At 66.1% G+C, this 56587-nt stretch carries 58 protein-coding genes and 1 tRNA gene (2 of these 59 only partly in view); 31 read left to right on the top strand and 28 right to left on the bottom strand.

Annotated features, from left to right (window positions below; all coding sequences use genetic code 11):
- The 4 genes in view from ACFQDH_RS16455 to ACFQDH_RS16440 are tightly spaced (at most 43 nt apart) and all read right to left on the bottom strand, a layout consistent with a single transcriptional unit that may run on beyond the window.
- A protein-coding gene (locus tag ACFQDH_RS16455; RefSeq protein ID WP_382403488.1) for a hypothetical protein crosses the window boundary here: on the bottom strand, positions 1-213 show its 5' portion. It extends 102 nt beyond the left edge of the window; the window shows 213 of its 315 coding nt (coding positions 1-213); its start codon is at positions 211-213; its stop codon lies beyond the left edge, outside the window.
- A complete protein-coding gene (locus ACFQDH_RS16450; protein ID WP_382403487.1) occupies positions 192-1307 on the bottom strand; it encodes a UbiD family decarboxylase domain-containing protein in 1116 nt (371 codons plus the stop codon). The genes ACFQDH_RS16455 and ACFQDH_RS16450 overlap by 22 nt, the downstream gene beginning before the upstream one ends.
- 43 nt (positions 1308-1350) lie before the next feature.
- Positions 1351-3513, bottom strand: coding sequence for an aldehyde dehydrogenase family protein (locus ACFQDH_RS16445; protein ID WP_382403486.1), 2163 nt, complete (start codon positions 3511-3513; stop codon positions 1351-1353).
- Positions 3510-4970: an MFS transporter gene (locus ACFQDH_RS16440; protein ID WP_382403485.1), complete on the bottom strand. Its 1461-nt coding sequence runs from the start codon at positions 4968-4970 to the stop codon at positions 3510-3512. The genes ACFQDH_RS16445 and ACFQDH_RS16440 overlap by 4 nt, the downstream gene beginning before the upstream one ends.
- A 412-nt stretch (positions 4971-5382) precedes the next feature.
- Here ACFQDH_RS16440 and ACFQDH_RS16435 point away from each other — a divergent pair, with 412 nt between their 5' ends.
- The 12 genes from ACFQDH_RS16435 (at position 5383) to ACFQDH_RS16380 (ending at position 16074) form a co-directional block, all read left to right on the top strand.
- Positions 5383-5535 (top strand): hypothetical protein, encoded by a 153-nt coding sequence (locus tag ACFQDH_RS16435; protein WP_382403484.1) that lies wholly within the window; start codon positions 5383-5385, stop codon positions 5533-5535.
- A gap of 524 nt (positions 5536-6059) precedes the next feature.
- On the top strand, positions 6060-6857 hold the full coding sequence (locus tag ACFQDH_RS16430) for a CHC2 zinc finger domain-containing protein (protein WP_382403483.1): 798 nt from the start codon (positions 6060-6062) through the stop codon (positions 6855-6857).
- A 2-nt stretch (positions 6858-6859) separates the two neighbouring features.
- Positions 6860-7330, top strand: coding sequence for a toprim domain-containing protein (locus tag ACFQDH_RS16425; protein WP_382403482.1), 471 nt, complete (start codon positions 6860-6862; stop codon positions 7328-7330).
- Positions 7327-7632 (top strand): hypothetical protein, encoded by a 306-nt coding sequence (locus ACFQDH_RS16420; RefSeq protein ID WP_382403481.1) that lies wholly within the window; start codon positions 7327-7329, stop codon positions 7630-7632. Before ACFQDH_RS16425 ends, ACFQDH_RS16420 begins: the two co-directional genes overlap by 4 nt.
- On the top strand, positions 7629-8888 hold the full coding sequence (locus ACFQDH_RS16415; protein ID WP_382403480.1) for a hypothetical protein: 1260 nt from the start codon (positions 7629-7631) through the stop codon (positions 8886-8888). The genes ACFQDH_RS16420 and ACFQDH_RS16415 overlap by 4 nt, the downstream gene beginning before the upstream one ends.
- 835 nt (positions 8889-9723) lie before the next feature.
- Positions 9724-10401, top strand: coding sequence for a GntR family transcriptional regulator (locus tag ACFQDH_RS16410; protein ID WP_382403479.1), 678 nt, complete (start codon positions 9724-9726; stop codon positions 10399-10401).
- A gap of 159 nt (positions 10402-10560) precedes the next feature.
- Positions 10561-11622: an ABC transporter substrate-binding protein gene (locus ACFQDH_RS16405; protein WP_382403478.1), complete on the top strand. Its 1062-nt coding sequence runs from the start codon at positions 10561-10563 to the stop codon at positions 11620-11622.
- Positions 11623-11652: 30 nt separating this feature from the next.
- A complete protein-coding gene (locus tag ACFQDH_RS16400; protein ID WP_382403477.1) occupies positions 11653-12843 on the top strand; it encodes an ABC transporter ATP-binding protein in 1191 nt (396 codons plus the stop codon).
- Positions 12840-13727, top strand: a complete 888-nt coding sequence (locus ACFQDH_RS16395; RefSeq protein WP_382403476.1) for an ABC transporter permease — start codon at positions 12840-12842, stop codon at positions 13725-13727. Before ACFQDH_RS16400 ends, ACFQDH_RS16395 begins: the two co-directional genes overlap by 4 nt.
- A complete protein-coding gene (locus tag ACFQDH_RS16390) occupies positions 13727-14524 on the top strand; it encodes an ABC transporter permease (protein WP_382403475.1) in 798 nt (265 codons plus the stop codon). The genes ACFQDH_RS16395 and ACFQDH_RS16390 overlap by 1 nt, the downstream gene beginning before the upstream one ends.
- Positions 14525-14555: 31 nt before the next feature.
- Positions 14556-15206, top strand: coding sequence for an RraA family protein (locus tag ACFQDH_RS16385; RefSeq protein ID WP_382403474.1), 651 nt, complete (start codon positions 14556-14558; stop codon positions 15204-15206).
- Between the two features lie 70 nt (positions 15207-15276).
- Positions 15277-16074 (top strand): carbon-nitrogen hydrolase family protein, encoded by a 798-nt coding sequence (locus ACFQDH_RS16380; protein ID WP_382403473.1) that lies wholly within the window; start codon positions 15277-15279, stop codon positions 16072-16074.
- Here the strand turns inward: ACFQDH_RS16380 and ACFQDH_RS16375 are convergent.
- A complete protein-coding gene (locus tag ACFQDH_RS16375; RefSeq protein WP_382404946.1) occupies positions 16055-16222 on the bottom strand; it encodes a hypothetical protein in 168 nt (55 codons plus the stop codon). The two genes, ACFQDH_RS16380 and ACFQDH_RS16375, sit on opposite strands and share 20 nt — an antisense overlap.
- Between ACFQDH_RS16375 and ACFQDH_RS16370 the strand changes: the two genes are divergently transcribed.
- Positions 16146-16784 carry a TSUP family transporter gene (locus tag ACFQDH_RS16370; RefSeq protein ID WP_382404884.1) on the top strand — a complete coding sequence of 213 codons (639 nt, stop codon included), beginning with the start codon at positions 16146-16148 and terminating at the stop codon, positions 16782-16784. The two genes, ACFQDH_RS16375 and ACFQDH_RS16370, sit on opposite strands and share 77 nt — an antisense overlap.
- 498 nt (positions 16785-17282) lie before the next feature.
- On the opposite strand, the gene ACFQDH_RS16365 is transcribed toward ACFQDH_RS16370, so the two are convergent.
- Positions 17283-17456 (bottom strand): hypothetical protein, encoded by a 174-nt coding sequence (locus ACFQDH_RS16365; RefSeq protein ID WP_382403472.1) that lies wholly within the window; start codon positions 17454-17456, stop codon positions 17283-17285.
- Between ACFQDH_RS16365 and ACFQDH_RS16360 the strand changes: the two genes are divergently transcribed.
- On the top strand, positions 17407-18330 hold the full coding sequence (locus ACFQDH_RS16360; RefSeq protein ID WP_382404883.1) for an exonuclease domain-containing protein: 924 nt from the start codon (positions 17407-17409) through the stop codon (positions 18328-18330). The two genes, ACFQDH_RS16365 and ACFQDH_RS16360, sit on opposite strands and share 50 nt — an antisense overlap.
- 1975 nt (positions 18331-20305) lie before the next feature.
- Here ACFQDH_RS16360 and ACFQDH_RS16355 read toward each other — a convergent pair.
- Positions 20306-20617, bottom strand: a complete 312-nt coding sequence (locus ACFQDH_RS16355) for a putative quinol monooxygenase (RefSeq protein WP_035904877.1) — start codon at positions 20615-20617, stop codon at positions 20306-20308.
- A 108-nt stretch (positions 20618-20725) separates the two neighbouring features.
- On the opposite strand from ACFQDH_RS16355, the gene ACFQDH_RS16350 reads away from it, so the two are divergent.
- Positions 20726-21667 carry a GlxA family transcriptional regulator gene (locus ACFQDH_RS16350; RefSeq protein ID WP_003941078.1) on the top strand — a complete coding sequence of 314 codons (942 nt, stop codon included), beginning with the start codon at positions 20726-20728 and terminating at the stop codon, positions 21665-21667.
- Between the two features lie 1264 nt (positions 21668-22931).
- On the opposite strand, the gene ACFQDH_RS16345 is transcribed toward ACFQDH_RS16350, so the two are convergent.
- The 3 genes from ACFQDH_RS16345 to ACFQDH_RS16335 all read right to left on the bottom strand — a co-directional run bounded on the left by ACFQDH_RS16345 (position 22932) and on the right by ACFQDH_RS16335 (position 24952).
- The gene (locus ACFQDH_RS16345; protein WP_382403471.1) at positions 22932-23375 is read right to left on the bottom strand and encodes a hypothetical protein; all 444 of its coding nucleotides are present in this window, start codon (positions 23373-23375) and stop codon (positions 22932-22934) included.
- 364 nt (positions 23376-23739) lie between these two features.
- A complete protein-coding gene (locus tag ACFQDH_RS16340; protein ID WP_382403470.1) occupies positions 23740-23997 on the bottom strand; it encodes a hypothetical protein in 258 nt (85 codons plus the stop codon).
- 127 nt (positions 23998-24124) lie between these two features.
- Positions 24125-24952 (bottom strand): GmrSD restriction endonuclease domain-containing protein, encoded by an 828-nt coding sequence (locus tag ACFQDH_RS16335; protein WP_382403469.1) that lies wholly within the window; start codon positions 24950-24952, stop codon positions 24125-24127.
- Between the two features lie 28 nt (positions 24953-24980).
- On the opposite strand from ACFQDH_RS16335, the gene ACFQDH_RS16330 reads away from it, so the two are divergent.
- On the top strand, positions 24981-25373 hold the full coding sequence (locus ACFQDH_RS16330; RefSeq protein ID WP_382403468.1) for a hypothetical protein: 393 nt from the start codon (positions 24981-24983) through the stop codon (positions 25371-25373).
- Between the two features lie 247 nt (positions 25374-25620).
- The gene (locus ACFQDH_RS16325; protein WP_382403467.1) at positions 25621-25881 is read left to right on the top strand and encodes a hypothetical protein; all 261 of its coding nucleotides are present in this window, start codon (positions 25621-25623) and stop codon (positions 25879-25881) included.
- A gap of 282 nt (positions 25882-26163) precedes the next feature.
- Here ACFQDH_RS16325 and ACFQDH_RS16320 read toward each other — a convergent pair whose 3' ends face one another.
- A complete protein-coding gene (locus ACFQDH_RS16320; RefSeq protein ID WP_382403466.1) occupies positions 26164-26793 on the bottom strand; it encodes a hypothetical protein in 630 nt (209 codons plus the stop codon).
- Between the two features lie 78 nt (positions 26794-26871).
- Between ACFQDH_RS16320 and ACFQDH_RS16315 the strand changes: the two genes are divergently transcribed.
- The 6 genes from ACFQDH_RS16315 to ACFQDH_RS16290 all read left to right on the top strand — a co-directional run bounded on the left by ACFQDH_RS16315 (position 26872) and on the right by ACFQDH_RS16290 (position 30341).
- On the top strand, positions 26872-27129 hold the full coding sequence (locus ACFQDH_RS16315) for a hypothetical protein (RefSeq protein WP_382403465.1): 258 nt from the start codon (positions 26872-26874) through the stop codon (positions 27127-27129).
- Positions 27130-27322: 193 nt separating this feature from the next.
- Positions 27323-27607, top strand: a complete 285-nt coding sequence (locus ACFQDH_RS16310) for a hypothetical protein (protein ID WP_382403464.1) — start codon at positions 27323-27325, stop codon at positions 27605-27607.
- A 6-nt stretch (positions 27608-27613) separates the two neighbouring features.
- Positions 27614-27820, top strand: a complete 207-nt coding sequence (locus ACFQDH_RS16305; protein WP_382403463.1) for a hypothetical protein — start codon at positions 27614-27616, stop codon at positions 27818-27820.
- Between the two features lie 124 nt (positions 27821-27944).
- The gene (locus ACFQDH_RS16300; protein WP_382403462.1) at positions 27945-28421 is read left to right on the top strand and encodes a MucR family transcriptional regulator; all 477 of its coding nucleotides are present in this window, start codon (positions 27945-27947) and stop codon (positions 28419-28421) included.
- A 407-nt stretch (positions 28422-28828) separates the two neighbouring features.
- Complete coding sequence (locus tag ACFQDH_RS16295) at positions 28829-29152, top strand: helix-turn-helix transcriptional regulator (protein WP_382403461.1); 324 nt, start codon at positions 28829-28831, stop codon at positions 29150-29152.
- 13 nt (positions 29153-29165) lie between these two features.
- The gene (locus tag ACFQDH_RS16290; protein WP_382403460.1) at positions 29166-30341 is read left to right on the top strand and encodes a tyrosine-type recombinase/integrase; all 1176 of its coding nucleotides are present in this window, start codon (positions 29166-29168) and stop codon (positions 30339-30341) included.
- 90 nt (positions 30342-30431) lie between these two features.
- Here ACFQDH_RS16290 and ACFQDH_RS16285 read toward each other — a convergent pair.
- The 10 genes from ACFQDH_RS16285 to xerD form a co-directional block, all read right to left on the bottom strand.
- Positions 30432-30505, bottom strand: a tRNA-Pro gene (locus ACFQDH_RS16285).
- A gap of 66 nt (positions 30506-30571) precedes the next feature.
- The gene (der, locus tag ACFQDH_RS16280; protein ID WP_382403459.1) at positions 30572-32044 is read right to left on the bottom strand and encodes a ribosome biogenesis GTPase Der; all 1473 of its coding nucleotides are present in this window, start codon (positions 32042-32044) and stop codon (positions 30572-30574) included.
- A gap of 33 nt (positions 32045-32077) precedes the next feature.
- On the bottom strand, positions 32078-32746 hold the full coding sequence (locus ACFQDH_RS16275; RefSeq protein WP_382403458.1) for a lysophospholipid acyltransferase family protein: 669 nt from the start codon (positions 32744-32746) through the stop codon (positions 32078-32080).
- The gene (gene cmk, locus ACFQDH_RS16270; protein ID WP_382403457.1) at positions 32712-33413 is read right to left on the bottom strand and encodes a (d)CMP kinase; all 702 of its coding nucleotides are present in this window, start codon (positions 33411-33413) and stop codon (positions 32712-32714) included. Before cmk ends, ACFQDH_RS16275 begins: the two co-directional genes overlap by 35 nt.
- 23 nt (positions 33414-33436) lie before the next feature.
- Positions 33437-34519, bottom strand: coding sequence for a prephenate dehydrogenase (locus ACFQDH_RS16265; RefSeq protein ID WP_382404882.1), 1083 nt, complete (start codon positions 34517-34519; stop codon positions 33437-33439).
- 104 nt (positions 34520-34623) lie between these two features.
- On the bottom strand, positions 34624-35541 hold the full coding sequence (locus ACFQDH_RS16260; protein WP_382403456.1) for a pseudouridine synthase: 918 nt from the start codon (positions 35539-35541) through the stop codon (positions 34624-34626).
- The gene (gene scpB / locus ACFQDH_RS16255; protein WP_382403455.1) at positions 35538-36203 is read right to left on the bottom strand and encodes an SMC-Scp complex subunit ScpB; all 666 of its coding nucleotides are present in this window, start codon (positions 36201-36203) and stop codon (positions 35538-35540) included. Before scpB ends, ACFQDH_RS16260 begins: the two co-directional genes overlap by 4 nt.
- Positions 36196-37152, bottom strand: a complete 957-nt coding sequence (locus tag ACFQDH_RS16250) for a segregation and condensation protein A (RefSeq protein ID WP_382403454.1) — start codon at positions 37150-37152, stop codon at positions 36196-36198. Before ACFQDH_RS16250 ends, scpB begins: the two co-directional genes overlap by 8 nt.
- A gap of 3 nt (positions 37153-37155) precedes the next feature.
- On the bottom strand, positions 37156-38010 hold the full coding sequence (locus ACFQDH_RS16245) for a ParA family protein (protein WP_382403453.1): 855 nt from the start codon (positions 38008-38010) through the stop codon (positions 37156-37158).
- Between the two features lie 84 nt (positions 38011-38094).
- A complete protein-coding gene (gene xerD / locus ACFQDH_RS16240) occupies positions 38095-38994 on the bottom strand; it encodes a site-specific tyrosine recombinase XerD (RefSeq protein WP_382404881.1) in 900 nt (299 codons plus the stop codon).
- A 40-nt stretch (positions 38995-39034) separates the two neighbouring features.
- Here xerD and ACFQDH_RS16235 point away from each other — a divergent pair, with 40 nt between their 5' ends.
- The 4 genes from ACFQDH_RS16235 to ACFQDH_RS16220 all read left to right on the top strand — a co-directional run bounded on the left by ACFQDH_RS16235 (position 39035) and on the right by ACFQDH_RS16220 (position 44981).
- On the top strand, positions 39035-39670 hold the full coding sequence (locus ACFQDH_RS16235) for a hypothetical protein (protein WP_382403452.1): 636 nt from the start codon (positions 39035-39037) through the stop codon (positions 39668-39670).
- Between the two features lie 136 nt (positions 39671-39806).
- Entirely contained in the window at positions 39807-41291 is a 1485-nt protein-coding gene (locus ACFQDH_RS16230) for an amino acid adenylation domain-containing protein (RefSeq protein WP_382403451.1), read from the top strand.
- 53 nt (positions 41292-41344) lie between these two features.
- Positions 41345-43642 carry a Pls/PosA family non-ribosomal peptide synthetase gene (locus ACFQDH_RS16225; RefSeq protein ID WP_382403450.1) on the top strand — a complete coding sequence of 766 codons (2298 nt, stop codon included), beginning with the start codon at positions 41345-41347 and terminating at the stop codon, positions 43640-43642.
- A 13-nt stretch (positions 43643-43655) separates the two neighbouring features.
- Positions 43656-44981, top strand: coding sequence for a M1 family metallopeptidase (locus tag ACFQDH_RS16220; RefSeq protein ID WP_382403449.1), 1326 nt, complete (start codon positions 43656-43658; stop codon positions 44979-44981).
- A gap of 7 nt (positions 44982-44988) precedes the next feature.
- Here ACFQDH_RS16220 and ACFQDH_RS16215 read toward each other — a convergent pair whose 3' ends face one another.
- The 3 genes from ACFQDH_RS16215 to ACFQDH_RS16205 are packed head-to-tail and all read right to left on the bottom strand — an operon-like array spanning position 44989 to position 47494.
- The gene (locus ACFQDH_RS16215) at positions 44989-45453 is read right to left on the bottom strand and encodes a 4'-phosphopantetheinyl transferase family protein (RefSeq protein ID WP_382403448.1); all 465 of its coding nucleotides are present in this window, start codon (positions 45451-45453) and stop codon (positions 44989-44991) included.
- Positions 45450-46784 carry a histidine--tRNA ligase gene (hisS, locus tag ACFQDH_RS16210; protein ID WP_382403447.1) on the bottom strand — a complete coding sequence of 445 codons (1335 nt, stop codon included), beginning with the start codon at positions 46782-46784 and terminating at the stop codon, positions 45450-45452. Before hisS ends, ACFQDH_RS16215 begins: the two co-directional genes overlap by 4 nt.
- A gap of 14 nt (positions 46785-46798) precedes the next feature.
- Entirely contained in the window at positions 46799-47494 is a 696-nt protein-coding gene (locus tag ACFQDH_RS16205) for an MBL fold metallo-hydrolase (RefSeq protein ID WP_382403446.1), read from the bottom strand.
- 231 nt (positions 47495-47725) lie between these two features.
- Here ACFQDH_RS16205 and ACFQDH_RS16200 point away from each other — a divergent pair, with 231 nt between their 5' ends.
- From ACFQDH_RS16200 to ACFQDH_RS16190, 3 genes are read left to right on the top strand one after another with little or no spacing between them, the layout of a single operon-like run.
- Positions 47726-48397: a peptidylprolyl isomerase gene (locus ACFQDH_RS16200; RefSeq protein WP_382403445.1), complete on the top strand. Its 672-nt coding sequence runs from the start codon at positions 47726-47728 to the stop codon at positions 48395-48397.
- Positions 48394-49965 (top strand): DUF349 domain-containing protein, encoded by a 1572-nt coding sequence (locus ACFQDH_RS16195; RefSeq protein ID WP_382403444.1) that lies wholly within the window; start codon positions 48394-48396, stop codon positions 49963-49965. Before ACFQDH_RS16200 ends, ACFQDH_RS16195 begins: the two co-directional genes overlap by 4 nt.
- Positions 49966-50020: 55 nt before the next feature.
- A complete protein-coding gene (locus ACFQDH_RS16190) occupies positions 50021-51307 on the top strand; it encodes a M18 family aminopeptidase (protein WP_382403443.1) in 1287 nt (428 codons plus the stop codon).
- 116 nt (positions 51308-51423) lie between these two features.
- Here ACFQDH_RS16190 and ACFQDH_RS16185 read toward each other — a convergent pair whose 3' ends face one another.
- From ACFQDH_RS16185 to ACFQDH_RS16170, 4 genes are all read right to left on the bottom strand, one after another.
- On the bottom strand, positions 51424-53817 hold the full coding sequence (locus ACFQDH_RS16185; protein WP_382403442.1) for a CHAT domain-containing protein: 2394 nt from the start codon (positions 53815-53817) through the stop codon (positions 51424-51426).
- 156 nt (positions 53818-53973) lie between these two features.
- Positions 53974-54456, bottom strand: a complete 483-nt coding sequence (locus ACFQDH_RS16180) for a hypothetical protein (RefSeq protein ID WP_382403441.1) — start codon at positions 54454-54456, stop codon at positions 53974-53976.
- Positions 54453-55055: an RNA polymerase sigma factor gene (locus tag ACFQDH_RS16175; protein ID WP_382403440.1), complete on the bottom strand. Its 603-nt coding sequence runs from the start codon at positions 55053-55055 to the stop codon at positions 54453-54455. The genes ACFQDH_RS16180 and ACFQDH_RS16175 overlap by 4 nt, the downstream gene beginning before the upstream one ends.
- Positions 55056-55110: 55 nt before the next feature.
- A complete protein-coding gene (locus ACFQDH_RS16170) occupies positions 55111-56148 on the bottom strand; it encodes a S8/S53 family peptidase (RefSeq protein ID WP_382403439.1) in 1038 nt (345 codons plus the stop codon).
- Between ACFQDH_RS16170 and ACFQDH_RS16165 the strand changes: the two genes are divergently transcribed.
- Positions 56149-56587: the 5' portion of a hypothetical protein gene (locus ACFQDH_RS16165; protein WP_382403438.1), read on the top strand. The gene runs 68 nt beyond the window's last position; only the first 439 of its 507 coding nucleotides appear in the window; its start codon is at positions 56149-56151; its stop codon lies off the right edge, out of view.

Below are 56587 nucleotides of genomic sequence, written 5' to 3'. Positions count from 1 at the left end.
AACCGTCGCGTCGACGACGAGCTTGGCGGTGGCGCCCCCTTCCGCAGACGGGTCGAGGCCGCCGCTGCGGGTGCGAGGGATCACGAGCAGGTCGCGGTCTGCCTGGAACCGGGTGGCGACCGCCCAGCCGACCATCTCGTCGTCGAAGACATCGATGTCCTCGTCGACGACGATGACCAGCTTGACGGGAGCTAGCGCGGCGAAGACCGCCATGGCAGCGTGGGTCGCCGTGCCGGGCGAGGCCCGCGCAGCGCAACCACTGCATGTAGGCGGCATGATCCAGCCTCGGTGAGTCGCACGGCATACGGCTTGGTACCGGCGGCCTCCAGTGCCCGCAGCAGCCGAGCTTCGCGGGGCAGTCCTCCTACCCAGAAGTGCTCGCGCCCTCCCGACAGGATCGTTTGCAGCATGGGGTCGGATCGGCGCCATCGGCCAGTGAGTCGGATAACCGGGGCTGGTCCGCCCGGGCCGTAGGTGCGCGGGTACTCACCGAACGGTCCCTCCGGCGCCCGCTCCCCCGCCGTGATCGTCCCGACCAGCACGAGCTCGGCTCGAGCTGGCACGGGAGTGTCGTGTCCAGGCAGTCGGACCACCTCCAGCGGCTGGGGGTGTAGGGCGCTGGCGACTTCAAGGTCATCGATGTGGCTGTCGGCGGGTGACTGCGAGGCGAGGACGAGTGCCGGGTCGACTCCCAGGCAGAGCGCGATCGACAGGTCCTCTTCGCGCTGCTCGGAGGCATCGAAGATGGACCGTAGTCGACCGGGGAGAAGCAGTACCCGCAGCTCGCGGGGGCCGGTCATTTGAAGCCGGTTAATCGAAAGGTTGGTCAACCCGGTGCGCGCATCCCTCACGATGAGCAGGGCGGACGTGAGGTAACGACCGGCGTCGTACTCGTGCTGCACCGGTAGTGGCAGGTCGCCCAGCAGGTCAGGGCCGGTCTCGTGCACGGCCATCACCGGTGCGTCAGCCAGCCCGACATCCTGGCAGCTCCCCGGGGACGAGATCGCAGCCTCGAGTCGTCGAACGACGTCCTGCGGGGAGCAGCCGAGGAGCACGGAGAAGTTCTCCCGCGTCGCCACGGTGTTTCCGACCAGGGGAAAGCTGGCTCCGCGTACCGACTCAAAGACCACCGCGCTGCGACCGTCCACTTCTTCGAGGACGGCGGCGACCTCTTGATCGGGGTCGATCTCGGCAGAGAGCCGGCACAGCTCACCGCGCTGCTGGAGGAGGCCAAGCCACCCCCTGAGGTCAGGCTCGGCCGGCCACACGCCCGGTGTGCTTACGTTCTCTTCCTGCTGGGCCGTCACGGCACCTCTCCTTGCGTGCGTCGTCTGGGACCTGGCTAGCCGGCTATACCGACAGGTGGATGTGCTTCAACTCGGTGAACTGGGCCAGTCCGTCGACCCCGCGCGTACGGCCCAACCCCGACATCCGAACACCTCCGGAGGGCATCTCGGCGTAGGACCGGTTGTAGCCGTTGACCCAGACGGTGCCGGCCTGCAGCCGGCGTGCTGTAGAGATGGCGCGGGACAGGTCTCGTGACCAGACCGAGGCGGCGAGACCGAAGGGGGTTGCGTTGGAAAGCGCGAGGGCATCCTCGTCGTCGCGGTAAGACTCGAGCGTCAGCAAGGGGCCGAAGATGTCGTCTTGGACGAGCGGGGAGTTCGGGTCGACGTCGGTGACGAGGGCGGGCACTAGGAAGTGGCCCGGCAACCCATCTGGGTGCACCTGTTCCCCGCCCACGATGAGCCGGGCGTCGCGACGGGCCAGATCCACATAACCGGAGACCTTGTCCATTGCGGCCTCGGACACCAGGGGCCCCAGGAGACTGTCGGGCCGGCGAGGGTCGCTTGGCGCGAGGCGGGAGAAGGCGTCGTGCAGGATCTTCTCAGCGGCGGCGAGCTGGTCCTGGTGCACGAGCACCCGGGTGCAGGCCATGCACATCTGTCCGCTCGTCACGATTGCAGCCCGGGCCGCCTGGGTGAGCGCGGCCTCGAGGTCGCCGTCGGGCAGGACGAGCATGGAGGCCTTGCCTCCAAGCTCGAGCAGCGGACGCGTCATGGTCTCCGCCGCGTCGCGCATTACGGCCTGGCCGGCCGCCGTCGACCCGGTGATGGCGACCGCGGCCGTAGCCGGGTGGCGAACAAGCGCGGAGCCGACGTCGGCTCCGCCGGGCAGGACTTGGAGAACCTCGGCGGGGATGCCAGCCCGGTGCCCGAGCGCGACTACCCGGCTGGTGATGTGCGTCGTCTGCGGCGCCGGCTTCACCAGGGCGGTGACCCCCACCGCGAACCCGGGCGCAAGGTCGCGCAGCAGGAGGAGCGCCGGCCAGTTCCAAGGGGTGATGAAGACTGTGGGACCGACGGGCTGACGCACGAGGTGCGCCTCGGAGCCATCCCACAACGAACCCGCGCTGCCGAGTGGCAACCTAGCCAGACCGGCGTTGAACCTTAGAGAGTCGATGCTTCCGAGGATCTCGGCGTCGGCCTCGGAGCGGGTCTTGCCAGTCTCGCGCACGAGGTCGCTGGCAAGGCTTTCAGACTCCGCCCGGAGCAGATCCGCCCACGCGTGGAGCACCTCGGCTCGCCGCCTGTGCTCCGTCGGCCAGGAACTGGCCATCGCCGCAGCGCTGCTCGTGGCGGCCGAGTCGACGTCATCGAGGGAAGCCGTCACCACTGGAGACAACTCCTCGAGGGTCACAGGGTCGAGCGGCTGCAGGTTCGTCAGACTCATACGAAGACCCCCTCCGTCCACGATCAGCGTCTGGCCGGTGACAAAGCCCGACGACGGGCCTGCCAGCCAGGTGACCGCTCCTACGAGGTCTTCCGGCACCATGGGGCGTGGGATCGCCCGCGCCCCCGCAGCAGCCTTGAGATAGTCACCTGAGTTGAGGTCGCGCGTCGCCCCGTCGTCGACAAGGCCCGGTGACACCGAGTTCACCGTGGTTCCGTCGACGCCGAGCTCCCGTGCCGCTGCTCGGGTCAGTCCCTCGACCGCCGCCTTGGAGGCCACGTAGTGGGCGAAGCCCGGTGCGCCGTTGCGCGCCACTACGGAGGCGATGTTGACGATACGCCCCTGCCCGGTGGCCGCGAGCTGTGGCGCTGCCACCTTGATGACCTGCCACATCCCAATGACATTGACGTGCAGAACAAGATCCCAGTCGGCTGTGGTCAGCTCGGTGAGGGAGCGCTTCCCGCCCAGGGTGCGGTATATGGCTGCGTTGTTGACCACGCTGTGCAGCGCTCCGAAGGTCTTGACGGCACTCTGCACCACAGCCTCCACAGACGCCTCGTCGGTGATGTCGCAGGGCTGGAAGATGGCGTGGCCCGGGCCGCCCTCGCAGGCCTGGGCGGTGATCCGCTCGCCGGCGTCCGTGAGGTGGGGAAGGTCCGCGGCGACGACATTCGCGCCCGCGGTCGTGAAGGCTCTCACGTACGCCGTGCCGATGTCGCCGGTCACGCCGGTGACTAGGACAACCCGGTTGGTCAGGTCGAGGTTCGCGGGGGCGTTCATCGCTGGTCCTGCTGTTCCGTCGACGCGATGGCGGCGGCCGGCCCATCCTCGCGAATGAGGGGAAGCCTCGAAGTGTCAGCGCCGGTGGCTGCCAGGTGGGACACCAACGGCTTCCGGTCGATGTGGCCGCGGGTCTCGGGGCTGACGCCGACCGCGATGAGGAAGACGATGACAGAACCGATGATGAACAGGACGAGCCGGCCTGGCACGTCAGCGAGCGTGGGGCTGAAGAGGTTCACGAAGGTGGGCAGGAGGCCACCGAGCATGAAGCCGGTGTTCCAGGAGACCGCCGTGCCGCGAGAACGCAGGACTGTGGGGTAGCGCTCATTGAGGAAGATCATCACCGGGGCGTAGGCAGCGTTGGCGAAGAAGACCAGAAGGCACGAGTAGAGCAGGATGGTCCCGGTGTCGGAAGGGTTCGTCTTGCCCAAGATCCACGTGAACACCGGGAGCAGAACGAGGTTGGCCCCACCGATCAGGATCATGGTCTTGCGTCGGCCTATACGTTCGCTGAGCTCCCCGGCCGCTGTGGCTGAAATGACGACCACGGCGCTGGCGATGAGGAGAACCTCACCACGGCTTCCAGCCGGCATTTTGATGACGGAGCCAAGAAGAGTGGGCAGGAAGCCGGACGTCAGGTAGTACTGGGCGCCGGCGCCGGCGGCCACGGCGATGTTGATTAGCAGGATTTTGCGGTACCTACCGGCCATGAGGTCGCTGAACCGGACGCGCTTGGGGTCCACCGCCTCCGGGTTTTGCTTGGCAGCCTCTTGCTGCTCCTCCCAGAGCGGCGACTCCTTGACCTTGATCAGCACGAAGAGACTGAGCACCGTGCTCAACAGCCCAGTGAAGAACATGACACGCCAGCCGTTGTCGTCGAAGGCTGGGCCGGGGAAAAAGTGGTTTACAACAATGAACGCCACGCTCGCCAGGCCGCCACCGAGGCCGGCTCCCCCGCCGCCGATGAGCCCGCTCATGAGGCCACGCCACCGGGGCGCCACGCTCTCAGTGCCCAACGTGTGGGTGGTCGCAGTGACCCCGCCGATGAAAAGGCCTTCAACCACGCGCAGGACCAAGAAGATGACGGGCGACGCGACGCCGATGGCGGCATAGGTTGGCACGAGGCCCATGGCCGCCGTCGCCAGGCCAACGCCCGCGAGCACGGTCACCATGATGGCTCTGCGCCCCTTGCGGTCGGCCAGCTCTCCGAAGAACGCCGCCCCGGCTGGTCGCATGACGATGCTCACGGCAAACGACGCGAAGACGGCAGCGAGGCTGAGCGTCGTGCTGTGCGTGGGGAAAATCTGCTTGCCGACCGGACCGGCGACGTAGAGCAGAAGGAAGAGGTCGAAGAGGTCGAAGGACCACCCAGCCACTGAGGCGAAGGCGGCCGCGAGCGGTGCACCGGAGGTGTCCTCCTGGGGGCCGCTCTTTCCCGTGTCGGGACTTCTAGACATGTCCACACCCTTCCCCGTGCAGAGGCTCCGGAATGGATCATCCAAAACATACGCTCCGCATCGGATTGAGGAAACATACTGGGCGCGATCGAAAGCCGTCAAGAGTCCTGATCCGCCGTCTCTCGCCCGGCCCGACGATGAAGTGACCTCAATGGCCGGCGTTCAGACCGCGCTTGAGCAGGCCGACAGTGACTCATTACTCGTCGTGGCAGACGCAACTCCTGATCGTCGGAACTCGATCAACAGGCGGTGGCTGATCTGCTCGGGACTGTCCTTAGTCGGAGGGCTGGGGTGCTGCTGACGGGCATGTCTGGAACCGGGAAGTCAGCCGTGCTCGACGAACGGGCCCGTCGCGGCCACCGGGCCATCGACACCGATGACCCGGGATGGATCGTCGAGGTCGAGACAGCGGATGGCCCCGGAACCGATGTGGGACTTGGACCGGGTACGCGCGCTGCTCGAGGAGCCGGTGCTGCGAATCGGCGCGGACCACGAAATCGTGACGACTGGGCCCACGCCGGTCGTTGTGAGCGAAGTCGAGAAGCTCATCGCAGCAGTCCGCTGAGGGATCGCTCTGCGGTCAGCCGACGTGCTGTGCGAGTCGGCGCGCTCGGTCAAGTCTCGTCCCGTGCCATACGTCGCGGCCCAATAGACGTTGGACCACCGGTGACGCCGCGGGTCAGACGGTCAGACAAGGGAGTTGGGCGAGCCGCATCACCGTTTGACCCGTCCGGACGCAGTGACCGGGACGGGGACGCCTTACGGCACGTTCCTTCCTGAGGATCTGGGCATTGGGCGGAACACTGTCGTCGCGGCAACCTGTCGCGGCGCAGTTCAGCGACATATGCCAATGACGGATCGCGCCGGAACCTAAACCTGGGGAGCTGCTCCACCCTGGCTCCTTGCGGGGACCGTGTACCAGGCCATGACGGTTTCCTCGCCTCGCACCTGTGACAGCGGCCGCATCGCATCGCACGGGCTTCCGACAGTTCCTGTCCAGACTCGAAGTCGAGCACTGCGCCGTTCGTGCCCCACCTGGACCGTCTGCCGCTCGTAGCCGCGGGAGGTACCTGCGGTGGAGAGGCCGCTGTGGTGGACACCCTCGCCAGGACCGATATCGAGGACGTCCGGGCGCGGCACCGGATCGAGGATGTCGTCGCGGCATCTGGGGTCGAGTTGCGGCAGGTTGGCCGACAGCTGATGGGCCACTGCCCGTTCCACGACGACCACACCGCTTCGTTGTCGGTGGGTGGGGTCGCCGGCCGCTACCACTGTTTCGGCTGCGGTGCCGGCGGCGACGTCATCGACTACGTCGGCCGGTTGCACGGCGTCGGATTCCGGGATGCCATCGCGCTCCTGGACGGCCAGCAGCCACCGGCGACCATGACGCGGCCGCTTAACCCCGCACCCGATACGCGACCGACCTGCGACATCGGAGTTGAGCGCGCGTGGGAGATCAACGCGATGGCCTGGACGTTCTACACCCGCCCGGTGCACCACGAGTTCGCCCTGGCGCACACCCGGCACCGCCGCGGCCTGGACCTGGCACCCGCCGAGGCCAGCCTCGGGTATCCGCTGCTCGGGCGTGCGGGCAACAACTGGACGGCCCTGGCCCGGCACTTGCGCGACCACGGGGTCACCGACGCCGAACTGACCGGGCTCGACCTGGGCGTGCCCGGCAGGCACGGCCTGGTCGACACCTACCGGGAACGACTCGTCGTCCCAGTCACCGACAACCACGGGCACATCACCGGACTGGTCGGGCGTGACCTCAGCGGCCGCCCACGCGCTCCGAAATACCGAAACCCCACCCGGACAGTCGTTTTCGACAAGTCGGCGATGCTGTACACCCCCGCCAGGCCATCCCGGACGGCGGGCAGGTGGTGATCGTGGAAGGACCATTCGACGCCCTCGCGGTCACCGCCGCCTCCATCGCCACCGACCGATCGGTGACCGCAGTCTCCACCTGCGGCACCACTGTCACGCGGGCCCAGGCCGCAGCCGTCCTGGAGCATCATCCGTCCCGGGTCACCATTGCCTTGGACGGCGACACGGCCGGCCACACCGGTACCGGGCGCTGGGTCGAGCAGGTACGACGCCACGGCGACCACCTCGTGCGCGTCGCCGACCTGCCGTCCGGTCTCGACCCCGCCGAAATGATCGGCCGGTACGGACCCGGTGTGCTGGACGCCATCGTCGAACAAGCCCGGCCCGCCTGGCGGCTGGACGCACCGTCCGCCATACGGGCGGGTACGGATCGGTCACCCAGCTTTGACCCACCACTGGCGTTCACGCCGCCATGCTGGACGGGCCAGGCGGCTCCGCGCACCCCCATCCCGACCAGGAGCCGCCCGCTATGAGCATGCCGACACGCGTCCAGGCCCTCATCGGCCTCGCCCACTCCCACCTGGACGAGGCAGGACAACACTCGCCCAATAGCCCGTTCGCCCAGCAGATCCGACTGGCCGCCGCCCGACTACCACTGGTCGACCGCGAGCACTATCGGCCCCCACCAGAACAGCTCTCACTCGGCAGGCACCTGTCCGCGGCGCTGCACGCCCTGGACGAGGTCCCGCCGCTGGACGGCCCCGCGGACCTGCAACTGTGCGCCTGGCACATTCACGAGCTGCAACGCCTCGCCGCCCACGAGGCAGCCTCGTGAGCACGACCACCGCCGCCGACCTGCTGGAACGGGCAGACCTGCTCACCCGCACCCTGCGCGAGGACGACCGCCCGGTCACCCCCGCACGGTGGGCGGCGTTCGACCACACCACGCATCGCCTGCTCACCGAACTACTCGGCCCCCACGGCACCTGGATCCGGGACACCCGAGCCAGTCACCCGTTACAGACGGTCATCGACCACTACCCCGCACCCGCCCAGCCGCTACCCGGCGACGACGAACCATTCACCACCGCGTCGGCCACCGACCCTCACCCGCTCGCTCGCCTCACCTGCACCCTCGCGGTGTTCGCCGACCTCATGCACCAACCCGACGACATCAGGGCCGACGTCCTGCGCTCGACAGCCGAGCTGTCGAACGTCACCGCCCGAGTGCTGAGCATCACCGCCGTCGCCGCCAGATACACGATCGCCAACATGCCGTTGCAGGAGGCAATCCCGCCACTGACCGTCGGCAGGTTCGCCGAAGACATCCTCACCCATCTACCGACGACGCCCGGCGAACGGCTGGAGCCAGGACTGCGGATCGTGGCTGCTGTCACCCCGAGCCGGCCGTTCCTCGAGGCCGACCGGCTGGACCTGGCGATCCACCGGTGGGACAACGCCACCGCCGAGTCCCTGGCCGCCACGATCCCGTGCGCCGAAGTGCTGCACACCCTCGCCACTCAAGGCACCCACCTGTATGGCGTCACCGCACGCGTGTACGCCCAGCACGACGGGTCAGCCGTCCCGGTGGCGTTCCCAGCCGCGGTCCAGTCGCTGGCCCGGGTCGACGAAACCTGGATCCACGGGCTGACCACCCTGACACCACCGAGTCACCAGTTCATCGCCGCCAGTAGAGATCTCTATGAACAACTCAGGCGCCTTGATCAGCAGCTCACCAGAGACGCCGAAACAGTCGAACCCGAAGCAGTCGCAGCCAAACTCGCCCGAGCAGCGCATCGCATCAGTCGACACCTCTGCGCCGCTGAACAACTTCCCGAACAGCTCATACACTCCGAGCTGATGTTCGCCCCGGCCCGCCGGCTGGCGCCGCACCCCGACCGCGTCACAGACCACGTCCGAGGACGCCTGACCACCGTGCGCGCCCACGACGCAACCGAACTGACCTCCGCCTGGCACGCCGGCATCACCGCCGCACGCGGAGCCACGCTGGCCATCGACCTGTCCAACAGCGCGAACCGACAACCCGATGGCGACAGTGTGGCGTGCGAACCGGTCGAAATCTGCCGGTGACCGGCTGCCGCCCGTGACACGCGAGCGGGACGGTCACCGCAGCCCGCTCCACCTGCATGGGTGTGACGGCGTTGGCCGGCAGCTTGCCGAACGCAAGCACGATATGGATGCGCAGCGCCAATTCGTCCGACTCCCAGGACCTCACCGAGACCTGGCCCACCCAACCGTCTCGGTGGTCCGCGGCCAACTCGGAGACCGTGATCCGCCCATCGGCTGGGGAGACGAAGTCGCCCTCATGGAGCCTCCGCTTCTGCTCCGTCCTCCCAGCGAACCGCGTCAATCTTCCGCTTAAACGTGCGCTCAGCGACGATAAGGCCCCGGTACTTCACCCGGACCCGATATCGCCCCGTATCGGTGCGCAGGATCATTCCGGCTCCCGCCGCTCGAGGATCCATCGCGCCAGATCCCCAGCAAGCCAGAGCCGCTGCTTCCCCATTCCGCACCGCCGGTGCGAACCACCCCTTGCAGCGCAAGGTAGCCGAGCGTGTTCACGCTGATGTGGCACCAGTCGGCCGCCTCCTACGCCGACAGCAGCTGAGGCGCCTCGGCCGTCTCGATGGTTGTCATGGTGCACCTCCGTCAATCAGGTTTCATCCCCTGTTGAAACGGAGACATCCATGCCGGCGCACGCTCGGGTCGGCCGAGCCGACCGGCACTGGCCAGCCCTCGCAGACAACACCGGCCGAGCCGTCCACGCAAACACTGTTGCACCTCACCCATCGCGCGAACGCGACGTCGCACCGTCAGGCCCTGGCCATATCAACGCCTTGACGCCATGTGAGTTGCGTCATATTGTCCTCTGCAACGTAAATATATTCTTGTTGTGAGGCCATATATGACGAAGTTCGATCAGGCGTACGCCGCGCTCCGGCGCGCGATCGTGACGGGAGAGTTGCGCGAGGACGAACCCTTGGACGACCTACGCCTCAGCGAGACGTTCGGGTTCGGGCGTACACCGATGCGAGAGGCGCTGAAGCGACTGGCTGATGAGCAGTTCATCATGTGGCCGGCTCACCGGACGCCGTACGTGCGTGGCATGAAGATTTCAGACCTGTCACGCCTCTACGAGGCCCGGGTGATCCTCGAGTCTCCGGTGGCTCGCCAAGCGGCCGAGCGACGTACGCCGGCACAACTTGGCATCCTCGGTCGGGTCCTCGACGAACTCGACTCGGCGGTCGACGACGGCAATGTCTATACGGCGGTCGAGCTGGACCTCGACTTCCATCAGCAGGTCGCAATCGCCACCGACAATCGTTTCCTGGCCGACTGCGTGAAGCGCCTCAACTGTGGATCGCTTCGCCTGTGGTACATAGCTCACGCGTTCTTGGGCATGGCCGGAGTCAATGACGCCCACCGAGGCATCCTCTCGGCGATCGCCGCTGGCAACGCCGACCTCGCTGAGAAGGAAACGATCGAGCACATCCAAGACTCCTATCAGCGCCAAATAGATCGACAGCGCGTCGATCTGGACAAGGTCGCGACCCAACAAGACCCGACCGTCGCAACAAGCTGACGCGCACACCACCCGGACGACGCCGGCCGAGGATAAACCCCGCCCTAATGGGACTCGTCGCAGGGGCCCGTGAGGGCATATGCCGCTCACCCGATACGACAACCACGCTGCATGGTCTATCGACCATGACATTCGAATCAAAAAACAAGGAGTCACCAAGTGAAGACGTACAAGATCGTGAGCGCCCTCGGAATCGTCGCACTCAGCCTCACGGCATGTGGCAGTTCGAAGTCCGGCGGCGGCTCACCGACCGAGGGAACAATTACGATCCAAGGTTACTCCGGCATCTTTCAGGACAACTACACCGCCGCAGTCATCAAGCCTTTCGAGGTCAAGTATCCGAAGATTAAGGTGAAGTACCAGGCCGTCAAGAGCTCAGCAGACAACCTCGCCGCGCTCAGAGCCTCGAAGAACAATCCCAAGACGGACGTATCCATCATGGACGTCTCCGTCTCCGACACCGGGAACAAGTCTGCGCTTTTCGCCAAACTTGATCCAAAGCTCGTGCCGAATGCGGCAGATATCGACCCACGCGGAAAGAACGCCGACGGATACGGTCCCGCGGTCACCTTCGACTCCCTCGTGTTGATCTACAACGATGCGGTGAACCCGGCACCAACGACCTGGGACGACCTGTGGAACCCCAAGTACAAGGGGAAGGTCATCGTCACTGCTGCCCCCGACATCCAAGGCACGAGCCTGATGCTGATTGAGAACGCCAAGGCGGGAGGGACGCTCGACGACGTCTCCAAGGGTGTCGCACGCCTCAAGACGCTTGCCCCCTCGGTCCAGACTTTCGCACCACAACCGGACCAGTACACGCTGGTTCAGGCCGGCCAGGCCGATATCGCTATCGCGTGGAACGCGAGAGCACAGACATACGCCGCCAAGAGCAACGGCAAGCTGAAGGTCGCCATCCCGGACGACAAGACGATCTTCCAGATCAACACAATCAACCTCGTCAAGGATGCACCCGACTCAGCGGCCGCACAGACGTTCATCAACTACGCGCTGAGCCCCGACGCTCAAGCAAAGTTCACCAACACGATGTTCTACGCCCCGACGAACACCAAAGCCAAGCCATCGACTGACGCACTGGCACGCACCTCCGCAGACCCGGCGAAACTCAAGAACGTACTAAATGTCGACTGGGCCAAGGCGGCTACGCATCGCGATGACTGGACCCAGCTCTGGCGGCGCGACATCATCTCCGGATCCTGAGCGCCAATTGCAACGAAAGGCTGAAATATTATGAGCTTTCTGAGCCTCCGAGGCATCACCAAGCACTACCCGGGGACCGAGAAGCCTGCCGTCGCCCGGTTCGACCTCGACATAGAAAAGGGCGAGTTCATCTCGCTTCTCGGACCTTCCGGCTGTGGTAAGACAACTACATTACGGATGCTCGCGGGTCTCGTCGAGCCGACTTCCGGTGACATCGAAGTCGATGGAAAGAACCTCACCCGATCGCCTGTCCACAAACGCGACATGGGGATGGTATTCCAGAGCTATGCGCTTTTTCCCCATCTGGATGTGAAGCAGAACGTCGCCTTCGGTCTTGAGATGCGAAAGGTGGGGAAGACCGAGACTCGGCAACGGGTCGAGGAAGTGCTCGACCTGGTGCACCTCGGCCATCTTGGCGACCGTCGCACCAAGGCGCTGTCCGGCGGACAGCAGCAGCGTGTAGCGCTGGCCCGCGCCCTCGTCATCCGGCCCAAGGTGCTCCTGCTGGACGAACCGCTGTCGAACCTCGATGCGAAGCTGCGGGAGAACATGCGCGATGAGATCCGCTCGATTCAACAAAAGACTGGAATCACGACGGTTTTCGTCACTCACGATCAGGACGAGGCGCTTGCGACATCCGATCGGATCGTCGTGATGTCAGAGGGCAACATCGAACAGATCGGTGCACCGCGGGACATCTACGAGCACCCCTCAAGTCGGTTCGTGGCAACATTCATCGGCCGCGCCAACCTCCTTGAGGGGGACGTCATCCAGTCCGACGACGATCACTCGGTGGTCGACATCGCAGGGATCGGGCGGATGCCGGCGATGAATGAATTCCGTGCTGTTGGCCGGGTGACCGTGCTCGTCCGCCCACACCGCATCAGGCTCGGCGTCGGACCTTCCGGCCCTGGCTCAGACCGCCCGAGCATTCGGGGAGTGGTCCTCACCTTCTCCTACGTTGGCGACGTCGTCGAGTACTCGGTGAGCGCCGCCGGTCAGACGCTGTCCGTCCAGTCGCTCGCCACAAGCGCCGGCCCCGTCGCCTCTGGCGAGGAAGTACGACTCAGCTGGGATGTCGAAGACGCCGTTGTACTTCGGCCCGATGACACGAATGCATCAGCGGCGCGCAGCGCCGCCCCGTCTGCGGGCCATCCCGGTCGCCCCGCGCTCTCCGAGGAGTTCGACGCTGCTCGCCAGACGATGAAGTTCGTGTCATGACGACGCACTCCATCCAGGCCGTAAGGCGGCGTACCGGTCGATCCGACCGGCGCACCGTGTGGGCGCTGAGCCTTCCAGCACTCATTGGCATGCTCGTCGCCTTTGTCCTACCGCTCGTGTGGCTTCTTCGAATGAGCCTGAACACCGGGGACTCCACCGGCATGATCCGGCAGGGTGTATCGGCTGGCTCGTACACGAAGTTTGTCTCTGACTCGTACTACTGGGGAATGGCTTGGGACACGCTGAAACTTGGTGTCGTCGTCACGATTGCAACCGTCATTGTGTCGTACCCGATCGCGCTGTTCCTTATGCGCACAACATCTCGGTTCAAAGGGTTGCTCGTCGCCCTCGCGATCGCCCCACTGCTAACCAGCTCGGTCGTACGTACGTACGGCTGGATCGTCCTCCTTGGACAGGATGGGGTAGTCAACAAAAGCTTGGAAGGCGTAGGTTTTATCGACCAGCCGCTAACGCTCATCAACAATTCGGTCGGCGTCTATATCGCCATGGTCGAGATCCTCATGCCGTATATGATTCTGGCGCTGCTTTCCGGGTTCGGCCGCTTCAACCCCGAACTCGAGTATGCTGCAGCGAGCCTCGGCGCGTCCCGATGGAAAACCTTCTGGCGCATCGTGTGGCCACTCAGTATGCCCGGTGTTCTCACGGGCGCATTACTGGTGTTCGTACTCACCATCAGTTCCTTCATCACCCCACGACTCGTGGGCGGAGGCAGAGTCTTCCTTCTTGCCACCGAGATTTACGATCAGGCGACACAGACCCTGAACTGGCCGTTTGCCGCAGCAATATCCTTCATTCTCCTCGTTCTGTTCGGATCTGTCATCGTCGTCTACCAGCGGGCCATCAAGCGAATCGAGGACCAGTGATGATCGACAATGCACGGTTCGGCCAGTGGCCAACTCGAATCATCGTGACTCTGCTTTACCTTTTTCTCCTTGCACCGATCATCATCGTCCTGTTGATCAGCATCGACACTCAGTCAACAATGTCGTTCCCGCCAAGGGGTTTCAGCCTTCAATGGTACGGCAAGATCTGGCACAACGAGGCCTTCATGAGTGGTTTCAGAGTGAGCTTCATCGTCGCTGTCGGGGTGGCTCTGCTCGCGTCCCTCGTCGGTGTCCCAGCCGCGGTTGCGCTCAGTCGGTACTCGTTCCCGGGGCGAGCGGTCCTGTCCGGCTTCTTCCTCTCCCCATTGTTGGTGCCAGCGATTGTCCTCGGCCTCGCGCTCCTGTTGGTCCTCGATCCCATGAAGCTCACCGGAACGTACCAGGGTCTGATCATCGCTCACCTGGGCATAACCGTTCCATACGTGATACGCACGACGTCAATGAGCCTGATGACACTCAACCAACAGTGCGAGGAGGCTGCGCGCACCCTGGGTGCGTCGGCACTGACCACATTCCGAAAGGTTACGCTGCCGCTTGTCCTGCCTGGGGTTCTCGCCGGTTTCGTGATCTCGTTCATCATCTCCTTCGATGAGGCAGTCATCTCGCTCTTCGTTGTCGCCGGCGATATCACAACGTTGCCGGTGGAAATCTTCAATTACGTCGAGACTCGCACCGATCCACAGATTGCGGCACTTTCCGTTGTCCTAATCCTCATGAGCCTTGCGGTCGTGGTGATCCTCGAACGCATCATGGGCCTTCGCAAGGTCCTCAAATAGCCCCTCCAAGTAGAAAGAACGGTCAATCTTCATGTTCACCCAAAATCTCTCCGCTCCTCAAATCGACCCAGCAATTGTCGACGCACTGTCCGAGGTGTGTACCTCGACGTTGGGGCACCTTCGCGACCACGGCTTTCCGCGCGGTCTCGTACCAAACCGCCGCCCACTGAAGTTCATCGGCACGGCGATCACCGTCCGGATTCCCCACCTCGACTCCACAGCTGTGCACGTTGCAGTGGACCAGGCGCGCCCCGGTGACGTCATCGTGATCGAGCAGTCGGGCGACGAACAGCGTTCATGCTTCGGCGGACTCGTCTCCTTCACAGCCAAGGAGCGGGGCGTCGTCGGTGCGATCATCGATGGCAAGTCGAACGATTACGACGAAGTACTCGGCTACGGCTTCCCGCTCTACTCTCGAGGCATCGCGGCACATACCACCCGGATCGCCGGGATCGAGGGCGCCATCAACGTTCCCGTGAGCGTCGGCGGCGTCGTCGTTGAGCCCGGCGACGTTGTATTCGCCGACTCCGACGGCATCGCGATCCTGAAGCCTGACGAGGCGCTCGAGATCGCCAAGATTCTCAAGCAGAAGGAGGACGCCGAGATTCCCGCCCGCGAGAAGATCCAGACCGGTGGCTCGCTCGCCGAATACTCCGGCGCCATCAACTACTTCAACAACTGATCGAGCGTGGACCGTGATGCCGCGTGAGGATCACGACCACGCGTTTGATAAGAGGGAAGGAACCAGCAAAGTGGGACTGACAGTGGCAGTGGCTCAGTTCGGTGCAACCACCGACAAGGCAGCCAACAGAGAATCCGTCGCAAAGCTGATCGAGCAGGCGGCTGGTACTGGAGCGGAACTCGTCGTGTTGCCGGAGAACGCGATGTATTCCAATCCAGACCCGACCGCGGACACTTCCTCCGAGCGCGAGCCCACCACCGGAGACTTCGGAACGCTCATCGGTCACCTCGCGAAGCAGCACGGGGTAACCATCGTTGCCGGAATGACTGCGATCAACGATGCCAACGACAAAGGGATCAACACCCTGCTGATCGTCGGACCCGACGGCGCGCAGATCGACAAGTACGAGAAGGTCCATCTCTACGACGCGTTCGGCTATCGCGAGTCCGACCGTGTCGAGGCAGCGGCGTTCCGACCGGTCACGTTCGAACTCGGAGGATTCACGTTCGGTGCGATGACCTGCTACGACCTGCGCTTTCCTGAGATGGCCCGCGCATTGGTCGACGCCGACGCGGATGTCCTGCTCCTTCCAGCAGCCTGGGTCGCGGGCCCAAGCAAGGAAGACCACTGGACGACCCTTCTGCGCGCGCGCGCAATTGAGAACACGGTTTACGTGGTCGCAGCTGGCCAGTCCGGCCCGCACTGCACCGGACTCTCGATGGTCATCGACCCGATGGGCGTCGTAGTCGCGAACGCCGGAGAGGTCGCTGGTACCGCAACGACCCACATCGACCCTGAACGGGTGCAGACGGTTCGGGCGAAGAACCCGAGTCTCTCGAACCGACGCTTCACGGTCGCATCGAAGTGATGGTGATCGCGCTCACCGCGATCATCGCGGTGAGCGCGTTCACCCAGTCGATCAGCGGTTTCGGTTTCGCGATGGTGGGAGTACCCCTGATCGCGATTCTGACAGATCCTTCGACTGCGGTCGTGTGCGTCACGATCTTGAGTGCCATTTACTCCACCGGGGCCGCCGCCCACCAGCGGTCACTCGTCGACTGGAGGGCGCTTCGAGTTGTGAGTGCGTCCGCCCTCGTTGGAATGCCGACCGGTCTAATCCTCGCCCGCTCAGTCCCGGCGGCTCTCTTGGGTGTCAGTATCGGATTGGTGGTCATAGGCTGTGCGCTCACGGTCGGACGGTCCGCGCGCCAGTTCGGGCGAAGAGGAAGTGTGGCGGCCGGGATTGCTAGCGGGACCCTCCTCACCTCAACGGGAATGAACGGGCCTCCGATCGTGCTGGCGATGAAGGGCCCGTATGCGGACGCCGATCGATTCCGGGCGACGCTGCAGGCAGTGTTCGTCATCCAAGACCTGTGCGCAATCGTGGGGTTCGTGATCGTCGGCTCGGTGACGACCCACCGCCTGTCGATCGTGGCATGGGCGGCACCCGCAGTTCTCATCGGATGGTGGGTAGGGCTTCGTGTCATCCCCTTCATCGACGATCGCCGGTTCGACCGGATCGTCGTCCGGCTGCTCATCATCACCGGGCTCGTCGCCATCGGCTCCGCACTGCGGTGACGAAGGGCCGTCCTTCCCCCAGGTGAAACTGCAGCCGATGGACCGGGGAACCGTCGACTTCTCAGACAAGTCAGTCGGTTCCGTGGAGGCGCACGCATAGGGCAACGCCGTGGAGAACAGACTCCCGCCGTCGTTCGGGTCGAGGGCACGGGTGGATGGTCGGCTGCGCGCGGACCCTCCACTCCGCTGCCGAATGCGATCGTGAGCAGGAGAGCACCAACGGGCCGGACAGCCCTCCGGCGAGGCGCGACGAAGCCACCGGCAGCGCCCCGAAGCCCGGGCCTGTCCCGCAGATACTCATCTCTCGTACCCGTGACGTACCCCAAGGACCACAATCACCCGTGTCAAACCAAACCCACCAACTACCAACACCCAGTAACCACACCGCAGTCCGGGTAACCACCCAAGACGGAACGGTCTCCTAAAGCGGGTGTCGCATGTTCGAATCATGCCGGGGGCACTGCAATTTTAAGGGTTTCATCCTTCGCCAGTCCTCGGTCAGTCCTCAGCAGGACGGCTGGCGGCTGCGTGCATCCGGTCTGCGACGTCGTCGAGATCGGCGTCGAACAGGTCCGATTTCGAGACCGCCAACAGCTTCCGCGGATCCCCTTGCTCGGTTGGCCTGGTCAAGGTCCACAACGGAGTCATCGCCGACCGCAAGTACATGCTCATGCGACCACCAGCAGGAGTCGACCACTTCGACCAGTTCAACATCGGCATCCACCACATCGACCCGCACACCGTGGCAAGGCAACCTCGATGGCGAGACTCTCTCCCCGCGATGATGGACTTCATCGGCGACGATGTCGTCGTTGCGCACAATGCAGGGTTCGATATCGGAGTCATCCGGTACGCGTGCGCTGTCGACAACATCCCCTGGCCCGAGATGCGTTTCGCGTGCTCATTGGTTCTCGCACGCAAGCACCTGACCTTGCCGTCCTACCGGCTGCCGTTCGTCCTGGAAGCCTGCGGGATGACCATGGATGATCATCACAACGCTCTTGCGGACGCCGAGGCAGTCGCTGTCATTGTCATGCGTTTCGCCGAGCAACTCGGCGCCACAAGTGTGGATGAGATCGCTTCTCGCCTCCACACCACCGTAGGGCGTATGGCCGCTGGCGTGTACCACGGCGCGGTCGCAACCAGCGGTACCAGTAGCAATGGTCATTTGATTGCTGCTGACGCAAATCCGAACGCTGATCCCAACGGCTATCTGTACGGGAGGGTCGTGGTGTTCACTGGGAAACTCATGGCCATGGTCCGGCAAGATGCTTGGAACGCCGTCGCAGCCGCGGGTGGTCGTCCCGAAAAGGGCACGACCAGAAGCACCAACGTGCTCGTGCTCGGAGACTTCAACCCTGCGAACCTGCGACCAGGCTTCACCTACTCGACGAAGGCCAGCAAGGCATTCGAGTTGCAGGATCAGGGTCAGGACATCGAATTGATGACCGAGGCAGACTTCCTGCAGGTCCTAGACGGGCGAGTGATGCTCACCGACGAACTCGCCGCCCTGATCGCCGGGCCGGAAGACCCCACAGGGACGTAAACGCCGACTCCCACCTAGACAAGGAAGGACTAGTGCCACGGTAGCGACGCGACTTGACATATCGGCTGACGCACCGAGGGTGGGACCGCTGCACGATGCGGTGAACTCTGGACTCACGCACTCTGATCGGCCGGTGGGGCCATGCTGGTCTCGTATCCAATCGGCCGCGGCCGGAATCGCGTGGCGCCGGTGCCCGGCGCGAGCAAATTCCGCGAAATGGGGCCAAGAAGTGTGACGGCGCGCTAGAACTGTGGCTATGGGCGGACTAGTGGGCATCGTCATTCAGCTGACAGTGGCGATGGTCCGGATCTCGATCATGCTGGTCGTTGCAATGGTCCGCATGTTGATCTCTCTGACGTACATGCTGCTCAATGCGATGGGCCGGTCGTCGCGTCGCCCTCCGGTGCGTCGGCCACGTCGGCGTAGCCCGGTGGCAACCGCACCCCAGCGGCAGACATTCACACACACGGGTTGTCATGTCCGGCACCGGTCGTATGCGGCCGCCGCGCACTGCAGAAACGGGCGGGTCGCCTAGCAGGGAACGGATGGCATCTCAACGGCCAGACCACGCGTGGCTCACACACGATGTCTCGCAGGACACCAGCGCGAGTAGAGCGAGCCACCTCCACGGTGCGGCCACCTGACTTGGGACGTTAGAGCAGTGTGAGAGTGGCCGCATCGTCGCTGGTCAGTTGGGGTGCATCGGATGGGTGATCCGATTCAGAGCAATCCGTCTTCTGAGAGTTAGCCGACCTTGCCGTCGAAGATCGTGGGGAATCAAGAAGCTGAGTTCGTCGGGTAACTCGACGCACAGATGCGTACCCGGCACCACCGATTACGCCTGGCCCAGGTGAGCGCCTACACGGCACCAAACAGTTCGATGGCGGCGATCAACGGCCTACCCAGCGCTGGGGTTCCACAACCTCACCAACTACATCGCCCAATCCGTACTCAGACGGGCGGACTTAGACCCTGGCTACGCCCTCTATTCGGATGATCTCATGAAGTCACCGAGTAGTAGAGGCGGTGATCATGCCTTCGGGGAATTTTTCCGCACCAAGTCAGCCTCCATAACCAACGTAGACCAGCCCTGGGCCAGGGTCGGCCGCGCATTCCCAAGCGTCGGTGCCGTGACAGGTAATCGTGTAAGGCCGATGGCTAAGCGGTCCGATCACCCTGAAACTGGTCACAATCTCTCCTCCCGTTGAGCTTTGGAGGCGAAGCCTGTCGAGGAATCCGGTGCCAATAATAGTCGCGAATTCACACTGGGTCCCTACGGCAGCCCAAATCGCAGAGCCCTCCACGTCGCCGCACGCTGTATATCGCGTCGGGGCCGCAGCGTCCGCCACCGCATTTGGGGCCGATGGTGTGATTGCTGAGCTTGTCGTCGGACTCTGCCGAACGTTGGGCGCGTATGACGGCGCGCCAGGTGGCGTTGTGTTGCTGGACGTATCTGAAACGTCTTCGACGACGACGGGACCGGCGAGGAGGAGGGCGCGGTGAGCTAAAGGAATGGACCTTGCTCGGCTTCGACGCCGCCGCAAGCTCCGGTGAAACGGTCGGTACTGGTCGGTCGTCGTCGGTCACCACCGGATGGCGGCGTCCCCCACGCTCGGCGTTTGCGCAGGTCAGCGGCTCGTTCGCCCAGTGGGCGCATCAAGCGATAGACGCAAAGCCGACGTGATTAGGTCGTCGCTTCGATTCCGACAGGCGGCTCCGGCGAACAGCCCCTGACCTGCGGAAACGCAGGGCAGGGGCGGTTCGGTTCTGATGGTCGCGCGATGCGCTGGCCTCACGGCTCTGCCCGACACCGACGTCGCTCTCCTCTGCGACGGACCCCTCGCCGGCTGAGCGCTCGCGGCCGGCATCCTGTCCGTGTGCCGATAGGCCTCGCACCGCTCGGCAACGCAGCGTGGCGTTGCGTCGCGACCCGGCGACGGCTCGGCCGGGCGCGATCGTCTCGTGCGTTGGCGGACTACGGGAGCTTGGACGCGAGGACGTCGGCCGCCAGGATCTCGGGTGCTGCGCCGAGGAGGTGCTGGTTGGCCATCAGGGCTGCGACGATGGCGCCGTTGGCGTGGGCGTCGCGAGCGGCCTCGTCGGGGAATGCATCGAAGATCCAGAAGGTGTCGGCGTGGGTCCTGACCGCGAACCAGACAATCGTTCCTACTTCTTCGTTGGCGAGCGCGACAGCGCCGGCGAGCAGATCGGCGAGCGCGTCGTGCTGTCCATCGGCCGCGACGATCTTGGCGACGAAGGCATACGGAAGTGATGCGGGTGCGGACATGAGGGGTTCTCCTAGGTGTCGAGGTTTCTTGGTGAAGCGAGTTCAGCGTATGACGAGCAAGGGCAGGTGAGAAGTGGCGTATACGGCAGTATTGCTATTGTTCGCGCCATGCGTATCGGACTGATCGCGATCGACGGCTGCTTCGGTTCGGCTGTCGCGTCGGTCATCGACATCGTGCGGGTGGCCGACGGAGCCCGCGGCGATGTCGACCCGCGGATCGACCCGATCGAACTCGCCATCCTCGGACCGAAACGGAGAGTGACCACGACGGCATCGATGACCCTGTCGGTGGACCACCCGCTGTCGGAGTCCGCAGAGTTCGACGTGGTCGTCGTCCCTGCGCTTGGAACCCTCACGGCCGCCGCTACCAACGACGCCCTCCAGAGCCGAGATGCTCGTTCGGTTATCGCCTCGCTCGGGCGCCTCGACGACGCGACCACCCGGATCGCCGCGGCGTGCACCGGCGTGTTCGCTGTCGCCGAGACCGGACGGATGCATCATCGGCGGGCGACGACCAGCTGGTTCCTGGGGCCGGAGTTCCTGAAGCGCTATCCGACCGTCGCCCTCGATCTCGACACCATGGTCGTGGTCGACGGGAACCTCGTCACCGCCGGCGCCGCGTTCGCCCACATCGACCTCGCGCTCTCACTCGTGCGATCGATCAGCCCCGACCTGGCCCAACATGTCGCCAAGCTCCTCATCATCGACGAGCGTCCGTCGCAGGCGGCCTTCGTCGCCTACGAACATCTCCGGCACGAGGACCCGATCGTCGTCGAGTTCGAACGCTTCGTGCGCGCCCGCCTGGACGAACCGTTCAACGTCGCCTTCGTCGCGCAGTCGCTCGGCACCAGCCGGCGCACCCTCGAACGACGAGTCCGTGCGGCGCTCAACCTCACTCCGCTCGGCTTCGTCCAACGGCTTCGCATCGAACGAGCTCGGCACCTCTCAGCAACCACGGACCTCACCTCCGCCGAGATCGCGCTACGGGTCGGCTACGCGAACGCCGAGACTCTGCGCTCCCTCCTGCGTAGGGAGCGACGCCGTTCCTGACCTATCGCCATGCCTGTAGCCGGTGTCCTAGTGCTCGACTGGAACCACCTCTCAGCACGTCGCGTCGACGCTCCTGCGTCGCCCCTGGACGACCCACTCGACACGCCCGCAGCACAGGCCATGTGACGTGTCCCGGCTTCCCGGACGGTCGGGGTTGGGTGGCTGTGATGTCGCTGCGTTCTCGTCGAGGGGGTCAGCAGACTCGATCAGGGTCGATTGGGATGAGACGCGAAGGCGGTCAGGTCAGGGCGGCCAAAGCCGGCCGGCGAGGTAGCGTCGGTCACGTCGAGGTCTTTCGGATGGATGGCGTAGGAACCTCCATCGTCGGGAGACCTCGACGTCTACCTGCGGACCGACGCGCCCGGCCGACCTACACCCTCATCTGGGAAGAGCCACGTATCTGTGTACGTATATGGAGTCCCGTTAATGATGCTTGCGACGTCAGACGAAAAACCGAACGCTTGCAGTCCATCGGCAATCGAGACGGCGGGGACTGTTCCGTCTCCGCCGCCGCTCACCATCATGTTCTCTGTCGCAAGATTTTCGCTATCAAATTGGCCGAACGGGTTTACGCCAGTTTGGTCGGCGAAAAGCCCCTGCTTCCCTGCGGAACATTCCTGCCAGGTGGCGTAGGTCCCGGTGGAACATGTCTGGAGAGGAAAAGGTTCAGTCAGAGCGGTGCCAATAGAGAAACCTGCAAAGTCGTGCCTGTCACGTTCCCAGTCGCAACTAATCTCAGCAGCGATCCGCGGTCCAGTGCTTGCCTTGTATGCGGATGCCTTCGCCGACGTAGGCATCGAAAGCGATTGCGTCATCTGATCGCAGATCGGCTGTACAAGGTGCACCGCGTTGGCTGGACAGGGGTTCGGCTATGGCCAGCCTTGGGATTGGGGACGGCACATGCATCGATCACGGCGGCGACAGTGGGCGGCAGAGCGCGACCAGGAATTTTTATCGCGGACGCCGCTGTGGGATTGTCGACAGTCGCGTCGCTGCTACCTGCATTCGAGCATCCTGACAACAGGAGCAGCGAAGCAAGCATTGGTGCAAGTGCCGCGCCAAAGCGCGAAAGGCGTGCGGTCATGAGCGATCCCCCGGATGTCTGTTCGCCGCCGCAGAGTGTGCGTGGCGGGAACAGGCTAGCGTATGGAGCATCGTTTGCCAGACGTCTCGACGGAAATGCTGCACGATTCGGTGACGGTTTTGTCACGCAGCCTGAGCGGCTTGTGTGGTCATGTCGATCATGAGCGTCGCTGTCCGGAAATCAGCTGACCTTTCCGTCGAAGATGGTGAGGATCGAGAAGCTCGATTCGTCGGTGACCTCGACGGACAGGTGTGTACCCGGCACCACCGGGTAGGCCTTGGACCAGGTGAGCGACCGGCCCGGCAGCAGGGTCGAACTCGGGTCGTTGCCGATGTTCCCGTCGATGTCGGTCACGCCGTCGACCTGAGTCGAGCCGGATGTGGCGGTCAGATACAACTGACTCGGATCGAAAGGATCCTGGTTCGCGGGGTTGGTCAAGGTGATGGTTACCTTGTAGTAGTGCCCACCAGGGATGGTCTGGCCCACGTAAGCGCTGCTGCTTGGGGTGTACGGCACCGGCTTGCTGACAGTGATCTTCCGGCCGGTCTTGCTGGTCCAAGTAGCGCCGAATGGTGTGGTGCCCTTGGACTGGCCATCGGCCGCGGCGGTGGTCTTCTCCGTCACCTTCGGGGTGACCTTCTTCGTCTTTTTGCAGCGTCCGCTGCGGCGGCTGAACTAGCCGCGACTGTCGCCGTCTTGGCCGTGACGGTCTGGGTCACGGTGACGGTTGCTCCGCTACCCCCAGACGAGCAGCCAGCCAGTGCTAGCGGCACGACCAACAGCACGAGTGCCAGTGCTGTGTGCTTCTTCAAAACGGTCTCCTCCGCAAGAGTGAAGGGGGTGATTTGTGTCCTGCGGGACATGCGTGTGGTCTGTGACCGACCGTTTGCTCCCCCGGTGTTCCCCTGGGCGCAGCGTACGGCCGCCGAAGATGCTGTGCATCGCGATTGAGCAGATCCGGGTGGGATATACCGGAGACCGCTGGGCGCTACCTGGGCAGTGAGTCCGCACGCCGCACGTCAGTGGCCTGCAGCCAGACGAAGTGCTGCCGGTCGTCGTCCTCCCGCCGATGCCGGTAGGACACCAGCACCCGGTCGGACTTCCACTTGACGGCTCTACCTGGCACCCACTCGACCAGGTCGTCTGACTCCCACTCGAACCTCGCCTCGCAGGCGATCGGTTGCGGGGCGAAGCCCGGGTCATGACCTGCACCGGCCTGCACTCGGTTACGCACCTGGTCGACCATGCGGACAGGCTGACACCGAGCGCCGACACTCACTTAGTTGCAAGCTGAGTGACCGGTCATGCCCGTCGGGCAATTGCGGCCACCGAGATGGACGCCTGTTGGACTGCGACCAGATTCGATGACGACCTTATTCGCAGGCGACACCGTCGCCGTCGCGATCCAGCTTGCTGGAGTAGCCGGGCTGGCCCCGGTAGATCGGCGCTGCTCCGGCGGCTCGCACGGCGGTGCAGTTCTTGTAGTAGACCGCGGCAGGTAGCGGTGCCACTGCAGGTGCCGTCGTCTTGGGCGCCGAGGGCGCAGTAGTGGTCGGCGCGGGAGCGTGGGCCCTCGGCGGCTGGGCGCTGGTCGATGCCGTGCCCTGCGGCGGCAATGCCGTGCCGTCGCACTTCGACAGCACCCGCACCATCGCGTCGCGCTCGGCCGCTGTGACCCACAGGCCGTACTTTTGCTTCACGGTGATCTGCCGGGCCACATACGGGCAGCGGTACGCCTTGTTTGGAGGCAGCCAGGTAGCAGCGTCGCCGTCGCCCTTCGCACGGTTAGCGCCGGCGTCGACCGCCAACAGGTTGGCCGGGTCATTAGCGAAAGCCAGGCGCTTGCTGAACGGCCACGACGCGGCACCCTTCTGCCAGGCATCGCCCAGGGCCACGACGTGGTCGATGTCGACCTCGCTGGCCCCGCCGATCACAAACCGGATCGAACGCCCGGTGTAGGGGTCGTGAGTCAGTGTCCCCGCCAGCACCTTGCACCAGTTCTTCATCGACCGGGCCGTAAGGTCTCGGCGCAGGATGTCATTGCGGGTGTCGCAGCCGTTGCGGTCGGCGTCGAACCAGGCTTGTCCGAACGCGTCTCGGTTGTAGCCGGTCTTGGTAGCGCGGCCCTTGACCGCCAGACCTCCCACCGCGGCAAGTGCGGTTCCGGACTCGGCCTGCGAGACAGCCTGTGCAGCAGGCACCGGGGCGGCGGTGCGCGTGCTTGTGACAGTGGAGCTGGGCATTGGAGACGGCGAAGCCTTTGTCGTGGGCGACGCTGCCGAGTATGTCGGGGACACCCCAGCACGGGACGAACTCGCTGCCGACCCCGTGGTGCTGGCGACCCTACTTCCGGAGGACTGTCCGGGGCTGGCGTTGGTAGGCGGATCCGCTATGGCGCTGCCAGCGACCAGCACACCGAGCGCGGCGAACAGCGCGACGACGCCTGCACCGCGACTGCGCAGCAGCGCCCACGTCACCCGGCCACGTATCAAGGCAACCACCGCGACCAGGAGGGCAAAGAACCCCGCCATGATCAACGCACCGCTGATGCCACTACTGGCTACGCCGATGGCGGCCACGGCAAATAGCCCGCCCCAGCCGCACCACCAGGCGACACCGTGACCTGAACCAGCATGATTCAAAGAAATCCCCACCCTTGCAACCAAATTCGCACGCGCCGCCAACCGGCGCGACCCCATGAGGCGGAGTGTATCGGTGGCCACCGTCAGGTGTCGGCGATCCGGTCGATCTTGGATGCCGGGCCGGTGAGCAAGACATCGGCACCAGCCGACCGGCATACTCACGTCCATGGTTCGACCCACCGCTGCCAACCTGATAGTGCCGCTGTCGCGAGCGAAGGACCTGACTGTTGGCGTCGATCCTGCACGTCCTCGGCACCCGTGCCCGGCTCGAAACCCTGCAGGCTCTGATAGACGGGCCGAAGCTGTCAGCCGATCTGCCGGCGCGGACCGACGAGCTGCGGATGCTCGAAGACATCGGAGTGATCACCTCGGAACGGCTGAGCGAGGGCCTGATCACGTACCAGTGGACGCTGCGGCCAGGAGCGCTCGAACGAATCGCGCACTTGGGAAGCAGGGCAATAGTCAGTGAAACAGTGGAAAACAGCTAGGTCGCCGAACGTTTAGATCGATTGGAAGACGCTTAGCCATTACATTTGGCACACCGTCGAATCTGGCCGCGACGGCATCGCTTACCACGGTCGCGTCGACGCAATCGATGGCTGGTCGCGTCCAAACGGATCGACCGAGGGCGTAACAGTCGGTCGTCGAGATCAAAATGATGGCGGATGACATCCTCCAACCAACACACGCCCTACCGTGGCATCAGCAGATACGAAGCACCGCCCCGTGCGCACTCGAATAACGCCCTAGTGTGCACGCTCGGTGGACGCCTAGTTCAGTGCTTTACGCGAGGCGTCCAGAAGTTTCTGCTCCAACTTCCCATTCTTGAAACTCCAAACGCGCAACTCTTCCATGAGTTCCTTATTGGTCTCAAGGCTGACGACCTTCCCGTTGATAGTGCAGTTCTCTGATTGAAGATTAGCCGCGCACTTGAAGTGTTTGAATTCACCCTGCTCGCCATTACTGATATCCGTCAGGACCGCGGTAGCGTCCTTGTTTGAAGGTGCAGTCGCAAGCATTGCTGCGACGTAATCCGACTGCAGATTCTCCGCGGATTGAGTAGCTACGGGCCAAAATGCCTTCCTGCCGGCCGTAGCGTCGGGACTGTTTTGCGGTTTGTTAGTTCCTGAAAATGATGCCGCACTGTACACCATCTCATTGAATTTGGCTAACTCTCCAAGGTATGCCGAATAAGCAGCGGACCTCCGCGCATTCGCTGCCTCGGTGTGGGTCGCGTTATTCGTGTTGCGAGTCGCTAAGAGCGACCCGCCTACGCCGATTAATGCGCCACCTAGGACGGCGGCCAATGCAATCCAGGCAGTCGTCGCGGCGGCCAGATTACCCTTCGTAGACTTGCTCGAACCATCAGTAGTGAGTGCGGACCCTTGGTCGTTGGACATGGCCAGGACATTAGTGGTGACTGTGAGGCCTTCGTATCACCTTCGCAAAACTTCCTCCGGCCGCCCGTGGGGTGCAGCGTGGCCGAACGACTCCGCCGGAGCGAGGACGGACTGAGCGTCGCGGCGCTCATCCGCTGCGTCGTGGCCATCACCGTGGCCGTCTTGGTCGAGGCGTCGGCCGATGGAAGCGCAACCGCAGCAAGCGATCCGGTGGTCATCGCACAGGCGGCCGCGATGGCGAGTAGCCGCCTGGTAGGCGGCCGTGAGATGTTGCATGAGGTGCTCCTCTCGGGCCAGAAGCGACCGAACGGCGTTGATCGTCTTCTCGGTGAGTGAAGTCTCGGGCTGCCAAGCGATGCGGCTCCACTGCGTTGCAACGGTGGGTGGGAACGGCAACGCACCCCTGGGAGCCCTGATAGCGGACCATCCTCAGGATGGGATCAGATTTGTCTCTCCACGACGACTAACCCGGCCCGATGCACCGTGCCTGGGCGGAGTTAGCTGATTCCAGAGTGCGCACACTCCTGCCATGGCCCGACCTACCGCAACGCTACTCACGCTGCCGTTGTTCCGCGCCAAGGACCTCACGTTGCTGGCATCAGCGCTGCACGTGCTGGGCACACGCTCCCGACTGGAGACCGTGCAACTGCTCATGGGCGGGCCAAGGCTGACTGTGCAGTTGCCGGCCCGCGTGGACGAGATGCGGATGCTTGAGGAGATCGGCGTGGTCACCTCGGAATTGGTCGGTCGACAGCTGATGTGGACGTTGAAGCCGGAAGCCGTCGGGCGGGCTGCCAACTGCCTGAAAGACTGAGTACCAATGGAGGACGAGAAGTGGACCACCAGCCAGGTCGCAGAACACGTGGGTGTGCACCGCAAAACGATTAGCTCCTACCACGCTCGGGATCAGATGCCGCCCGAGGACGGCCGGGATGGGCCGCACAAGCCGTGGTGGTGGTCGACCACGATCACCGGCTTGCGGCGACCTGGCCGGGGCGTCGGCGTCGGCCCGCAGCCGAAGAAGTGACAACAGATCGATGGCCCGCGCCAGTGTTGGAGCGTCAGTCGCCAGCAGCCACGTTGGACGGGACGTCGTCATTGCGTACTGACCGATAGGCCAACATCGATCGCATCCAGTGCATCCTGGGTGAGTGAACATCGGCGACCCGGACGGGCACGGTCGCTACGGAGTCCTCGACGAGGACAGCGACGGCTTGCTCTGCCACGAGTGCGGCCGCCGCTTCGCACATCTCGGCGTGCACGCGTGGAAAGGGCACGGGCTGACGGCCTCTGAATACCGCCAGGCGCATGGTCTGGCTCGCAGTCGTGGCTTAGTCGCCAGTGGGACCCGAGACGCGATCATCGACAACGCTCGCCGGAGTTTCTCGACCAAGCGGCGGTTTGCCGCGGCACGAGATCCTGCCGCCGCTACCTCGGCACGGCTGGCCAGCGGTGCCGGAATGTCGCCAGCGGGCCTGGCCGCCAGCCGGGCACGACCCGGCCAAGGCAGGCGCGGCACTGTGGTGGTCTGCGGGTGGTGTGGTGCCGAGTTCTGCCCGCTCAGCAGCGCCACACGACGGCGGTTCTGCTCGAAGTCCTGCGCCAGTCGGGCAACGCGTCGCCGGTAACCCGAGAACCTCCGACCGTGCCGTGGTCCTCAACGAGTCCTCAAAACCTCCGGCTGCTACCGATCTGGGTCAAACCTCACAAACCACCAATCCGCTGAATAGCAACGCTTTTCGATCGCCACCGTACTTGCCCCACCCTCACAAACCTTCATGGATAGATCTCCTAAAGCGGGTGTCGCATGTTCGAATCATGCCAGGCGATGGATCCACGTTCACCGCGCCCGGCCTTCACCGCGGTGCTGCTCGAAGTCGGCGTGAGGATCAGCATGGACGCCCCCGGCCGGTGGATGGACAGCGTGATGACCGAATGGCTCTGACGGTCGGTGAACTCCGTGGCGTGACAGAGCGGACATTCGAATGATGCCCCACTGACAACGTCACCCCAGATGAGCGAAAGGAATCGAGCGATGACACACAACGAGACCGACCTGGTGAGGTCGAGCACTGAGTCAGGGGCAACGGGCATCACCGATGTGCAGGCAGACCCGGCCACCACCATCCTGACGATCGACCAGGCTTCGGAGTACCTCTCGATCTCGAAGGCGACGCTGTACACGTGGCGAACACGGCGAGCAGGTTTTGGCCCGCCGGCGCTCAAGCTCGGCAACTGCCTGCGCTACCGGCGGTCGGACCTGGACGACTGGGTCGGCGATCACGTTGAGATCGTCGACACCGCGTCGCCGCGGTCGGACGACGGCATCTCGCTCTCCCGCCACAGCCGGCCCCGCTGAGGCCTGACCGACCATGGGACGCGGCCGGCCACCGACGCCGCCAGGTACCTGGGGCGAGATCCAGACCGCGAAGGTCCGGAACGGAGCGCACCGGGCGCGGACGCGTATCCGTGACACTGACGGACTGACCCGGCAGGTCACCGCCACGGGGACGACTGCCGCTGCCGCTTCCCGCGCACTGCGGGAGAAGTTGGCCGAGCGGACGACCCCCACTGCGGAGTCGATCACCGCCGAAACGACGATTGCCGGCCTGGCCACCCTGTGGATCGGCTACCTGCGGGACGAGGGCCGGATCGAGGACACCACCATCAACGAGTACCAACGAGTCTTGACGAACGTCGTCACCCCCGAACTCGGCGGCCTGCGCCTCCGCGAGCTGACGACAGGTCGAGTCGACGTGTTTCTTGTCCGGCTCCGCGCGACCAGTGCGAGCCGTCAACGCAAGGCGAAGGTCGTGCTCGGGGCAATGCTGGGCCTGGCGGTCCGGCACGACGCACTCGTGGTGAACCCCGTCCTGCAGACCTCACGGGTCCACCGGGAGCGGCACCAGACCAGGTCCCTGACCTTGGAAGATCTCAACACTGTCCGAGCATCGGTACGCGCCTGGACGACCAAGCAACGACCCGGCCCGAAAGCGTCGAGCGACATGGCCGACATCATCGACTTGATGCTGGCCACCGGGGCCCGCATCGGTGAGGCCCTCGCGCTGCGCTGGACCGACGTCGACCTCGAGTCGCCCCAGCCGCACCTAACGATCACCGGCACGGTCAAGACCGAGCCGGGAAAGGGCACCTACCGCAAGCCCGCGCCGAAGTCGGACTCCAGCGTGCGCACCATCGTCCTGCCGCAATTCGCCGTCACGATGTTCCGGCGCCGTCGCGGCTCCGCTGCCGGCAACGAAACCACTCCGGTGTTTCCGACGCGGAACGGCACCTGGCTGCAGGTCAACAACGTGGAGCGCCGTTGGCGGGAGATCCGCAGGAACACCGGCCTGGACTGGGTGACACCTCACACGTTCCGCAAGACCGTGGCGACGCTGATCGCCGAGCGGGTCGACGCCGACACGGCGGCCCAGCAACTGGGGCACTCCTCCCCTGCGATCACACGCGAGTTCTACATCGCCAAGCCGCCGATCGCGGCTGACGTCGCGGACGTGCTGGAGGAGCTAGGCAGCCGGAGCGGCGAATAAATGGTGAATAAGTGGTGAATAAGACCTTCGGCTTCAAAACCAGAACCGGCCCTGACTGTGCGTTTCCGCACGTCAGAGCCGGTTCAGCTGTCGGGATGACAGGATTTGAACCTGCGACCCCCTGACCCCCAGTCAGGTGCGCTACCAAGCTGCGCCACATCCCGATGCCCCTTGCAGGGCGAGCGAAACGATATCGCACGAGTGGCCGTGCGACCCAATCGGACGGGTCGTCAGCGGCGGCGCTTCTCGCGGACGCGCACAGACAGCTCGATCGGGGTGCCCTCGAAGCCGAACTCCTCACGGATCCGGCGTTCCAGGAAGCGGCGGTAACCGGCCTCGATGAAGCCCGAGGCGAAGACGACGAACCGCGGCGGCCGGGTCGAGGCCTGCGTCGCGAAAAGGATGCGCGGCTGCTTGCCACCGCGGACCGGATGCGGGTGGCCGGCGACCACTTCACCGAGGAAGGAGTTCAGCCGGCCGGTCGGCACGCGCTGGTCCCACGAGGCGAGCGCGACCTCCAGGCCGGGAACCAGTCGATCAACGTGTCGTCCGGTGGTGGCGGAGATGTTCGCCCGAGGTGCCCACGCCACCTGGGCGAGGTCACGCTCGATCTCACGCTCCAGGTAGTGACGGCGTTCCTCGTCCAGCAGGTCCCACTTGTTGAAGGCCAGCACGAGCGCACGACCTGCATCGAGCACCTGCTGCACGACACGCACGTCCTGCTCGGCGATGTTGTCCTCGGCGTCGATCAGGACCACCGCGACCTCGGCCTTCTCGATCGCTGCCTGGGTGCGCAGCGACGCGTAGAAGTCGGCGCCACGGGTCAGGTGCACCCGACGGCGGATGCCCGCCGTATCGACGAATCGCCATGTCTTGCCACCGAGTTCGATCAACTCGTCCACCGGATCACGTGTGGTGCCCGCGACGTTGTCGACGACGACGCGGTCCTCGCCGGCGAGCTTGTTGAGCAACGACGACTTGCCGACATTCGGTCGTCCGACCAGGGCGATACGACGCGGGCCACCACGCTCGTATGCCGAAATGGCCGACTTCTCCGGGAGCACCTCGAGCATGGCGTCGAGCGCATCGCCGGTGCCACGGCCGTGCAGCGCAGAGATCGGCCACGGCTGCCCGAGGCCGAGCGACCACAGCGATGCCGCTTCGAGTTCGGTCTTCTGGTCATCGACCTTGTTGGCGACGAGCACGACGGGTTTCTTGGAGCGCCGCAGCAGCTTGACGACGGCCTCGTCGGTGTCTGTCGCACCGACCTTGGCGTCCACGACGAACAGCACGACGTCCGCAAGCTCGATCGCGACCTCGGCCTGCTCGGCCACCCGAAGATGTATGCCGCTGGCGTCGACCTCCCAACCGCCGGTGTCGACGAGGGTGAAGTTGTGTCCGGACCACTCGGCGTCATACGCCACTCGGTCGCGGGTGACCCCAGGAACGTCTTCAACCACTGCCTCACGGCGCCCGAGCACGCGGTTGACCAGGGTCGACTTGCCGACGTTCGGGCGCCCGATGATCGCGACCACCGGGCGGCCCCCGCCTGGGGTCGCCTCGTCACCGGGGGTGCCGTCGCTGTCGAGCAGCGCACGGTCCTCGTCGCTGAGCTCGAAGTCATTCAGGCCGACCCGTAGCGCGTGCTCGACGGTCTCGTCGGGAGTGTCGTCGGGACTCTCGGCGGAGGTGGAATCAGACATTTCACCATCATCCCTGACGATGGCCGGAAACCGTTATTCGGGAGTGCCCACCGGCAACGTGAGTCCCGTCTCGTGGGTCGCCTGATCGACGTGTGATGCCAGCCTGCTGCGCAGTTCTTCGGTCGACAGGCGCAGCCGCTCCCGGCCCGGAACACCACGATGCTTCGGCAGCGCGAACGGCTCACCGATGACCACACGAACCGGTGCCCGAAGCTTGGGCCAGGAGTCGCGGCCGCCTTTGCCCTTCGTCCCGAGTACGGCGACAGGGACGATCCGCGCGCCGGTCGCCTGTGCCAGGAACGCGGCGCCCTGCTGGGCGGTCTGCACCGCGCCGGATCCGCGGGTTCCCTCGGGGAAGATCCCGAGACCGCCACCGGCGGTGAGTGTCTGTCGTGCCGCGGCCAGTGCCTCGCGGTCCGCGCTGTTCTGATCGATCGGGATCTGCCCGGTGATCCGCAGGAAGAAGCCCCACAGCGACGCGAAATAGGTCCGCTTCACCAAAAAGCGCAGCGGCCGCGGAGTGAAGATGAAGACCAACGGCCCGTCCAGGAACCCGACGTGGTTCGAGACCACGATGACCGGACCTTCGGTCGGCATCCGGTCGCTGTGCAACGTCTTCACGTCATACAGGATGTGCGCGAGCACCACGCCGAAGCGGCGGCAACCCTCAGCCAGCTGAGGTCGATAGCTCTGGATCGCCATCGAGAACCTCCTGCACCACCCGAAGCACGGCGGCCACCGACTGGCGGAAGTCGATGTGCGACGTGTCGATCGTGACGACGCCGTCAGCTGCGGTCGTGAACTGCGACACCGTGGAGTCCGCGCGGTCCCGGTCGACGATCTGCGACCTGGTCGACGCGACGGCGACCTTCAGCTGCTTGGAGCGACGCGCCATCCGTGCCTCTTCGCTGGCAGTCATCAGGATCCGCACCGGTGCGTCAGGGGCGACGACCGTGGTGATGTCACGACCCTCGGCCACACACCCACCGGTCGCTTCGGCGCCTTGCGCGATCAGATCGCGTTGGCGTTGCTTGAGATTCGCACGCACGTCGAGATTGGTCGCGACCTGGGACACCACCGAGGTCACGGCATCCTGCCTGATCTCCGCATCGATGGGTCGCTCTCCGACCGCGACGGTCGGCGACTTCGGATTCATCCCCATCCGCAGGTCGAACGTCCGGCAGTGCTCGGCGACAGCGTCCGCGTCACCCAGATCGATCTGCGCGTCGACACACGACCACGCGAGCGCGCGGTACATCGCACCGGTGTCGAGAAAGCTCACTCCGAGCCGCGACGCGACAGCCTTCGACACACTCGACTTCCCGGTCCCCGACGGCCCGTCGATAGCAATGACCAGCGCCTTACTCATACCGGCCCCCTCCTTCGCTGCGCTCACTCATGAACGCTCCATCCCTTGTCCTCCAACACATCTCGCAACCGGTCCACCACACCGGGCAGCACCGACAACTCCACCAGGCCGACCATCGCACCTACTCCGTGCTCCATGCGCAGGTCTTCGAGGTTGATGCCGGCGTCACCCACGTCATTGAACAGTCTGGCGAACGAACCCGGCTCATCCGGGATCGGCACGATCACGGTCGCGTATGTCGCCGGCGCCGCACCGTGCTTGCCGGGGATCCGGGCATGACCCAGCTGACCGTCCGAGATCAGGCGTGCGACCTCGCCGCGGCTGCCCTCGGCCGCGCTGCTGTCCGCAGCCAGTCGACGCAGGGACCCGGCCACCGCGCCCAACTGTTCGACGACCCGATCGAGCACCGGCGACACAGCCGCGGCGTTGCCGGCGAGGATCTGCGTCCACATCATCGGGTCGCTCTCGGCGATCCGGGTGACATCACGAATCCCGCCGCCGGACAACGCGATCGCGGCATCCGGCAGGTCCCGCAACTGAGCGGCGACGACCGAGGCCGCGAGCTGCGGAATGTGCGAGACGACCGCGACTGCAGCATCGTGCTCGTCCGCGGGCATGGTCTCGATGGCGGCCCCGGTCGCGTGCGCCAGCTCCTGGACGAGTTGCACGGCGTGCCGATCCGTCTCCTGCTGAGGGCACACCACCCAGGTGCGACCTTCGAAGAGATCGGCTTGCGCAGCGACTGCTCCGGACCGCTCACGACCGGCCATCGGGTGACTGCCGACATACCGGTGCAGTTGCTCCGGCGGAACCAACGCACGCACGGCATCCGCCACCTGTTGCTTGACGGATGCGACATCCGCCACGACGGCCGACGGCCACTGCTTGAGCTGCTCGGCGACCACCGATGCCGCGACGTCCGGGGGCGCCGCCACGAAAATCGCGTCGGCGGCAACGTCGTCGTCGATCTGCCCAGCACCCAGGTCAGCGGCCAGCGCCTGCGCAGTCGGAGACGGATCGCTCAGTAACACCCGAAAACCCTTGTGCGACAGCGCAAGACCGATCGACGTACCGATCAGGCCGGTGCCCACGATGCGGACGGAAATGCGGGTCGAGTGTGGCGAGGCGCCAGCCGAGACCGTATCGAGACCACTCGGCCTCGATACACCTCCCCCGCTTCGCTCCCCCGGCACTCGACCAGCTTGGTCACTCACAACCCGGCCGCCTTGTAGAGCCCGGCGACCTCCTGGCGGGTCAGCGGCCGCATCTTGCCCGGACGCAGCTCACCGAGGTGGACCGGCCCGACGTCCGTGCGCGACAGGGACTCCACCGGGCGCCCGACGGCCTCCAGCATCCGTCGCACGATGTGCTTGCGGCCCTCGTGCAGGATGACCTCGACCAGGGCCCAGCCGGGCTTGGAGTCCACGACCTTGAAGGAGTCGACTGCGACCTTGCCATCCTCGAGCTCGACACCTTCGCGCAGCTGCTTGCCCAGGGCACGCGGCACCGGGCCGGGGATCGTCGCGACATACGTCTTGGGCACCCCGTATTTCGGGTGCTGCAGGCGATTGGCCAGCTCACCGTCATTGGTCAGGAGCAACAAGCCTTCGGTGTCGACGTCCAAGCGTCCGACGTGGAAGAGACGCTCCTTGCGCTGCTCGACGTATTCACCGACCGACGGGCGGCCCATCTCGTCGTTCATCGTCGACACCACGCCCAGCGGCTTGTTGAAGGCCAGGTAGACCCGCGACTCGTCCAGCTGGATCCGCTCACCGTCGACGTGCACCGTCTGCCCGAGCGGGTCGATGCGGACACCGAGCTCCTGCACCTTCTGCCCGTCGACCGAGACACGGCCCTGCCGGATCAGGTCCTCACAGACCCGCCGGCTGCCGACGCCCGCAGCGGCGAGCAGCTTCTGCAGCCGCACACCGTCCGGGTCGTGTACGTCGACGTATGGCGTCTGCGGAGCCGCCGGTTGCTTGGGCCCTTGCTGCCCACCGGGGCGGGTCCGCGCCGGCCGACCGGCACCACCGGTTCGCCCGGCGCCACCACCACGGCCCGTCTGACCTCGGTGGCCAGCGCCACGAGATCCCTTGCCCGACTGGTTGTTTCGCTTGTTGCCTGTCATCCGTGTCCCTGCGCAATCAGTTCGTCAACCACATCTGCATCAGGCAGGTATGGCGCCAGTGCCGGCAGTTCGTCGAGCGAGCTGAGCCCGAGTCGCTGCAGGAAATAAGGGGTGGTGCCGTAGAGCAACGCACCTTGTTCGCCGTCGGATCCGATCTCGACGATCAGGCCACGTGTCAACAGCGTGCGAACCACGCCGTCGACGTTGACTCCTCGGACCGCACTGATCCGGGATCGGGAGATGGGTTGCCGGTAGGCAATGACCGCAAGCGTCTCCAGCGACGCCTGGGTGAGTTTGGCCTGCTGGCCGTCCAGCAAGAACTTCTCGACCGCCGGCGCATAGTCGGGGCGGCTGTAGACCCGCCAGCCCTCGTTGATGCAACGCAGCGCGAATCCCCTGTGTTGCGCGGCATACTCGCGCTCGAGGTCTTCGATCGCCTCGACCACTTCGGCCTCCGGCAGCTCGAGCGCGGTCGCAATCTCGTAGGCGGTCACCGGCTGGTCGACCACCATCAGGATCGCCTCGATGGCGCTGCGGGCGCCGCCGGGCATTGTGTGTACGTCGAACGGCGGCGCCTCCTCGACGGCCTCCTGCTGGTCATCGACCTGCGCCGTCGCGTCGTTCGCAGGTGCGTCGTCAGGCACGTGCTGCTCGTCAGTCATCGCCGTCCTCCTTGCCGTCTTCACTCGTATCGTCGGCCGTCGCCGGCCCGGTCGCCTGGTCGTTGTCGAGCTCGTCGAACTCGGCGCTCACCTCAACGGTGTCATGGTCGTCACCGGCCCAGTGCACGACCAGCTCCCCCAGCGCCTCCGGTTGGTCCATGGTGACCGCGGATTCCTTGTAAAGCTCCAGCAGCGCCAGGAAGCGCGCAACGATCACCAACGTCGACTCCGCGTCAGCGACCAGAGACCTGAAGCTCGCCTGCCGGCGCTCCCGCAAGACGGCAATGACGATCGTCGCCTGCTCCCGGACGCTGACCGCCGGCGCGTGCAGATGTGTCAGGCCAACCGTCGGCTCGGGCCGTGGCGTCATCGCCTGCGCCGCGATCCGGGCCAGCTGCTCCGGCGTGACATTCATGATCAGCTCTGGCAACAGCTTGGCGAAACGCTCCTCCAAGCCGGCCTGTCGTGCCGTCATACGACCAGCGGACTGCATGCGTTCGGCGAAGGCGACGGACACCTCCTTGAACGCGCGGTACTGCAGCAACCGGGCGAACAGCAGGTCGCGAGCCTCGATGAGTGCGAGGTCGTCATCGTCGTCAGCGCGCAGGTCCGGCAGCAGCCGAGCAGCCTTGATGTCCAACAGAGTTGCCGCGATCAGCACGAACTCGGAGGCCTGCCCGAGGTCCCAGTCGGTCGCCTGCTCCTGCGCCCGACGGATGTGCACCACGAACTCGTCGGTGACCTTCGCCAAGGCGATCTCGGTGACGTCCAGTTTGTGCTTGGAGATCAGCCCGAGCAACAACTCGAAAGGCCCAGAGAACACGTCGAGGTGAACCTCGAACGGGGTCGAGGCTGCCCGACGGGTCAGGACCCCTCCGGGCACTGCCTCGGGGCGGGCGTCAGTCACCGGCTCCGCCTGGTCGGACGGAACCGGATGGGTGGTGTTCATGGGCTAAGCCACGGCCCCGCGAGCCACCAGCTCGCGGGCCAGTTGCCGATAGGACTCGGCCGCCCCGTGCGTCGAGGCGTAGGTCGTGATGGGTTCGGCCGCCAGTGACGCGTCGGGGAATTTCACCGTGCGGCTGATGACCGTGTGCAGCACCTTGTCGTCGAAATGCGCGACGACCGAGCGGATCACGTCCCGACTGTGCAGGGTCCGTCCGTCATACATCGTCGCCAGGATGCCGTCGACCTCCAGGCGCGGGTTGAGCCGGTCGGTGACCTTGTCGATGGTCTCGACCAGCAATGCGACGCCGCGCATCGCGAAGAACTCGCACTCCAGCGGGATGACGACGCCGTGCGCGGCCGTCAGTGCGTTGACGGTCAGCAGTCCGAGCGAAGGCTGGCAGTCGATCAGGATCACGTCGTATTCGTCGAGCACGGGGCGAAGCACCCGGGCCAGCACCATCTCGCGGGCGACCTCGCCGACCAGCTGCACCTCGGCTGCGGACAGGTCGATGTTGGCCGGCAGCACGTCGAGGTTGTCCGTGGCGGTGGGCTGGATGACGTCGTGGATGTCGTCCTCGCGCGACACCAGCAGGTTGTAGACCGTCGTGTCGAGCTCGTGCGCTCGGATGCCGAGACCGACGGACAGAGCGCCTTGCGGGTCGAAGTCGACGAGGAGGACCTTGCGGCCGTATTCGGCCAGGGCTGCCCCCAGATTGATGGTGCTCGTGGTCTTGCCCACGCCACCCTTCTGGTTGCACATCGCGATGACGCGCGCCGGTCCGTGACTCTTGAGCTCTACCGGCTTGGGAAAGGTGGGCAGCGGACGCCCCGTCGGGCCGACCTGCTCCTTCGAACTCACTGCGCGCTCCTGTATTACTCGTTCGGCCTCGCGGCGATCATGCGCCAACCTAATACATCCGGGCCTTGGAGCGGGCGCGGAGGCTCAGTGGGCCCTGGGATGTGAGGTTGCGAACACCTCGCGCAGCTGTTGCACGGTGACCATCGTGTAGATCTGCGTCGTAGTGACCGAGGCGTGCCCGAGCAACTCCTGCACGACCCGCACGTCCGCGCCGCCGTCGAGCAGGTGGGTCGCGAACGAATGTCGCAGCGTGTGCGGACTGAGGTGGCCCGGCAGATCGGCGCGCTGCGCTGCCGCCTGGATGATGTTCCACGCCGACTGCCGCGACAGCCGCCCGCCTCGCTGGTTCAGGAACAACGCCGGCGTGCCCTTGCCCTTGGTCGCCAGTCCCGGCCGGGCACGAGTCAGGTATGACGTGAGCGCCTCCGCGGCATACCGACCGAGCGGCAGCACACGTTCCTTGCTCCCTTTTCCCAGCACCCGCACCGTCGCCGACTCGAACTCGATGTCGTCGACATCCAGGCTCACCGCCTCGGTCACCCGCGCGCCGATGCCGTAGAGCAGCTCCAGCAGCGCCCGGTCCCGCAACGACGCCGGGGTGTCCCCGACACTGGCGGCGTCCAGCAGCCGCTCCACCTGATCCAACGGGATCGCCTTGGGCAGTCGGCGGGGCGGCTTCGGCGGTGGGACTGCGGCGGCGACGTCGTCGGGCGTGTCACCTTCCAGTGTGAGGAACTTGTGGAAGCCGCGGACCGCCACCAGCGTGCGAGCCGCGGATGACGCGGCCAGCGGCGGATGCTCCGGAGTACCTTCACGCAGCGTCGCGAGGAAGTCCGCGATGTCGGACTCGCCGACCTTCCCGACATCGTCGATGCCACGTCCCGCGAGATGGTCGGCATACCGTCGCAGATCGCGCTCGTAGGCGCGCAGCGTGTGTGGTGAGGCACCTCGCTCGACGCGCAGGTGGTCCAGCCAGCCGCGCATCGATCGTTCGAGTGAGGTTGCCACGGAACGACATTCTCACGTGTCACGTCTGCAGAGCGTGAAGCTGTATGCCGCAAGACGATCCCGCGCCGTCCGGCAGGTCTTCTACGACCTGCTGACCATCGCCTGGGTGACGACGTGGGTCTGGCTCGGCATACACGTGCATCAACAGGTGTCCGGATCGCAGGACGGTGCACGCAACATCGAGAGGAGCGGCGGTGACCTGGCCCGGCACCTGCACGACGCGGCCGGGGTCCTGTCGCACACTCCGCTGGTCGGCACGAAGGTCCGCAAGCCGATCGACAAGTCGGCCGACGCGGCGACCACCCTGCAGCACGCAGGTGGCCAACTGGCCGACAACCTGGGCAATCTCGGCGCCGCGATCGGCTTCGAGGTCGCGTTGGTCCCGGTGCTGCTCGCGGTCTTCGGCTGGCTCTTCCTGCGCATCGGGTACGCCCGACGCGCTGGGCGTGCCACCGCCTTACGGCAACAACCCGGTGGCGCGGATCTGCTGGCGCTGGACGCGCTGACCCGGCTGTCGGCCACGAGACTCGCCGAAGTCGGGGCACGTCCGGTGCAGCAATGGCGCGACGGCGACGAGGAGACCATCACCGCGCTCGCCGAGTCCTACCTGGAGCATCTCGGGCTGGCAGAGCTCGCTGCGCCCGACGAGTGACCCAGTTTCGGCGACCCCGAATGGACGCCGCCCGTTCACCACCTGGACAGTCCACGTTCGCCGGACGCCCGCGCCTCCGGCGACAATGTGAGCGACCAACTTCACTGCTGCTCCGGAGGATCTGGGTGACATCTCGGTGACACTGCATCGCGGGCAGGTCGCCGCTCCGCCGAGGACTCTCGTCGACGTCTTCCGCGAGACCGTCGCGGAGTGCGCGGACGCGCCTGCCCTGGACAACGGCGCGACAGTGCTGACGTATGACGAACTCGCAGAGCGCGCAGGCGATCTCGCCGTTCGACTGGGCCAGGAAGGTGTCGGGCGCGGCGACCGCGTGGGTGTGCGCATCCAGTCCGGCACGCTCGACCTCTACGTCGCGATCATCGGCACGCTGCTGGCCGGCGCGGCATACGTCCCGGTCGACGCGGACGATCCGGACGAGCGGGCCGCCGTCGTGTTCGGCGAGGCGCAGGTTGCAGCGGTGCTCGGCGACGACCTGGCGATCGACGTTCGAGTGCCGCGCGAGCCGCGTGCGCTCGAGGAACCGGACGTCACCGATGACGCCTGGATCATCTTCACCAGCGGGTCGACGGGCAAGCCCAAAGGCGTGGCCGTCAGTCATCGCAGCGCCGCCGCATTCGTGGACGCCGAGTCGCGAATCTTCCTGCAGGACCACCCGATCGGCACCGACGACCGTGTCATGGCCGGCTTGTCGGTCGCCTTCGACGCCAGCTGCGAGGAGATGTGGCTGGCCTGGCGGTATGGCGCCTGCCTCGTGCCGGCACCGCGCTCGCTGGTGCGCAGCGGCATGGACCTCGGACCATGGCTGGTCGCCAATGACATCACCGTCGTGTCGACGGTGCCGACCCTGCTGGCCTTGTGGCCGGCAGATGCTCTGGGCAAGGTTCGCTTGCTGATCCTCGGCGGTGAGGCCTGCCCACCGGAGCTCGCGGACCGTTACGCCACCGCGACCCGCGAGGTCTGGAACACCTACGGTCCGACCGAGGCGACCGTCGTGGCCTGCGCGGCACAGCTGCGACCCGGCGAGCCGGTGCGCATCGGGATGCCGCTCGACGGATGGGACTTGGAGGTCGTCGACCCGTCCGGGCAACCGGTTGCCGAGGGCGAGACCGGAGAGCTGATCATCGGTGGTGTCGGGCTCGCGCGGTACCTCGACCCCGAGAAAGACGCTGAGAAGTACGCACCCATGCCGAGTCTCGGGTGGGAGCGCGCCTACCGGTCGGGCGACCACGTCGTGCGTGACGAGACCGGGCTGATCTTCGGCGGGCGGATCGACGAGCAGATCAAGCTCGGCGGTCGGCGCATCGAGCTCGGCGAGATTGACGCCGCGCTGACCGCGTTGCCAGGTGTCGGCGGCGGGGCGGCCGCCATACGCACGACAGGGTCCGGCACCAAGATCCTCGTCGGATACATCACCATCGAGGGCGAATTCGAGCTGAGCGCAGCGATGGAGCGGCTGCGCGACGAACTGCCGGCAACCATGGTGCCGCGGCTGGCGAGCGTCGACACGTTGCCCACGCGCACGTCCGGCAAGATCGACCGCGACGCGCTCCCTGGCCGGTCGCGACCCTGCGTGCCGGCAGCGATGAGCAGCAGGAGCTGACCGGGACCGCCAGGACGATCGCCGAATCGTGGCTTGACGTCCTGGGTGCCGTCGTGACCTCCGAGAAGGACGACTTCTTCGACCTCGGCGGCGGATCCTTGACTGCTGCCCAAATGGTGTCCCGCCTGCGTCAGGTGCAGCCCGAGGTCACCGTCGCGGACATTTACGACCACCCGACTGTGGGCGGTCTTGCCGAGCACCTCGACTCGATGAGTTCGCCCGCGAACGTCCGTGACCGTGAGGTCTCGCCGACACCGGCGAAATCCCAAGCGGCCCAACAGTTTGCGCTCCTGTGCACCCGTACGCTGGCGGGCCTGCGGTGGGTGACCTGGGTCCTGCTCGGTGTCCGTGTCGGCTCGCCACTGCTCGATCAGCTTCGCTGGTCCGTGCCGACCGCGCCGTGGTGGCTGGTCGTGGTTCTGACCGCGGTGTTCCTCACCCCTGTCGGTCGGATGTTGCTGTCCGCCGGGCTGATTCGCGTCATACTCCGCGGGATCGGTCCTGGGGTGTACCCACGCGGCGGCCGAGTCCATCTGCGGTTGTGGCTCGCGGAGCGGGTCAACGACGACTCAGGGGCGACGAGCCTTTCCGGGGCGCCATTGATGACCTGGTACGCACGAATGCTCGGCGCCCGGATCGGTCGCGATGCCGACCTGCACAGCCTTCCACCGGTGACCGGACTACTGCGGATCGGACGCGGCGCTTCCATCGAACCCGAGGTCGACCTCAGCGGCCACTGGCTCGACGGCGACCGACTGCAGATCGGCACGATCACCGTCGGCCGGGACGCACGAGTGGGCACTCGCTCGACGTTGACACCTGGTTGCGTCGTCGGCCGTCGTGCCGAACTTGCGCCGGGCTCAGGCGTTTTCGGCGAAGTCCCAGACGACGAGATCTGGAGTGGCGCGCCCGCCCGCCGCTCTGGCAAGGCCCGAGGTGCCTGGTCGGACGAGCATCCGCCGCACCGTCCCGCCTTCGCGCTCCTGTATGCCGTGCTGGCGCTCCTGATCGCCGGATGCCCGGTCGTCGCGACCGTCTTCGGGGTCTGGATCGGCCTGCTGGTGCAGGGTGAACACCGGGTGTGGCCCTTCGCCGTCCTGTCGGTCGTCGCGGGCGGCCTGTGCGGCATCATCGCGTTGACACTGCTCGTCTGGCTGGTTGTCCGGTCGCTCAGCGCCGGCCTGCGCGCCGGACACCATCCCGTGCACAGCTGGCAGGCACTGCGGGCGTGGAGCACGCTGCGGATGATGGACGAGGCTCGCGGCTGGCTCTACCCGATCTATTCCAGCACCGCGACCCCGACCTGGCTGCGCCTGCTCGGATCGAAGATCGGTGACGAGGTCGAGGCCTCGACAGTGCTGCTGATTCCGAAGCTGGTGACGGTCGGCGATCGGGCGTTCCTGGCCGATGACACTCTCGTCGGTCCCTACGAACTGGCCGGCGGCTGGTTGCGGATGGAGCAGACGAAGGTCGGCAAGCGTTCGTTCGTCGGCAACTCGGGTATGACGGCGCCCGGCCGAAAACTCCCCAAGGGCAGTCTCATTGCGGTGCTCTCGGCCGCGCCGGGCCGGAAGGACAAGCCGAAGTCCGACACCTCATGGATCGGCAGTCCGCCGGTGCGCCTACGCCGAACGACATCCGATGGCGACGACTCACGGACCTACCGACCGGCCCGGCGGCTGAAAGTCGCTCGCGCCATGGTCGAGCTGTGCCGGCTCATCCCGTGGCTCGGTGGGTTCGGCCTGTCCGCGGCGACCGCACTGCTCTGGCTGTGGCTGCAGGAGCACTGGGGACTCTGGTCGTTGCTGCTGTGCGGCGTGACGCTGATGACGGGCGGCGCAGTCGCCTCGATCGTGACCGTGGGCGCGAAATGGTTGCTAGTCGGGCGGATTCGCAAGAGCGAGCACCCCCTGTGGAGTTCGTTCGTATGGCGCAACGAGCTCGCCGATGCCTTCGTCGAGATGCTGGCAGCCCCGTGGTTGGCACGAGCATCCACCGGCACCCCGATTCTCAACCTCTGGTTGCGGGCGATGGGTTCGAAGATCGGCCGTGGCGTCTGGTGTGAGACCTACTGGCTGCCCGAACCGGATCTGATCGACCTGGGTCCGGGCTCGACGGTCAACAAGGGCTGTGTGGTGCAGACGCACCTCTTTCACGATCGCGTGCTGTCCCTGGACACCGTGAGGGTGCGGTCCGGCGCGACCATCGGCCCGCACAGCGTGATCCTGCCCGCCGCCGAGCTCGGCCGGCACAGCACCGTCGGTCCCGCGTCGTTGGTGATGCGTGGCGAGACGGTGCCGGACATGACGCGCTGGGTGGGCAATCCGATCGGTCCGTGGGTCTCCGAGTGATGGGAGATCAATCATGGTTGTATGGGCCTTCGTGAACAGCCAGCCGACCGCCGATCCTTACCTGCCCGGCCACGGCGACCCGTCATACACAGTCGAGCACTATGACCTGGACCTCGAATACGCCCTCGTCGGCAACCGGCTCGCGGGGCGAGCCACGCTGACGATTCGTGCACTGGCTGACGGGATCGACACCCTCACCCTCGACCTGCATCACCTCAAGGTGGTCTCCGTGCGCGGTGTGCGCACGACGCGCTACACCCATCGTGGCGGCCGACTCGTCCTGAAGCTCGCCGAGCCGTTGTATGCCGACGCCACCGCCGAGATCGTCGTCACCTACCGCGGCGTGCCGAAGGTGGTCCGGGACAAGGCCGGCGAAGCCGGCTGGGAAGAGCTCGAGGACGGAGCCATCGTCGCCGCGCAGCCCGGTGGAGCGCCGTCCTGGTTCCCGTGCAACGACCGGCCCGATGCCAAGGCCAGCTACCGGGTCACCATCAGCGCGCCCTCCGACTACTACGTGGTCGCCAATGGCGTTCGCACCGAACGGATTCGGCGCTCCAGCCAGACGGTGTGGAGCTACGAGCAGCGCGAGCCGATGGCGCCATACCTCGCGACAGTGCAGATCGGTCAGTATGCCGAGCACGAGATCTCCGGCTGTTCAGTCCCGCTGACGGGTGTCGTCGCGCCCGCGCTGCGGACCCGCTTCGATGACGCGTTCGCCGACCAGCCGCGGATGATTGCCGAGTTCGAGCGACTCTTCGGGCCCTATCCGTTCGCGAACTACCGGGCCGTCGTCACGACCGACGAATTGGAGATCCCCCTTGAGGCACAAGGGCTTTCGATCTTCGGGTCCAACCTGCTGCACCGCGATTGGGAGGCGCAGCGACTGATCGCGCACGAGCTGGCCCATCAGTGGTTCGGCAACGCGGTGACCCTCCGGCAACTGCGGGATATCTGGCTGCACGAAGGTTTCGCCTGCTACAGCGAGTGGCTCTGGTCGGAGGCGTCCGGCAATGACTCCGCCGATCAGCGCGCCCGCGTGCACTGGGGTCGACTCAGCGAGCTGAAGCAGGACATCGTGCTCGGCGACCCAGGCGTGCACGACCTATTCGACGACCGCGTCTACAAGCGAGGAGCGTTGACACTGCACGCGATCCGGCTAACGAGCGGCGACTCCGCGTTCTTCGAGCTCGCCCGCACGTGGGTCCAGCGGCACCGGTACGACAACGCGACCACCGGCGACTTCAAGGTGCTGGTGCGCGAGGTGTGTGGACCGGATGCGGCGGACCTCCTCGACCCGTGGGTCTACGCCCAAGCGCTACCCGAGCTGCCGCCGACCTGAGACCAGGTCACCAAGAGAGCGCAGCAACGTGTCCGGGCACGTGCAGCTCGTGCACCTGCAGGTCGGTGCCGGTCACCGTCGCCGCACCATGTTGCGCACTCAGCCGGATCGTCCGCGGGTCGGTGCGCAGCCCGGTGCCGAGCGCCTTGAGCACGGCTTCCTTCCGGACCCAGACGGCGAGCACGTCGCCGAACTCCTCAGCGGGGTGCAGCGTCAGCTCGGGCGGCGGTGTCGCACCGGCGATCTCGACGTCCACGCCGACCGGTCCCTCGGCCCACCACGCGATCACCGAGACCATGCTGCTGCGCGCGATCGAGACGAACGGCCCCCCGACCAGCACCGGTTGTCCGTGCTCGGTCGACCCGCAGTGCCCGCACCGGTGCACCAGAACGCCCGGCAACGCGGCAGCGTTCACCAGTGCTTCCGCGCTCAGGTGGCCGTCGACGACGAGCGTCGACGGATCTTCGGTCATTCGCCTGAAGTCGGCAGTACAAGCGATGGGTGCAGGTCCGCCTCCGGTGGCGTCCAGGACGCAGCATCTGCCGCCACTTGGTCCCCGCTGCGCAGATCCTTCACCTGGTGACCGTCCGCGCCGGTGAACCAGACGAACGGGATCCCTCGCCGGTCGGCGAACTGGATCTGCTTGCCGAACTTCGCAGCCTTCGGCGCGACCAGCGTCGGTATGCCGCGAGCCCGCAGCGCCGACGCCACGCGCATCGAATCACCGCGCGAATCCTCGTCATTGACCGCCACCAGCACCGCCGCGGGGGTCTCGCGGGAAGCGGTCAGACCTTCCTCGCTGATCAGCAGGCCGAGCAGTCGGGAGACCCCGATCGAGATGCCGACACCGGGGAAAGTGCGCTTGCCGTCGGTCGCCAGCGCGTCATACCGACCGCCGGAGCAGACCGACCCGTAACCCGGGTCGCGCTCAAGCATCGTCTCGTAGACCGTGCCGGTGTAGTAGTCGAGGCCGCGCGCGATCCGCAGGTCCGCGACGACGACACCAGGGGCGTGTTCGTTCGCCACCTCCACGATCGCGGAGAGCTTGGCCAATCCTTCGTCCAGCAGCTCGTGGCTGACGCCGAGCGCGCGCACCTCCTGCACGAATCCCGTGTCGGCAGTGCTGATTTCGGCCAACGCAAGGCACTGGTCCGCCTGTTCGTCGCTGCAGCCGGCTTCGAGCAGCAACTTGCGCACACCGTCGGCGCCGATCTTGTCCAGCTTGTCGACGATGCGCAGCGTGCCGGTGACGTCCTCGATGCCGAGCCCGCGGTAGAAGCCTTCGCAGATCTTCCGGTCGTTGACGTGGATCCGGTAGTCGCCGACCGGCAGTCGCGAGAAGACGTCGGCGACGACGAGCAGCAGCTCGGCCTCGTAGTGATCGGGCAAAGCGCCGATGTCGATGATGTCGATGTCGGCCTGGATGAACTCGCGGTAGCGGCCACGCTGCGGGCGCTCGCCTCGCCACGCGGGCTGGATCTGGTAGCGCCGGAAGGGAAAGGTGAGCTTGCCGGCATTCTCCAGCACATAGCGCGCGAACGGCACCGTCATGTCGAAGTGCAGGCCGAGCGTCGTCTCGCTGGTGTCGTCCGCGGCGAGCCGGCGCACACCGTAGATCTCCTTGTCGGCGTCCTCGCCCTGACCGCTGAGCCGGTCGACGGTCTCCATCGCGCGTGTGTTGATGGACGCAAAACCGTGCAGCTCGAAGACCTCCCGGATCGTGTCGAGCACGATGAGCTCGGCGATGCGGTCGGCGGGGAGCCATTCCTGGAAGCCACTGATCGGGGTGACCTTGGTTGCCATGAGCGTTGGTAGTCCTAGAGGTTCTGAAGGTATGGGTTGGTGGCACGTTCGCGCGCCATGGTGGTGCCGGGGCCGTGACCGGGCAGCACGAGGGCCGAGTCGGGCAAGGCCAGAACGACGTCGAGTAGTGATCGGGTCATCGCGTCGCCGTCACCGCCGGCCAGGTCGGTGCGACCGATCGATCCGGCAAAGAGCGTGTCACCGGACAGCACGGTCGAGGAGACCGTGGCTTCGGCCGGCAGACCTTCGGGGATGTCGTCGATGCCGAAGATCACCGAGCCCTCGGTATGCCCGGGCGTATGTCGCACCTCGAACGTCATACCCGCCAGCTGCAGCGTCTCGTGGTCGCAGATCTCGACCACTTCGCTCGGCTCGGTCCAGGTCGGCTGCTTGCCGAACTCCTGCTCGAACATCCCGACCAGCTGCGGGCCGAGCGAGGACAGCGGATCAGCCAGCCGATAGTGATCGTCGGTGTGGATATAGGCGCCGATTTCGCCGCCACACACCGGGGTGACCGAGTAGATGTGGTCGATGTGACCGTGGGTGAGCAGGACCGCGGCAGGCCGTAACTTCAGCTCGGCCAGCGCCTCACGCAGCGTCTCGAGCACACCGATACCCGGGTCGACAATCACGCACTCCTGACCCTGGCCGGGCGCGATCACGTAACAGTTGGTGCCGAAAACGGTGGCTGGGAAGGACGCGGTGAGCACCCGGCGAGCCTATCGGTGCCCCTCCGGCGGTCGCGATGACGTACCGGACCCTGAGTATCCAGTGGAAATCCGCCACAAACCGCTTAGACTGGCGGGCGTTTGCAAACACCCTCCTGACAGGCGCGAGATCCGCCGTGTGGAGAACATCGAGGAGTAGCTTCTCTTGCGTCTGAATCGGACCCGGTCCGTCATCGGCGTCGCATGTCTGGCCACGACACTGAGCCTCACGGCTTGCGGGTCGGCCAGCGGCGGGGCATCGTCCTCTTCCGGCGCGCCCGCGGCCGGTTCGCCGAACGCAGCAGCCGCAACGCTCGGGGTGACCGGCACCAAGCTGCACTGCGAAAAGCCACCGGCGCTGCCGGCCAGCACGCAGCAGCAGAAGCTTCCTCCAAGGCCGACGCGGCCGGCAAGACCTTCACCGCGGTGTTGCACACCAACTGCGGGAACGTGACCGTCGAGTTGTATGGCGCCAAGGCTCCGCAGACCGTCGCGTCGTTCCTCCAATTGGCCAAGGCCTACTGGAATGACAGCCCGTGCCACCGGCTCACCACCCAGGGCATCTACGTCCTGCAGTGCGGCGACCCGACGGGCACCGGGACCGGCAGTCCGGGCTACGGGTTCGGCATCGAGAACGCTCCGCAGGACGGCGACTACCCGGCGGGAACGCTCGCGATGGCTCGCTCGCAGGACCCCAACAGCAACGGTGGCCAGTTCTTCATCGTGTATGACGACACCCAGCTGCCCACCGATGGTGGCGGCTACTCGATCTTCGGCAAAATTGTCGGTGGCATGAAAATTGTCAATGCAGTGGCCAAGGCTGGGACCAACAGTCCGAACGGCGACGGCGCACCGACACAACCGATCAGCATCCTCAAGGTCACCGTCACGGAGAAGAAGGCATGAACGACAACATGTCACCAGAGAACGCAGAGCCCACCACCGAGTCCACGGAGTCGGTCACCACACCGCCCGTAGAGCCGACTCCAGCAGCACCGGTCGTGCCGGAGGATGCCCCGACGCAGGAAGCAGTGGCACCGGCACCCGCCGAAGACACGCCTGCTCCCGCGACCGCCGAGGACACGGCCGTTGCGCATCCCCCGGCCGCTCCGGCGACACCCGCCCCGCGGCCGACTCCCCCGTCGCCCGCAGCCATGAAGCCGCACCCGCCGACGACAGCGTCGGCCACCCAGGCTCCGGTTCCGGCACCTGCGGTCGCCAGCAACTCGGCAACGTTCGGGCGGGTTGCCGAGGACGGCACGGTGTTCGTGCGCACACCGGACGGCGAACGCGAAGTGGGTTCCTACCCCGACGCCAGCCACGACGAGGCACTGGCCTACTTCGCCCGCAAGTACGACGAGATCGCCGCCGCGGCGAACCTCCTGCTGCAGCGGGTCGTGCAGACGGACCTGCCGGTGCACGACGGCCAGGAGGCTCTGCGCGCCCTGCGCGAGCAGGTCGGCTCGGCCCACGTCGTGGGCGACCTGGCCAACCTGGACTCCACCGTGGAGCAGATCGCGACCGCGCTGAAGGCCAAAGCTCAAGTTGAAGGTGAGGCGCGCGCGGCCGCTCGCGCCGAGGCCTCCTCACAACGCGAGAAGATCGTCGCCGAGGCCGAGCAGATCGCCGCGCAGCCGACCGACAAGATCCAGTGGAAGTCCAGCACGGCGCGGATGCGCGAGCTGCTGGACGAGTGGAAGAACCTGCAGCGGGCCGGGGCCAAGCTCGACAAGCCGACCGAGAACGCCCTCTGGCAGCGGTTCAGCCACGCCCGTAACGGGTTCGACAAGACGCGACGCTCGCACTTCGCCCGCCTGGACGAAGAGCACGGCGAGGTCAAGGCCCGCAAGGAGCGGCTGATCGCCGAGGCCGAGCAGTTGGCGACGTCGAAGGACTGGGGACAGACCGCATCGGCGTTCAAGCGGTTGATGGGCGAATGGCGCCAGGCCGGCCGCGCCTCGCGGCACGATGACGACAAGCTGTGGGCTCGCTTCAAGAAGGCGCAGGACTCCTTCTTCGCGGCCAAGGACGAGGTGGTCGCCGAGGAGAACCAGGAGTTCGAAGCCAACCTCGAGGTCAAGGAATCCTTGCTCAAGGAGGCGCAGGCGCTGCTGCCGGTGAAGAACCTGGCGGCGGCGAAGTCCGCGTTACACAGCATCCAGGACCGTTGGGACGCTGCCGGAAAGGTCCCCCGCAAGGACATCAACCGCATCGAGCAGGCCATGCGCAAGGTCGAGACGGCGATACGCGACGCCGAGGACTCCAAATGGCAGAAGACCGACCCGGAGTTGGCAGCACGCGCCCAGTCGATGGTCAACCAACTCGAGTCGGCCGTCGCCGATCTCGAGTTGGACCTGGCCATGGCCCGCGAGAAGGGCAATGAGAAGAAGGTCAAGGAGTTGGAGGATTCGCTGAAGGCCCGTCAGGCCTGGCTCGAGCAAGCCCGCGGCGGCCTGCAGGACTCCAGTAGATGATCACCCCACGAAGTTCTCCGCTCGTGCCTCGCTCCGATACTTCGCGGGGGCCCCGATGAGGGCATCCACCATCGGTGCCGGCCTGATCGACTATCTGACCGCGTCGCCCACGCCGTTCCACGCCTGCGCCGAATCCGCCCGGCAACTGACGGAGGCCGGTTTCCAGCAACTCCAGGAAACCGACGAGTGGCCCAGCGAAGCCGGCGGCTACTTCCTGATCCGTGGCGGCTCGCTGCTCGCATGGTCGACCAAGCATTCCGCCGGTGCGACCACGCCGGTGCGGATGATCGGTGCGCACACCGACTCGCCCAACTTCCGGCTCAAGCCGCAGCCGGATCTCGCCCGAGCCGGCTGGCAACTGCTCGGCGTCGAGCCGTATGGCGGGATCATCGCGCCGAGCTGGATGGACCGGGACCTCGGTGTGGCAGGTCGGGTCGCCATCCGCGACGGCAGCGGTGTCGCGGAGCGACTCTTCCACCTCGACCAGCCGATCCTGCGGATCTCCCGGCTCGCCATACATTTGGACCGGTCGGCGCGCGACGGCGAGCAGCTCAACCCGCAGCAGCACCTGGTGCCACACTGGGGCCTGGGCGACTCGGCCGGCGACTTCCGGGGCTACCTCGCGCAGCAGGTCGGCGTCCCCACCGAGGACCTGCTCGCCTGGGACGCAATGACACTCGACCTGCAGCCCGCGGCGTTCTTCGGTCGCGACAAGGAGTTCGTGGCCGGCGCACGGATGGACAACTTGGCCACCTCCTATGCCGGGACGCTCGCGCTGATCCGCGCTCACGAGTCGGAGCCGGCCGCCCGGACGACCCAGGTGCTGGCGCTCTTCGATCACGAGGAGATCGGCTCGGTCTCCGAGCGTGGTGCGCAGTCGGCGCTGCTGATGACAACGCTCGAGCGGATCACCCGCACCCTCGGCGGCGACCGCGAGGCCATGCATCGCGCACTCGCCGGCAGCGTCATCGCCTCCGGCGACATGGCGCACGCGACGCACCCCAACTACGCCGATCGGCACGAGCCGCAGCACCAGATCGCGATGAACGGTGGGCCGGTGCTGAAGATCAACACCAATCTGCGCTACGCCACCGATTCCGTTGGTGCAGCTGCGTTTTCGCTGGCCTGCGAGCAAGCGGGCGTGCCCGTGCAACGCTTCGTGGTGCGCTCGGACCTGCCGTGCGGCTCGACCGTCGGGCCGGTCACGTCGGCGCTCACCGGTGTCACCACGGTCGACTTCGGGGCGCCGACCCTGTCGATGCACTCGGTGCGCGAACTCGTCGGCACCGACGACCAGCGGATGTATGCCGACGCGCTCACGGCGTTCCTCTCCCCCGCCTGACCTCGTGCGGAAGGCAATCTCGACTGCGTTCGCCGCAGTCGTGCTGCTCGGAGGCGCCGGATGTGGTTCGGCTCAGCGCGGTCCCGAACCCGGCCGTCGCCGGCCTCCAGCAATCGCTACGCGGACACGGCCTGGGCGACGCCCTGATCCGACCGTGGGTCGACCTTCGGAGTACGGGCGGCCGACCAATCGGCCCCGTAGACGGTGAAGATCGCCGCGCCCGGGTATTCCATGCGGGCGTTTCGCAGGCTTTGCGCCGCAGAGTCGCCAGCGGCGAGGCCGCGGTGGTAGCTCGTCATCACGGCGGCCGCCACCTCGTCGTCCACCGGTCCGGCGGCGGCCAGCACGCTGCGTACGCCCAGACCGAGCAGCGCTGCGGCGAGGCCGAGTGGCTCGTCCCCCGGGCCGACACGTGACCTGCCGACGTCGCAGGCGGACAGCACCACATGTTGCGGCACTCTGTCCCGCCCGGTCAGTTCGTGTGCAAAGAGCGGTCCGTCCTGCAGCTCGAGTCGGGAGAAGAGCGGACTCTGCGCTGCATGGACACCGTGCGCGGCAACATGGGCCAGATCGGCAGTCGAGAAGACATCGAGCAGGTCAGCCGTCGTGGCCTCGCGGTGGCTGACGACGTCTGCACCCGCTGCTCGCCATACAGCTGCCACGGCCCTCAATTCGGTTGCGCCATGGGCGATTCGGGGTCCGAGCAGCAACGCGGCCTCGCGGACCACCGCGGGCCCCGGCTCCACCGAGCACCACCGAGACACCGACGGCGCGACGACCACCGAGCACCCCGACAACGCCGGGAGCATGCTCCACGGGAGCGATGCCAGGGCGCGCGTCGGCGCGACAAGCACCGAATCAGTGAGCGGTACGAGATCCACTGGCACCAGTGCCGCGTCAAGCCTCCCGACGGTGTGTGCGACGCCGCGGTCGATCACGGCACCCAACGCCGTCGCGTGACCGGCGTGCGCGCGCGCTCGCAGGTCCTCTTCCAGCCGGGCCACCAGCGCTTCGACCGACGCACTGGTCGACAGGCGGCGAATCGCACAACCATGCGATCCGATCACCAGCACCTGGAGGTCCCCGGCGTACCGGAAGTAGTAGAGCAGGGTCGTCCCCGAGCCGTTCAGTCTCGCCCGGACCGAGCGGTATGACGCGGGTGACAACCCGACCGCGGCGGCTGCGGGGCCGACCGCCCACATCCGGCGGCTCAACTGCTGCTCCAGCGACGAGATCTCGGCCCGCAGGTCAGGGCTGTCCTCGCCGCCGCGCGCATCGTGGCGCAATTGCCGCAGCCGCATGGCCAGGGAAGCCACCGCTGGATCCGGGTGGGGGCGCACGGCAGGCAGCCGCTGGGACGCGGCTCGCCAGCGCTCGAGTGCGCGGAAGACCTGCGCAGGTTCCGAGCGCCGCATCGCCTCGGACAGGTCGTAGCCGGCCAGGCGGGCTCCGTGCACAGCGACCGCAGCACGGGCCTCCAGGCTCGCGACAGCTCCCTGCATTCGCACCAGTTTCCTTGCAGCCAAGGCGAATTCACGCTCAGCTGCCACCCGATCATCGCTGTATGCCGCCAGCCGGGCACGCAGCAGATGCTCGTGCATCACGGCGTCGATCCCCTCGGCCGGCAGCACGTCCAATCCGTCCAGCAGCGTCCGGGCCTCCCCCACCGCGCCGCCGTTGAGCTCAGCTTCGGCCAGCAGACGGGTGGCCAGCCGGGCCGCACTGTCGGAGGTCCCCGCCAAGGCAGGATCAGGTGCCGCACCCGAGTGCCCTTGCGCCAGCTCCGCCGCTGCAGTCATCAGCTCGGCATGTGTCGCGAGCCGCTCGTCGCCATACGAACGGAAGGCGCGGGCCGCCGCAGCAGCACTGCGAGCCGCACCGCGCGCATCCCCGGTCAGCAACTGAGCACCCGCGAGGTCGAGCAGGATGTTGCCTTCGTCCAGCCGCAGGTGCCGGCCACGTGCACTACGCAGTGCCAGCCGCAACAAGCGCCGGGCCGGATCGACCAGCCCGACCTCGAGCAGTGCCGCAGCGATGTCCCGTCGAGACTGAAGCCGGTCGACGCGCACCGGCAGCTCGTCAGCCTCATGCATGAGGCGGATGGCCTCCGGGAGGTGCCCGACGAAGAACTCCAGACAGCCGAGATTGTGTCGCGCCTTGAAGACGACTTCCGGCCAATCCTGTTGCAGCGCAAGCTTCAACGCGGCACGCAGGTCGCGCCGTCCCTCGGCCGGCTGCCGCAGGGTGATGTTGGCCAGGCCGCGGTTGAGGTGCACCGCGAGCACCTCGGCAGGCGAGCGCAGGTCCTCCTCGTGCACCTGGTCCAGGGCGACCAGGCCGGCCGCCCAGTCACCGCGATACATGGCGATCGTGCCCTCCTGGACGAAGGCGAGCGCCGCGACATACCGCGACCCGGCAGTTGCCGCGGTACGACGCGCCTCGTCCAGCGTCCGCCGGGCAGCGACCGGACCATCCAGGTGCAGATCGGGCAACGCCCGGGTCACCAGCACCCGGCCGAGCAGCTCCAGCTCACCGGAGTCATCCGCAACGAGCCGCTCGACAGCACCGGCCAGCCGGCTGCGGGCCGCGGACCACTGACCCAGGGTGTTCAGGGACTTGGCCCGGGCGAGTTCGCGTTCGGCATACGGCGTGCTGATCGGCAGCCCTCAGATCTGGATCGGTGGCGTGATGACAGGTCGCGCTGGCGGCTCACCCGTGGGGTGAATCACCAAGTGCACCAGTCCTGTTCGCGAGAAGTCCACTTCGAAGCGGCCGTCCTCGTCGACCTCCGCGGCAACCTCACCGTCCGGACCGTGCACCTGCACGGTGGCATCCGGTGTGCTCAACCAACCGGTGATGCGCCGGCGTGGCCGGTGCTCGGAGTCCAGGGTCAGCAGCACGGTCAGGTCGTCGCCGCTGAACGTCACAGTCGTGATCGTGTCGTATGCCGAACGCACCCCGATCGGCTCCGGCTCGAGCAGCTCGGCGACCTGCGCACCCAAGGCTTCGACGGTGAGCGCGAACTTCACCTGGTCGGTCAGGGCCGCCGGAACGGGGTCGCTCGCGGCCACGATCTCCCCCAATGAGTGCAGGATCTGCTCATCGGCCTCGTCAAGGGGTCCCGCGGCGAGCTCATCGATGCGATTCATCGCGCTCCCTCCCAGCTGTGATCGGCTTCCAGCGATGCGCGCAGTTTGGCCAGACATCGCCCTCGGGTGGGTCCGATGCTGCCGACCGAAACCCCGAGTGCAGCAGCCAGTCCGGCGTAGTCGGGGCGATCGCCTGTCGCGACGACGCGCAGCAATGACTGGCAGCGCGGCGACAACGACCGGAAGTGTCGCCACAGCGTCGTGTCGGCGTCAGACCGCAGGACGGTCGCCTCCGGTCCGCTGTCAGCGGTTGCCACCCGATCGTGCTGTGCATCCGACGGTGCCTCCTCGACCCGGGCCCGCCCGGACCGACGCGCCTCCGCCCATGCGCGCCTGCGGGTGCTGACCAGCAACCATTGCAGGACCGCCTGGCAGTCGGTGATCCGCTCGGCCTGCCGGTAGAGGGTGAGCCACACCTCCTGCACGACGTCCTCGGCCGCGCACTTGTCCAGCCCCGCCGCACGCGCGGTGTGCCACATCACCGGCGTGACCGCGTCGACGAGGCGAGCCATCGCGAGGTCGTCGCCGGCACGGTAGTCCCGGAAACAGCCGGCCGCGCGATCGGCGAGGCCGTCCCTCCGCGAGCCCACCGTCGTCATGACGCACCAGCCAGGCAGGTCCGCACCGCTGTGCTGACCCGGTCGCGGCGATCGTTCAGGTCGCCGCCGGCGCCACCCCAAGAGCCGCGGCGATGTCGCCGGCCAACGCAGGTGCGGCGAAGGATGTCCCGCTCCAGATGCCGAAACCGGCCGAATAGTCGTCGAGATCAACGGCGGCACGGGCCGGCAGCACACCGCCGCTGGTCGTCAATGCAGCACGCCCCGCCGCGTTGAACGTCGTCGGCATAGTGCTCACCACGTTGGTGGCGGCGCGGTAAGTGGTCACCCACGAGCCGGTGTTGGAGTAGACCGACACCAGCGACTGACCGGGATCGGTCGCACCGACCGCGAGCAGCGGAACCGCACCCGCGCCGCCGGCAGCCAGCCCGGCCGGATAGAACGGTGTTGTCGTCGCGTCGTTGCCTGCTGCTGCCACCACGCTCACACCGGCGTCGCCGAATGCGGTGAGAACGGCCGCGAGCGCACCACTGTGTACGACGGCACCTGGCGACTCGGCGTAATAGCCCATCGACAGGGACAACACGTCGATCGGCCGAGCGTCGATCCGGCCGTCGCAGGCGAGCAGGTGGTAGGCGTAGAGGTCGGTCAGTGCGGCGAGCAGATCGGTTTCATCGGCGGCGCCGTCGCCATACATGACCGGTGCGCTGAGCAGCGACGCACTCGGACAGTGCTGCCGCACGATGCCTGCGACAAACGTGCCGTGCCCGGCGATCGGGTCCAGCGTGCCGTTGACCTGGTCGATCGTGACGCCGGTGCCTTCGGGGTCCTCGGCCGGGCCGAAGCGCAGGCCGATCGGTGCACCACCGAGCTGCGGATCCCGCTCCGTGTCGTGCGTGAACCACGGATGAGCGCCGATCCCTGTGTCCAGCACCGCAACCACCGGACCATCGGCGCCGTCGGTCCCGGCGGCCGGGTCGGGAGCCGCCCAGCTCACCGGGGCCCGCGAGGCGCCGGCGCTCTCCGTTCCGACGCCCTGGAGGTAACCCACACCCTGTAGATAGCCGACCCCTTGCAGGTAGCCCACGCCCTGCAGGTAGCCGACTCCTTGCAGGTAACCGGCGACGGTCAGCACGTGGCTCAACCCGGCTCGGATGCCCGCGTCCCTGGCCCGCAGCACCCACGGCGCGGCATCCACCGGGCGTGGATCGGCGTCGGTCGGAAGGAGTCGCAGCACGGTCGATGCGATCGGTTCGAGGCGATCGAGCAGGTCGAGCTTTCGGTAGATCTCGGTGCGCTCGCGCAGCCCCGGGTCACCACAACCCGCGCGCGATCACCCAGCAATTTGCTGATCGTCTCGATCGCCGAGTCGGCGCCGAGTCCGGGCATGCCGGGCACCACGATCCGGTCGCCGACATACAACGTGGGGGCGGCCGGTCGACCGCCGTCGTTCACCGGCCACTGGTCGGGGTCCAACTGGCGCACGGAGAAGCGCGCCGCGGCCGATGCCGGCAAGGGTGTAACCGGCGAAATCTGTTGTGCCGTGGACGATTCGGAGCGGGTGCCATCGTTCA

The organism is Flexivirga alba, from assembly GCF_042661025.1.
Classification (GTDB): Bacteria; Actinomycetota; Actinomycetes; order Actinomycetales; family Dermatophilaceae; genus Flexivirga; species Flexivirga alba.
This window is presented reverse-complemented; position numbering and strand designations above follow the sequence as displayed.

What these genes read in the sequence shown, in the direction of transcription:
- ACFQDH_RS16445 (WP_382403486.1), bottom strand. Translation starts at nt 3,513, where the DNA reads ATGAACGCCCCCGCGAACCTCGACCTGACCAACCGGGTTGTCCTAGTC.
- ACFQDH_RS16440 (WP_382403485.1), bottom strand. Translation starts at nt 4,970, where the DNA reads ATGTCTAGAAGTCCCGACACGGGAAAGAGCGGCCCCCAGGAGGACACC.
- ACFQDH_RS16435 (WP_382403484.1), top strand. Translation starts at nt 5,383, where the DNA reads ATGGCCCCGGAACCGATGTGGGACTTGGACCGGGTACGCGCGCTGCTC.
- ACFQDH_RS16420 (WP_382403481.1), top strand. Translation starts at nt 7,327, where the DNA reads ATGAGCATGCCGACACGCGTCCAGGCCCTCATCGGCCTCGCCCACTCC.
- ACFQDH_RS16410 (WP_382403479.1), top strand. Translation starts at nt 9,724, where the DNA reads ATGACGAAGTTCGATCAGGCGTACGCCGCGCTCCGGCGCGCGATCGTG.
- ACFQDH_RS16400 (WP_382403477.1), top strand. Translation starts at nt 11,653, where the DNA reads ATGAGCTTTCTGAGCCTCCGAGGCATCACCAAGCACTACCCGGGGACC.
- ACFQDH_RS16395 (WP_382403476.1), top strand. Translation starts at nt 12,840, where the DNA reads ATGACGACGCACTCCATCCAGGCCGTAAGGCGGCGTACCGGTCGATCC.
- ACFQDH_RS16390 (WP_382403475.1), top strand. Translation starts at nt 13,727, where the DNA reads ATGATCGACAATGCACGGTTCGGCCAGTGGCCAACTCGAATCATCGTG.
- ACFQDH_RS16385 (WP_382403474.1), top strand. Translation starts at nt 14,556, where the DNA reads ATGTTCACCCAAAATCTCTCCGCTCCTCAAATCGACCCAGCAATTGTC.
- ACFQDH_RS16370 (WP_382404884.1), top strand. Translation starts at nt 16,146, where the DNA reads ATGGTGGGAGTACCCCTGATCGCGATTCTGACAGATCCTTCGACTGCG.
- ACFQDH_RS16375 (WP_382404946.1), bottom strand. Translation starts at nt 16,222, where the DNA reads ATGGCACTCAAGATCGTGACGCACACGACCGCAGTCGAAGGATCTGTC.
- ACFQDH_RS16365 (WP_382403472.1), bottom strand. Translation starts at nt 17,456, where the DNA reads ATGAGCATGTACTTGCGGTCGGCGATGACTCCGTTGTGGACCTTGACC.
- ACFQDH_RS16355 (WP_035904877.1), bottom strand. Translation starts at nt 20,617, where the DNA reads ATGTCCGCACCCGCATCACTTCCGTATGCCTTCGTCGCCAAGATCGTC.
- ACFQDH_RS16350 (WP_003941078.1), top strand. Translation starts at nt 20,726, where the DNA reads ATGCGTATCGGACTGATCGCGATCGACGGCTGCTTCGGTTCGGCTGTC.
- ACFQDH_RS16340 (WP_382403470.1), bottom strand. Translation starts at nt 23,997, where the DNA reads ATGGTCGACCAGGTGCGTAACCGAGTGCAGGCCGGTGCAGGTCATGAC.
- ACFQDH_RS16320 (WP_382403466.1), bottom strand. Translation starts at nt 26,793, where the DNA reads ATGTCCAACGACCAAGGGTCCGCACTCACTACTGATGGTTCGAGCAAG.
- ACFQDH_RS16310 (WP_382403464.1), top strand. Translation starts at nt 27,323, where the DNA reads ATGGCCCGACCTACCGCAACGCTACTCACGCTGCCGTTGTTCCGCGCC.
- ACFQDH_RS16305 (WP_382403463.1), top strand. Translation starts at nt 27,614, where the DNA reads ATGGAGGACGAGAAGTGGACCACCAGCCAGGTCGCAGAACACGTGGGT.
- ACFQDH_RS16295 (WP_382403461.1), top strand. Translation starts at nt 28,829, where the DNA reads ATGACACACAACGAGACCGACCTGGTGAGGTCGAGCACTGAGTCAGGG.
- ACFQDH_RS16290 (WP_382403460.1), top strand. Translation starts at nt 29,166, where the DNA reads ATGGGACGCGGCCGGCCACCGACGCCGCCAGGTACCTGGGGCGAGATC.
- der (WP_382403459.1), bottom strand. Translation starts at nt 32,044, where the DNA reads ATGTCTGATTCCACCTCCGCCGAGAGTCCCGACGACACTCCCGACGAG.
- ACFQDH_RS16275 (WP_382403458.1), bottom strand. Translation starts at nt 32,746, where the DNA reads ATGGCGATCCAGAGCTATCGACCTCAGCTGGCTGAGGGTTGCCGCCGC.
- cmk (WP_382403457.1), bottom strand. Translation starts at nt 33,413, where the DNA reads ATGAGTAAGGCGCTGGTCATTGCTATCGACGGGCCGTCGGGGACCGGG.
- ACFQDH_RS16260 (WP_382403456.1), bottom strand. Translation starts at nt 35,541, where the DNA reads ATGACAGGCAACAAGCGAAACAACCAGTCGGGCAAGGGATCTCGTGGC.
- scpB (WP_382403455.1), bottom strand. Translation starts at nt 36,203, where the DNA reads ATGACTGACGAGCAGCACGTGCCTGACGACGCACCTGCGAACGACGCG.
- ACFQDH_RS16250 (WP_382403454.1), bottom strand. Translation starts at nt 37,152, where the DNA reads ATGAACACCACCCATCCGGTTCCGTCCGACCAGGCGGAGCCGGTGACT.
- xerD (WP_382404881.1), bottom strand. Translation starts at nt 38,994, where the DNA reads ATGCGCGGCTGGCTGGACCACCTGCGCGTCGAGCGAGGTGCCTCACCA.
- ACFQDH_RS16220 (WP_382403449.1), top strand. Translation starts at nt 43,656, where the DNA reads ATGGTTGTATGGGCCTTCGTGAACAGCCAGCCGACCGCCGATCCTTAC.
- ACFQDH_RS16215 (WP_382403448.1), bottom strand. Translation starts at nt 45,453, where the DNA reads ATGACCGAAGATCCGTCGACGCTCGTCGTCGACGGCCACCTGAGCGCG.
- hisS (WP_382403447.1), bottom strand. Translation starts at nt 46,784, where the DNA reads ATGGCAACCAAGGTCACCCCGATCAGTGGCTTCCAGGAATGGCTCCCC.
- ACFQDH_RS16195 (WP_382403444.1), top strand. Translation starts at nt 48,394, where the DNA reads ATGAACGACAACATGTCACCAGAGAACGCAGAGCCCACCACCGAGTCC.
- ACFQDH_RS16190 (WP_382403443.1), top strand. Translation starts at nt 50,021, where the DNA reads ATGAGGGCATCCACCATCGGTGCCGGCCTGATCGACTATCTGACCGCG.
- ACFQDH_RS16180 (WP_382403441.1), bottom strand. Translation starts at nt 54,456, where the DNA reads ATGAATCGCATCGATGAGCTCGCCGCGGGACCCCTTGACGAGGCCGAT.
- ACFQDH_RS16175 (WP_382403440.1), bottom strand. Translation starts at nt 55,055, where the DNA reads ATGACGACGGTGGGCTCGCGGAGGGACGGCCTCGCCGATCGCGCGGCC.